Below are 44,999 nucleotides of genomic sequence, written 5' to 3' on the forward strand. Positions count from 1 at the left end.
TCGGCACCAATTCCAACGTACGCAGCAATCCGAAATATACGGTTTATACGGAAAGCTACGACCCGCCTGGCGACCTTGATCTGGCAACGACTTATTACTGGGCGGTCGATTCCAATGACAGCGGCACGATATATGCCGGGGATGACTGGAGTTTTACGACATTTCTGAAGTTCAGTGATCGGGTTACCGGTAATATGATGCTGATAAACGATAACGGCGGATGGTGCTGGTATCAGGACGAGAAGATTGCTTACGACCCGGTCGGGCGCAATGTCCTTGCGAGCACAACTGCGTGCTATATCGGTTTCGGCGGAGTCAACTCAACAAGAAATGATGATACGGATGCCACTACATTTAATATCGACACAGGCAAACGGACGCGGACAGTTGCGAAAGAGCCTTACGGCGGCGATGACCATAATATGGGCGCATTCTGGATACGGCCTGACGGCAGGTATCTGCATTTGTATTGCGAGCATTATACACACTATACAACCTTTTATCGTCTGTCCACCTATCCGAATGACGGCAGCACCTGGAACGCGGAGCAATCGTATGACTGGATGACTATCCCCAACAGCCCAGGCGTTGATACCATTTATCCCGATAGCAGTTATACCAATATTATTTATCTGTCGGGCGAGGGAACCCCCGGAGTGGGACGATTGTATAATATTCACAGAATTTTCGGGAGAACTCCATGCCTTGCTTATTCTGACGACTGGGGCGAGAACTGGATCTATATGGGGCGGCTTAATGGTATCACAGGAACCACGAGTTATTCCAACTTTTATCATAAGTTCATAGGCAATGGCGTTGACCGGATTGACTTTATCGGCACTGAACAGCATCCGCGCAACTACAACAACGGTGTCTATCACGGCTATATAAAGAACGGCAAGAGCTACAATTCTTACGGAGTTGAAATCGACACTATTAACGACCAGGATGCCCCTTCCATACAGGCATTTACACCGGTATTTATCCCTGACCCGACGCAGGCAGCCGGGACGTATCATACGGGTTGGACTAATGAGATGCAGCTCGACAAAGACGGCTACCCTGTTTGTCTATACCAGACCCGCTACGGCACAGAGCCATGGGGCAATGGTAGCGGCCAAGCCACCATCGGTGCAGCAGACCATCGCTTCTTCTATGCACGTTTCGACGGGACAACGTGGACTTCCATAGAGTTATGCAAAATGGGAGGAGGGCTTCATCTGCCAGAACAGGATTACCTCGGCATGGGCTGTATACATCCTGACGACGCCAACATTGTTTATGTGGCAACACAGTTCGACCCGCGCGACGACACGGAGTATGAGTATCGTGAGATATTTAAAGGCGTGACTGCTGATAACGGAGAGCACTGGGACTGGACACAAATCACCTTCGATTCGACACAAAATAATACTCGTCCTGCTATTCCCAAATGGGACGCCGACAATACAGCGGTATTCTGGACAAGAGGTAATTGGCAACAGGATAATTACGAAAGGTATGACCTTGTAGTTGTGGGAATGGTTGAGGAAGTAAATAAGACAACGGGTTTAACGACTTATATCGACGCCAGCACGAGCAATACAACAGAGTCAGACGGTTCGGCATTTACGCCGACCGGCCCGAGCGGCAGCGCAGGGGCAGCTGACAGCCAGTGGCACGAATACACAGGATACGGTAACGGAGGCAGCTGTTTCACGGCAGGCGACGGCGGGACAGAGAACGTTCCGACGATAAAGACCACGATAACCGGTCTGGAAGACGGGACGTATGACGTGTTCGCATATTTCTGGTGCGACCCGGCCCAGGACTGGGGAATAAGAGGCGGATTTGAATCAGATGTGGATAGTATGCTGTGCTTCAGCAGGCAATCGGCTCAATTTGCCGAGACATCTCAATTCGCAGGCTCAATTACTAATCTCGGCAACGGAGTGGAGCTTTACCGTGTTTATATCGGCCGCAAGACAGTGAGCGGAGGCACGCCGGTTGTTGTTTATCTTGATAACTATGACAGTGTTTACAATTCCAATGCACCTACCCGCACGACATATGACGGTGTTGGAGTAGCCGGCGTGACAATAGGAAGCGGCTGTACTCCCGGCGACCTCAACTGCAACGGCAAGGTGGACTTTATAGATTTTGCGATACTTGGCCAGGAGTGGCTGACAACATACGATATGTATACATTGGACGATATTGCTGATAACTGGCTGTATGGTACGTAATGCCCGGGTGAATAAGGGCACATTGGCTGAGACCCGTAGTGATTTTTCCCCACAGTTGAAGTGGGGAAAAATCAATTACGGAGGATTTATCATCTAAAATCTGCCTGTATTGATTTATCCTTTCTGCGGAGAGTTATTTTCTTTTCCTGTCCATTCGAGGTGATTGTGTAATCGCCGTAGAACGCACGCGTTTTGAATGTTCCCTTATTGTCGGCTTTGCCGGAAGTTTTGGTCCACCATTTGTTGAAGACGAGGTCGCGATAAGCCCTGCCGAGGGGAGTGATTGACCAGTCTTTTTTCCACAGGGCGGCATTTGGTCTCCACATAGCTCCTGCCCAGAAGCCCCAAAATACGATGGATTCGATGCTTTGGTGCGCGAAGCAAAGGGTGAAGAATTTTCGAAGCTGGCTGACCTTTGTTTTGTCATCTTTGTAATCGAAATCACATTCGGTGATTTTAATTGGAAGGCCGAAGACGGCGAACTGGTCGAGCGTCTTCTGCATTTCGTCGGCGGGGGTAATCCACTTATTAAAATAGCCGAAGTGCCCCTGCATACCTATCCCCTCGATGGGGACGCCGTTTTCGAGAAGGTATTTAATTTGCTTGAAATAGACGAGGGCATTATAGCAGCCATCGACGAGGATGCCGTAATCATTTGCATAGAGGATGATATTAGGATTTCCGCATTTGGCCATATTTGCCATTTCGTTGACGATACCGTAGCCGAGGCGTCGCCGGAAGAATTCGCCATGCACCATTTCGTTGTTGAGGTCGAACTCGTCGATTCGGCCTTTGAAGTGTTTAGTAACGCCTACGGCGCGGCGGTGGATTGCTGCACGCAGCCGGTCATTATCGAGGTTTCTGAGCCAGGGCATAATGTGCTCGTCCATCTCCCAGAAGATACAGTGTCCCCGCATAGGGATATTAAGGTCACGGCAGATTTCCCAGATTCTGTCGGCGACGGTATAATCAACGGCATTTGGTTTCTTTTCGCACTCATACCACTTGAGGGCGTTTTCGTGGACGGCATAGTTGAAGTTTTCGGAGAGGGTTTTGAGAAACATCTTTCTATCACGGCTTTTTAGGGCGTCTTCATCGGCTTCCGCAAGGCGGTTTGTAATCGCGGTGCCGAATTGGAATTCGTGGCGGGTCTGCTGAATTTTAACATTAGAGCCAGGTTTGGTTTTAACTACGATATCGCCCATCCTGATTTCTGCGATACGGGCCTGGATTGCGGAGGGCGTGAGCTTTGCTGAAACATCGCCCAAAGCAAAGGCGGCGGGGTCCGGGTCAGAACTGGTTTTTACAAATTTTGCCTTCATAACTTGTGCTCTTTAATTAAAGTTGAATAACGTTTATGTTTATCATAACGGCCAGTTATCTTTACTTAGAGGGCGAAAAAAGTCAAGCCAAATCGGGACGCGGATGCCGGCTGCAGGTTGCGGGTTGCGGATTTTGCTTTTGCGGGTTAAAATGGATAGAGTTTTTTGACCGCTTGTGTTGCGGGGACATTCTTTACAGAAGGGTCGATAGTGTTAGGAGGATAACTCGTGTTTCTGAAACGTTTGAAGGATTGCCGGAAATTTACAGCCGGTGACGGTTCGATTTTGCGTGAGCTTTTGCATCCTGAAAAAGCGGATTTGCAGATTCGTTACAGTCTGGCTCATGCGAAGGTTGCGAAGGCGCAGAAAACTATCCCGCATAAACTTAAAACTTCTGAGGTGTACTACATAACAGCCGGACTCGGTTTGATGCATATAGATGAGGAGGTTTTCGAAGTTGGTTCTGAGACAGTTATTTATATTCCGCCGGGTTCGAGGCAATATATTGAGAATACAGGAGATTGTGATTTGGAGTTTTTGTGCATAGTGGACCCTGCATGGCGCCAAGAAGATGAGGAGATATTCGAGAGGGTTTAATTTGCGGAAATTTGTTGCAATATTACGGTCCGGCGGTTAAGATTCGAACAAATCGAGAGAGACAGAAATGGCTGAGCCGAGCAGAAATAAAGACAAAGGCGGCAAAACCGCTGTAAGCAAAGTTGTGAACGATTTCGTTAACGGCCTGAGCGAAGAGCACCGTATGCTGATTGTTCTGAAGGCGCAGCTGTATGACGGGACGTGGGAGCCGATGCTCGATGACCTGAAAAACCGGTTGGCCGGCAAGCCGTATATATTTAAGCTGGCAAACCGAATACAAGACGACATCGAACGCATCGAGCAGATGCAGAAATTCGAAGCTGAGCATAAGATTGATTTGGCAGACTATATTGATTTGCCGTGAAGAGGGAAGAAAGAATTTAGGATTTGGAATTAAGAAGAGATTTTGTTTGAGATTCTGCGAGGAGATAAAAAGATGATGAGATGCAGATTGACGTTAGCGGCGGTTTTTTTTGTTTTTTGTGTTGTTACGGCGGGTATGGCTGCGGAGGGTATGCAGCGGCTTGTTTCGCCTGAGCTGCTCAAGCAGGCCGAGCTGGAGATATTGTGGGAGACCAAGCTGCCGATAAAGATGGGGGAGAGTCTGGAAAAATTATTGATACCCTTCGACTGTTCTCAGGGCAGGCTTGGTAATCGCGTCTATGGGCTTTCAGACCGGAATTTTATGATTGGTATGAACAGAGAAACGGGTAATGTGATATTCAAAAGGTCTGTTGCCGCGGCCGGTTTGCCGGTAACGGGGCTGGAGCTTTATAAGGACGAGCTTTTTTCTATAACTGGCGACAAGTTAGTTGAAATCAGCCTGGAATCCGGCGAAGAGCGAAGCGCCAAGCGTCTGGGATTTGGCGTAACTTGTCCTGCCGTCCGCAACAACTCACACTTTTATATCGCGGGTACCGACAAGCGCATGCATGTATTGCGTTCAGAAGACAAGGTCCAGGCGTTTGAAGTGGCTGCCGAGAGTGATTCGGTGATTACTTCGATAGTTGCCGATGAGAGTTCTGTTATCTTTGCCACCGCTGCCGGTAATGTTATAAGTATCACGCCGGACAAGTCCAAGCGACTGTGGCAATTTGATGCTGCCGGCGGTATTGTCGGACCGATTGTAAAAGATGGAGATGCGTTATTTGCCGCCAGCGGAGATACGAACATTTACAGGCTTAACGCACGGACGGGAAAGTTTGTTTGGAAGTATCAGACCGGAGCGAAGCTTGAGAAGGGCCCACAGGTTACCCATGGGGTTATTTATCAATATGTTCGCAATGAAGGTTTGATAGCGCTGGATAAAGAAAACAAGAAGGTTTTGTGGCAATTGGCCGAGGGGATTGATTTACTGGCTGAGGCGAACGGCAAGGCCTATGTGATTACGAAGGCGGGGACGTTAGCAGTGATGGACAACAAGAAAGCCAAGCAGGTATATACGGTAGATATGCCGGGCGTTTCGGCATACGCAACCAATGTGACGGATTCGAAGATATATATTGCAGATAAAAGCGGGCGAATTGCCTGTTTGCAACCCATCAAATATTGAGTGGTGGTTCGTTGTGTTCCAGCAGGCCCGGAGGCGCGGTAAGCTGCACAAGCTGCAAACCCTCGGCTTCGTCCGGGAGTCGAGCTGTAATAAGCCACAGGTTTACGAATCGGGAAGTTTTTGAAAGGAAGAAGAGCAAATGGATGTAAAAATTAAGACGGCGATGATAAGTGTTTCTGAGAAGAAAGGTGTTATTGAGTTTGCAAAAAAGCTAAGTGAAATGGGCGTTAAGATAATCAGCACCGGCGGGACAGCCAAGAAGTTAGGCGAAGCTGGCATAAAAGTTGTCGGCATTGAGGAGGTTACGGGCTTTCCGGAGATGATGAACGGGAGAGTAAAAACGCTTCACCCGAAAATACATGGGGCATTGCTGGGTCTTCGCGATAATCCGGAGCATAAAGCGGCGATGACTAAGCATGATATTTTTCCGATTGAGTTGGTGTGTGTGAATCTTTATCCGTTTGAGGCGACAATCGCCAAGGCGGACTGCACTCTTGAAGAGGCGATTGAAAATATAGATATAGGCGGGCCGAGCATGATTCGCTCGGCTGCGAAGAACCATAAATTTGTAACTGTCGTTACTGATTCGGGGCAGTATGACAGGGTCATTGGGGAAATGCAGGCGAAGAAAGGCGCGGTAAGCGAGGGGCTTCGCAAAGATTTTGCAAGGGTAGCATTCGGGCTGACGGCTTCGTATGACGCTGCGATTGCGAAATATCTTAACGGTAAGGCGGATGTGAAATACCCGGAAAAAGTAACAATTGCCGTCAGGAAAGAACGGGAGCTTCGTTACGGCGAAAATTCGCATCAGAGTGCGGCGTTTTATAAACTGCCGGCCAGCGGCGAGACGTCAATAAGCAGCGCCGATATAATGGAAGCTGAAACGGCAATCAGCTTTAATAATCTTTTGGATACAAACGCTGCATTTGAACTGGTCAAGGAATTTGCTGAGCCGGCGGCAGTTGTTGTCAAGCACCTTAACCCGTGCGGATGCGCTGTTGATGAGGACATCTGCGGGGCGTATCGAAAGGCGTACGAAGGCGATGTTGTAAGCGCGTTCGGAAGTATTGTTGCGCTGAACAGGAAAGTGGATGCTGAACTGGCACGGACGATTATGGAATCATACAGCAAATTCGGCAAGGCCAGAGGCGCCAGCGGATTTTTTGCCGAGGTAATTATTGCACCGGAATTCGAGCAGGAAGCAATTGATATAATCAGGACACTAAAGAGCTGGGGCAACAGGGTACGGCTGATGAAGACCGGGCCGATTGACAGGGCCAAAATTGACGGAGCCGAATTCGATGTTCGATGTGTTATAGGGGGATTACTTTTGCAGCAGCGAGATTTGGCGGGTTGGGAGCCGGAACTGCTGAAGTATCCGACAAAAGCCAGGCCGACAAAAGAGCAGCTTGAGAATTTGCGGATTGCGTGGCTTGTGGCCAAACATACCAAAAGCAATACGATTGTGCTGGTCAAAGACAGAAAGATTTTAGGTACAGGGGCCGGACAAATGAACCGAGTCGAGTCCGGGCTGATTGCTTACAGGCACGCAGGTGACCAGGCGAAGGGTTGTGTGCTGGCGTCTGATGCGTTTTTCCCGTTCCCGGATAATATTGAAAATGCTGCCCAGGCGGGCGTGGCTTGCATAGTTCAGCCGGGCGGCTCTAATAAGGATAACGAAGTAATTGCCGCCGCGGACAAGCACGGAATTGCGATGGTGTTCACGGGCAAGAGGCACTTTAAACATTAAAATAGAGATATTAAAAAAACCCGGCGTGATGCCGGGCTTTTTTTTGTAACCGTTGAGTGTGGGATTTTTACATCCCTGCGGCTTTGCGGAGTTTTTTTACCATGTCGGTTTTTTCCCAGGTGAAGCTTGGTCCACTTCTGCCGAAATGTCCGCCGTGCGAGGTCTCTGCATAAATCGGTCTAGCAAGTTTGAGATGCGCAATCATAGTCTTTGGCGTCAGGGGGAACAATTTGCGTACGATTCGGCTGATTTTCTCTTCGCTGATTTTGGCGGTGCCGTAGGTGTTGACATAAATCGAAAGCGGATTAGCATAGCCGATGACATAGGACAGTTGGATTTCACAGATATCGGCGAGCCTTGCTGCGACGATATTTTTGGCAATATATCGAGCCATATAACTTGCGGTCCTGTCGACCTTAGATGGGTCTTTTCCACTGAAGGCGCCTCCGCCGTGGTGGCCGCGTCCGCCGTAGGTGTCGACGATGATTTTTCTGCCGGTCAGTCCGCAGTCGCCCTTCGGGCCGCCTGTTACGAATCGGCCGGTTGCGTTGATGTGGAATATGGTTTTTTTGTCGACGAGGCGTTTTGGCAGGACGGGCAGAACAATTTTTTCGATGATTTGCTTACGCAATTGTTTGTAGGTAATAGAAGGCGCGTGTTGAGTGGCGATAACGACGGTGTGAATTCGTTTGGGTTTGCCATTTTCGTATTCGACCGTTATCTGGCTTTTGCCATCCGGCCGCAGCCAGGGCAGCTTGCCGTTTTGGCGCATTTTTTCGAGCCGAAGAGTCAAAAGATGCGCAAGCTGAATAGGCATCGGCATAAAAGCCGGGGTTTCGTTGCAGGCGTAGCCGAACATCAAGCCCTGGTCACCTGCGCCCTGCTCTTTGTGCAGACCGGCGCCTTCAGTGACGCCCTGTGAAATGTCTGGGCTTTGTTTGTCGATACCGATAATTACGGCACAATTTTCGGAGTCGAAGCCCATATCGGGGTCGGTGTAGCCGATTTTCTTTATTGTGTCGCGGACGATTGCCGCGATGTTGACGATAGCTTTGGTTGTAATTTCGCCTGCGACTAAGACCATATCGTTTTTGACCATTGTTTCACAGGCGACCCGGCTTTTGGGGTCGCCGGCGAGCATTGCGTCAAGGATGGCATCCGATATATGGTCAGACACTTTGTCGGGATGGCCCATTGTTACGGATTCACTGGTGAAGAGATATTTGCCGGTGTCGCAGTTGGGATTGCTGTAAATTGATTTTTTTGCCATTTGTAATTTGTCCTCTTAGTAATTCGTTGTTTGAAATTTGTTATTAACAGATTATGGACTATCGTTGAGAGTCCAATTGTATGTTATATATTTAACGGAATAATTTTCCCTTTCAAGGAAAGCACGGTCCTGCTCGGAGATATAATTTGCGGCGAGGTTTAAGACGGCCCGGACGGCCGGCCGCTGGTCTTTAAATTTTTTATCTGTGCCGTATTTACTGATAAAATCTTCTCCATACCAGGTCGGGAGAAAGATGGTGGAAAGATGGACTATTTTCTTTTCCCTGTCTATCCTGAATGTGAGCGGGCTTGACAGGAATTTTTTGGCTTGGTCGTCCAACTGCTCATATAGTCTGCTCCCGTAATACGGCTCGTTGCGCAAAGGCGGGCTGGAGAGAGTGGCGTAGGATATGGCAAAAAACACCCGCGGCTCATCAAACTCTTTATGGAAAAACCGTTGTTCAACTTCTTTGAGTGTAAATTCCTCATCCATCACGGTAAATTTGTATTTGTCCCATATACCGTCGATATGCCTGATGCTCTCTGGCCCCCATAAAACACGAAGTATTCGCTGAGACTGGATGGGGTAGTTGTCGACAATTATCTTGAGCATTTTTATGTTGTACGCATTGAGCCAGAAGGCGATTTTGTCCTCTTTGGACCAGGAATTGTAAACATCGGGGTCGAGTTTGGCGAATCCATCCAGGATGCGGTTAATCTCCAGCTTCTTTCGCTTGAGTGTTTTATAATTGACCATTCCCTTATCGTTGGCATAGTTTTTCAAGATGCCGGAGCATTTGTCAGAAAGAGAGACGGCCGAGGGTTTGACGGGAGTATGCGAAACCTCCGAGCAGCCGGCAATGAGAATCAGCACGGCAAGCGAGGTCATAAAAACCAAAGGCTGCACTTCAAAACCAGCGGTTTTTAGTTTTTCATTTTTGGCAGTTCGTTTTGTGAAAGCCATTTTTTTACCTTCCAAAATTCAACGGTATCGAACTGTTGAGACAGCGAATATTATGTAAAGCGGCATAGTAACAGTTTTTACTGTGCTTTTACAGAGAAAAATTAATTTTAGGAGGGATATTTCAGTCCTTTAGGGCGACTAAAAGGGCCATATTGCGTGTTATAAAATTGCCGTAGAATCACATATTTTGAGGCGGTTGCTGTAACGAGGCACGCAGTTTTGGTAAACTTTCCGGATAGTTTTTCTGTATAAATTCGACTATTTTTTCCCTAACGTGGCAGCGGAGACTCCAGGCTGTCGATGCGTCCGGAGCACTCATCAGAGCCCTTAGTTCGAGCGTGTGTTCAGAGGTGTTGGTTGCCTGCAGAACGCATACCTTGCCATCCCACAATTGCGAATCCTTCAGGATTTTTTGAAGTTCAGCCCTTACCGCTTCAACGGGGACTGTATAGTCAACATAAATATATACGGTTCCCAGCAAATCGGCTGTGACTCGGGTCCAATTTTGGAAGGGTTTTTCGATGAAGTAATTTATCGGCACGATTAAACGCCTCATATCCCAGATTTTCACAACAACATAGGTTAAGGTTATTTCTTCAATTCGCCCCCACTCATTTTCCACGATAACCACGTCGTCAATGCGTATCGGCTGAGTAAAAGCTATCTGAAGACCGGCTATGAAAGTTCCAATCGTTCGCTGAGCGGCAATACCGATGACTATGCCGATAATTCCGGCCGATGCCAGGATAGTTGTTCCAAGTTGCCGAACTTTCTCGAAGGTCATCAACATGGTGCCCAAAGCCAGAATACACACTATGATAATCACTATTCGCTTCAAGACAGTTAGCTGAGTGTTGATTTTCCTTGCCCGAAGATTGTCTTTTACGCTGATATTGAAACGACTTAAGACGTATTCATTCAGGATGTACACTGTCTTTATGGATAACAATGAAACCAGGCCTATGAAAAAGAAACTAAGAATTTGTTTTGCATTGGAAAGATATTTTTCAGGCAACCCGGCAGGCAGAGCCAAACGTATAATGAACAATATCACAAGCCACTGCAGGGGTCGGTAGCAATGCTTGATACACAGGTCATCAATAACACTTTTAGTGTGTTTTACAAGAGCCAGCAGGATTCTGTAAATAAGGAAATGACCTATTATGCCCGCCAGCACAAGTATCCCTAAGAACCAAAGTGCCCAATCGTTTATTTGCAGTTCATTCATCGCCAAGTATTCACCTTAATTGCTATTCACCGATTAAAGAATTCAACATATACAGGTAGTCGGAAAGCAAACGAGTTATTAGAAATTTTTCCCTGACAGTTTCTCTTCCCTGACGTCCTAAATTTTCCTTTTCTTTAGGATTTTTCAGCAGATGTACGATCCTGTCTGCAAATCCTTTTGTATCTTTTGGTTCGAGCAAAAAACCGTTTTTGCCATTCTCTATCTGCATAGGTATGCCGCCCACGTTGGATGCTACAACAGGTGTTTTTTTCCAGAGTGCTTCAGTCACAGCAAGGCAAAATCCTTCCCGAGTAGACTTTTGAATCATGACATTAGAGTAATTTTGGATTGCATTTACTAAAGTTTCATTATTCCCAACAACAAATAAAATATCATCTTTTTTGGGAGACTTATTGGCTTTACGCCGAACTTTGTTGTACATACCCAGGCCTTCCGGGTCATCGCTGGCTACATTGTAGCAGAAAAGCAATCTGCAATCGACTTTTTCCTTAACCAGGTTGAATACATCTATCACGCCCTCCGGGTCCTTCCATGGATCAAGTCTGGAGACCTGGGTAATTATCGGTTTGTCCGTAGGTATGCCGGCTGCGGTTATATGCTCGAGAATAGTTTTCTCCGTGATATCCCTGTTTTTCTGGCTGAGGGGATTAATAGCAGGAAACATAAGTCTCTGGTCTATGGGCAGGTCTTTTTTTAAATATTTTTCGCTTGAGAAAACAACCTGGTCGTATTTGAGCAAAAAACCCTTCAGGAAATCCCATAACTGCTCGTGTGGGCTAGTCAGGTCTATATGGCATCGCCATATCCAGGGTTGTCTTTTTCTATAGGACCTTATGAGCGAAAGGGGCTGAGGGTCGTGGATGATTACACAATCATGGTCAAGGTGTGTGAACTTTGAGAAATTCTCGTTTACCCGGAGATATATTTGTTTCTTTTTTTCGGAAAGATTCAGCGGCGCACCCTGAAGTGCGTTGTGAAAGCTTTTTGTAATCTCAAAAAACTCCTGGCTGCCGTGTAAAATTCGCCAGCCGGCGTTTATGCCTACGTCATTCATCAACAGGACGAGAGAGTAAAGAATCTCCGCAACACCGCCGCCCTGATAGGTGGCGTTGAGGTGAACAATGTTTTTGCCGTAGAGCCTCTTAGCTCTGGCATAAATTTCAGCTAACGTTTCATCGGGCACTAGATGACGGAAATCTTCGAGTCTTAACATATTGTTTCCTTAAAGGATTTCATTTTTTGATCAGTTCCTCAAGCAACAATCTAAGCTCATGCACTGAATCCAAATTGAACCGCGCATGTGAAATACCGTATCCTACTCTAATAGAATATGCACTCTCAGGCAATACGGCAAACAAATCTTCGTCGGTGTAATCATCTCCGGCAGCGAAGATAAAGCCCCATTTTTGCTTGTTTATCCATAATTTTGCCACCTGTCCCTTGTTTATAGCGAGGTTTTTAACTTCAAGTATTTTGTTGCCTTCAAACACGCCGATGTCCATGTTCTCCGTCAGGCCCAAAACAGCGTTTTTCAACTCCTGTACCCTAAGACGAGCCAATTCAGGGTTAGATTTACGGAAGTGCCAGACCAAAGAAAAATCTTTTTCTTCTACAAATGAACCCGGCGTGCGGTCAGTATACAGCTCAATAATAGGCCTTATTGTCTGCTTCCAGTCGTTTCGCAGCGGTTCTATCACCTGCCAGTCGGCGGCTTCTTTCTCTTTAATCCAAGCTCCGTGCTCGGCAATTAACGAGGCATTAAGGGTGCCCAGCCAGCGAGTTAAGGTCGCTTTATCCCTGCCGCTGATTATTACTATTTCGTTTTTAGAATCTGCGGCAAGAGTCTGCAGTAAGGTAAAAAGGTCTTTGTCTGGGGTGGCTTTTTCCGGTCTGTCGGCAAAACCCACAAGTGTTCCGTCATAGTCAAGCAGGAATAATCGTTTCGAACTCTTATCATACTCATTGCCCAATCTTTGCCTGAGAGATTTATCAAGCTTGCAGACAGAAAGTTCTTGCTGAATCTTTCTTACCCCGGCCAAGGCTTCCACAAAATCGTGAGCCCATCTTTTAACAGTATACCGTGAAAGCCTTTTCTGCATCGACCTGTTACGGTCGATTTGTTCTTCTACAGGCATTTCGAGGGCCTCTTTCATCGCATCAATGATAGCCTGCTTATTATTGGTGTTTACCACGATAGCTTCGCCCAATTCGCTTGCAGCTCCCGCCATCTCGCTGAGAATTAAAACTCCTCTGCCGTCTGTTTTTGCCGCAACGAATTCCTTGGCTATCAAATTCATACCATCCCGCAAGGGTGTCACTAATGCCACATCGGCGATGTTATACAAAGCAACGAGTCTCTCAAATGGAATGAAACAATACAGATACCATACAGGTACCCAGCCAATAGCACCATGCTCCCCATTAATCCTGCCCACAAGGCCTTCAACCTGCTTTCTCAATTCCACATAGTCACCAACATCTGTTCGAGAGGGAACGGCCACGAGAATCAGAGTAACCTTCTTCTTGTATTTAGCATTCTGTGACAAAAACAAATCGAACGCTTCGAGTCTCTGAACAATACCCTTGGTGTAGTCTAATCTATCGATGGATAAGATTATTTTTCTCTCACTTACCTTTTTGCGAATTGTGGTTAATGCTTTTCCTACCTTCGAGTCCTTCGCCGCGTTCGAGTATTTTTCGTAATCAATCCCCATCGGGAATGCGTCTACTTTTATAACCCTATCGCCTATTGTCAACGCACCCATAGAGTGCTCAGTTCCTTTTATTCGGGCAGTACTGCTGAGAAAATGCCGCACATAATCATACGTGTGGAACCCTATCAAATCTGCGCCAAGCAGGCCGTTTAGTATTTCTCCACGCCAGGGCAAAAGACGAAACAACTCAAAAGAGGGGAAAGGTATGTGAAGAAAAAATCCAATTTGCGCATTCGGCAGCTGCTTTCGTATAAGCTCGGGGAGCAGCATCAGATGATAGTCATGGATCCAGATGTGGTCATCGGGTCCGGCTATTTTTACAACGGCATCGCAGAAGGCTTTATTGACCTGCGTATAGGCCTGCCAATATCGCTCTTCATACACAGTATATAAAGGAAAGTAGTGAAAGAGAGGCCAAATGGTTTTGTTACAAAAGCCGTTATAATAATTTCGAATATCCTTTGCAGAAAGAAAAACAGGATACCAATTTTGCTTCCTTAGTTGGTCCGAAATTTGATGTTTTTCCTGTTCGGAGGTTTTATCGGCAGCGATGGCAGGCCAACCTACCCAGCGGTTTTGATAGGATTCGCAGAGCGAATGTAACCCAGTAACCAAACCGCCTGCGCTTGGCTGAAGGTGTAAAGCATTCGAACGTTTCGTAACATTTACAGGCAATCTGTTTGAGACTGTTATCAGCATAATCGTAACCTTCTCACATCGCCGCACGATGTAAGAAAAACCATACTAATGGTTCATGCAATATTTTTACAGAGAAAAATAATTTTTCGGCGTGTTATCTTAACCCTTCAGGACGGCCAGCGGGACCATTCGAGCGACGGCCTTGGCCCAGCCGCATTCGATGACAATCCGCACGACCTCGTCGATGTCTTTGTAGGCAGCCGGAGCTTCTTCCTTGATTTTGTGCCTGTCGGCGGTGATGAGCTTTATGCCTTTCATACTGCGTTTGAATTGGTCATCGCTAATGAGTGGCGATGCAATGATTTTGCCTCTGCGCGATTTTCCCAGTGCTGCGGTGCGACTCATAACCCTGCCGGCCCCGTGATTGACCGAGCAGAGAGATTCTTCGGAATTGCCGGTGCCGACCAGCAGGTAACTTGCTGTACCCATTGAGCCAGGGATTATTACGGGCTGGCCGGTTCTTTCGAAAATGGTGTCAGCCATTCGTTGTTGTCCGAATGCGCGGGTGGCGCCTTTGCGGTGGACCCAGAGTTTTGTGCCGAGGTGGGGCTCAAGTTTTGCCATGTTGTGGGGGACATCATAGACAAGCTGCATCGGCGTCGGGCCGAACATCCTGTTGAAGCAACGTCTTACAAGCAAGGCCATGATGTGGCGATTGGTAAATGCAAAGTTGGCGGCAGCAGCCATTGCGGCGATATAATTTTTACCGGCGCTGGAGTCGGTCGGCAGATAGGAGAGCATTTTTTTTCGTTCAGTCATCTCCGGTCTTTGTGCGGCGATATTCATATACTCGTCAGCGATTTCATAGCCGAACCGGCGGGAGCCGGAGTGTATCATCACAACGATTTGGTCCTTAAAAAGGCCGAAAGTTTCTGCCAAAGACTTGTCGAAAATCTGCTGAACGTGTTGAATTTCGATGAAATGGTTTCCGCCGCCGAGGGTTCCGAGCTGGGCAGAGCCTTTTTGTATCGCTGCGTTCGGGACTGAAGCGAGGTCGCTGGGCAGGCAGCCGTTTTCTTCGATTCTTTTCAGGTCGTCGGTAAATTCATCTTGGTTGAATGCCTCCCAGGCCGGGTGACTGCTTCTTTGCGCGAGCGTTGGTATTGAAGCCACGCCCTTATTAACAACGGCTTCAAGTCCAGTTTTGTCTAATATCAGGTTGGATTTGCCTTCGCCGAGCGGGATATCTCTGGCGATAGAGAGGGCGATTTTTTCGGTGTCGATACCGCCTTTGGAAAAAGGAGTACGTAAGAGCCGCATACCGCAGTTTATATCGTATCCGACAGCGGCGGGCATTATGGCGGTGTCCAGTCCTAAAACGGCGCCTATTGGTATGCCGAAGCCGACATGGATATCGGCAGTGGCGAGAACTTTCTTTGCCGGCGGCAAAGAGGCGGCGTCACAAAGCTGGCGGACCGCATCAGGTTCGAGGCTGATGGACTCTGATACAAAAATCATCGCATCTGTTATCATTTGACCGCAACGCTCTATATGGACTCTCATGGGGTCTGTGCGAGTGAGTTGGACTGACTGTTCGGACATTAGAAAACCCTTAATAGGCTCTTAGATATTATTATAGTGAATTTTATGCTTGTGTGAACAGAAGCTATTGAGAATATTGTAAAGAAAAGCGGCCTTGACGAAGGATAAGTGCTCCGAATTAACTTGACAGATGATGGTTTTAACGATACCTTTAGTGTGATTGTAGACAGGACTATCAGAAAAGATGTTTGCTTTTGAGGATGCAGGGAATAATGAATAATAAGCGGATAATTTTTGCTGTTGTGGGGGTATTTTTAGCCTTTGTAGTTGTTTCGCGATGCCAGGCTGTTGATACAGGGCCGATTGATAAGGTACGTGATAAGGGTGTGCTCGAAGACTCAGATTTGCAGATTATCGAAGATTTTGTTGCGGATGGGGTAAGTGAACTGGCGAAAACCCAGGATTTTACCTCTGTAGCGAGGATTCGCGCGGTAATCCATGCCCGCAGCAGCTCTGATAAGGAAAGCGCCGAAGCCCAGTATAAGGGACAATTTTCTGAATCGGCATATAAGTACATATCCGAGGCACTTGAGGCAGCGAAGAAGTTAACGCCGGTGGAACGCCGGTTCCAGGTTATTCTTAATCTTTTGATTCTGACAGATTCTCTGCACGACCTGCGGCTGGCAGATTTGGCTATGAAATGGATCGAAGATGAAAATGAGGCTATTCGGTACTGGGCGGTTCATTGTATTACCAACGCTGGCATCGTAGAGCAGTTGAATTCCAAAGAAGCCGCTAATCAAGAGCTGGCTGGAAAAATCACAGAGCAGCTAAGCAAGGTCGTTGAGAGCAGCAGTCCTGAGACATTAGCCTTGATGGCCGAATTTGCAGCCGGTGTGGACATTACGCGGGGAGAGGAACTGCTGCTGCAGATAGCTGATATGCGAATAAAGAGATATGCAGATTGGACGGTTAAGTATGAACTTTTGGATAGCACCATCTTAAAATTGCTTGATGGTAAGATTCCTCTCGAAAGTGCAAGCAAACCTGATGTTGGCCGCCGTTTTGGGCAATTATATTCGTATGTGATACAGAGATATGTCAAGGGGCAGGATGTACTAAACGATACCCAAAATAATCAACTGGCTTCGGTATTGGTTGAGACGGAAGCGTCGTGTATTGTCAGGCGTTTGAAGGTTACCCAATCGGTTGTGAAGAATGCTGTTGAGCAGGGTGATTTTGCGGCCCTTATGCAGGAACACGGCAGAATGCTTGGGGACGAAGCAAAAGCCGGCCAATTGTCGTTGAAGCTTAACTTTGACTACGGCAAGAGACCGGATGGCGGCAGGCGTGTTGCACCGCTTGTTTTACCGGGTCCGCCCAAAGAGTTGGCGAGTGCAGATAATTGAATACGCACGGCGCGACACGCAAGAAGTAAATCCGCCTCCGGCGGATAAATAAGCTTTCGCAAAGGGATTTTGCGTTGAGGTTACCAAGCGTAGCAGTTACATTTACAACGGCGTTGATTACCGGATGCGATTGTTCGCCGTTTGAGGAGGGGAAAACGGGATTTGTCATAAGCTTAACAGAATTTCACGCGAAGAACAGCCTTATACGTTTTTATTTACCAATCGATTTTTCATTTGGTTGATAAGCGTTCCAAAAGTGTTAAAATCTATAAATTAGAAGTGGTATATCTTTGAAGAACAACAGAAAATTGAGAATTAAAATCACCGGCTTAGGAGTAATGTTATGAACGGACGGTCCGGCTTGTTCAAGTTTTTTCTGTTTTTGTTTTTATTCGTAATCATACTTTTGCAGTTTCTTTCAATGATTCAATCCGACCGGCTCTACAAGCGGCTCGACACCATTATTAGAAGATTGGAAAATGCGCCTACCACAAGAACGGCTCAGCCACAGCAAGAGCCAAAAATATCGGAGGCGAAGAATCTGCCTATGGCCGAGGTGCCAGGCGACGACGGCGACTGGCTCGTCTGGCGGCTGTCCGCCGAACCTCGCACGTTGAATACAATCAGCGATGAGAGAGACGTTTACACAACCTATATCACCGGCGGCAGTATCTTTGAGCGCCTGCTCGAATACGACTGGGACGAGGTCGAGCTGAAACCCTGGCTGGCCGAGAGCTATGAGCTTTCAAAGGACGGTTTGGAAATGACGGTCCGGCTCAGGGACGGCGTGTGCTTTTCGGATGGTGTGCCAATGACCGCCGACGACATTATCTTTACCTATAGGACGATAATGAATCCTGGTGTTGACGCGGCGGTACAGCGAACTATTTATAGCACTTTCAAGGACGTAATAAAAATCGACGAACGAACCGTGAAGTTTGTATTCACAGAGGTTTTATGGAAAACTTTTGAGGCCGTCGGTTTATTCGAGGTATTTCCGCAGCACATTTACGATTTCAATGACCCAGCGGAATTCAACAAACATCGCAGCAACCCCGTCGGAAGCGGTCCTTACGAATTCGAAAGATGGGACGTGGGGCAGCAGGTGGTTCTGAAACGCAACGAGAATTACTGGGGTTATAAGCCGAAACTGAAAAAAGTGGTATTCAGGTTTATCCTTAACGATGCTGCGGCCCTGCAAGCGTTACGGGCCGGAGAGATAGATTTTACGGAGCCCGAGCCGGAGCAGTATTCTGAAATGAAATCGAATAAGGAGTTCACTGCGAGATTTCGTGCTATGTCATATTGGCAGCCCGGCGTGCCGTTTTTCTACATAGCGTGGAACGAAACCACTCCGTTTTTTGCTGACAAGCGAGTTCGGCTCGCTATGACTCATATCATCGACCGTGAGGCGATTGTTAAGCACCTGCTTAGCGGCGAAGCTATGATAACAACGGGGCCTTTTTATATTTTTGGGTCTCAATATGACCCGAACATCAAGCCTTGGCCTTATGACTCTGAAAGAGCAAAGCAGTTGCTTGATGAGGCCGGCTGGATTGACCACGACGGCGACGGCATTCGAGACAAAGACGGCGTGAAGTTCAGCTTTCGGCTTGCTTTCGCTACCGGCCGGGTGTTCTATGAGCAGCTTGCCAAACTTTTCAAAGACACCGCCAGCACAGTAGGGGTCGAGGTAATTGCCGACCCCTATGAGTGGTCTGTCTTCACGCAGAAGTACCGTAAACACGACTTCGATGCCTTGGCTATCGGCTCCGGCGGCACGGTCGAATTTGACCCCTATCAATATTTTCACTCCTCACAGATAGCCGGCGGAGGTGATAACTGCACCAGCTATAATAATCTGCAGGCCGACGCCCTGATAGACGTGGCCAGGCGAACACTGGACCCTGAAAAGCGATACCCGCTCTATCACCGTTTTCACCGTCTTATCCACGAAGACCAGCCTTTTACTTTTCTTTACATAAGGCCGGAATGGCGTTTTCTCGATAAAAGATTTGAAAACGTCATAGAGCACAAGCTTGGGCTCAACCCTAATGAATGGTATGTCCCCAGGGACAAGCAGCGATACAAATGACAATATATATAATCAGACGTTTTCTTTTGATGATACCCACGCTGGCTGGAATCACCATAGTTGTTTTTGCCATCAGCCGGTTGGCGCCGGGTGACCCCGTCAGCTTGTCTCTGGGGCCTGGCGGTGCGTTGGACGCCCAGCGTGCCGCCGATGTCCGTGCGGCGAGGATGCACCTCTATGGTCTCGACAAGCCGGTTTATGTCCAATATGCCACTTGGCTCGGACGTGTTGTCCGATTCAACTTTGGCGATTCAATCAAGCACCATAGACCGGTTATTGATCTTATTAAGGAACGTTTGCCCATAACCCTGACGTTGAACCTGATATCCTTCATAATTATTTACGCCATTTCTATACCTATGGGTATTCTGTCGGCTGTGGGGCGCAAAAAGTTCATCGACCGTATAAGTTCCGTGATGCTGCTGATGTTGTGGTCGTTGCCCTCGATGTGGGTTGGCCAAATGCTCATTGGTTATTTGTGCGGTCCGCCGCTTAACTGGTTTCCGTCAGCAGGTCTGTCCAGCAATGATGCGGAGCAGTTTCCTTTTTTCCTTTGGCTTTCCGACCGGCTGTGGCACTTGGTTCTGCCTGTTTTCTGCTTGACGTACGCTGGTTTCGCATATCTGACGAAGCTCGTCAGAGCCGGCATGCTCGATAATCTTCGCGCCGACTACGTCCGTACCGCAAGAGCCAAGGGGCTTTCCAACTGGGCTGTTATATTCAGACACGCCTTCCGGAACAGTATCATCCCTGTCATTACTATTATGGCTACGCTATTGCCCGCGATGTTCGGTGGCTCTATCATAATCGAGAGAATCTTCAGTGTTTCAGGTATGGGTCTGCTTGCCTTTGAGGCAGTAACAACTCGTGATTACAATGTTGTTATGGGTGTCGCTACCATAGCCGGTTTTCTGAATTTAATCGGCTTGCTGCTGGCTGATATTGCTTACGCTATGGTTGACCCGCGAATCAGTTTTGAATCCGTAGAGTGATTTACTGTTATGACTAAACCGAATCAACAGCATAAAGAATGGGGCACATCATACGGCGAGATGGTCTGGCATGAGTTCACCAGGAGTAAATTCATCGTCGTCTGGCTGGGCTTTATAATCCTGCTTTTTTTGCTGGCGATATTTGCCCCATTCATCGCAAATGACAAACCCTTTGTCATCAGAATTGACGGCCAGCAGCATTACCCGCTTTTTCGAAATCTTGACGCTGCCGATTACAGCATTTTTCTGGCTGCAACAGTCGGCATGGTTCAAATTCTGCTTATCTGTCGGAATCGCAAACGTATTGACCCCTCAATCCGTTCAAGTGTTCTCTGGCGGCAAGTGTTTATCAACACGCTCATTAGCATCATCGGTGTAACGTTACTTTACGTCTTCATACCCAGCTGGCTCGACGCGACCGACTACAAATCGATGGTTGCTTCAGGCAAGGCGTCCGGTGCCGTCTTTGCCCCAGTGCCTTACGGCTACGGCAGGACCGATTTGAAGGTCCGAGAGCAGCCGCCGAATAGGCAGCACTGGCTTGGAACTGACGACGTCGGCTCGGACGTTCTATGCCGGCTTATTCACGGTAGCAGAATTTCGTTGTCCGTCGGTTTCGTCGCCGTAGGTATATCGAGCATCATAGGAATAATAATAGGCGCGATACTTGGTTATTCGGGCGGCAAGGCCGACTTCCTCGGTATGCGATTAGTTGAGATTATGATGGCCGTGCCCGTCTTTTTCCTAATCATAACCATTGTCGCGTTTTTTCCTCGCAGCCTGTTTAACATAATGCTCATTATTGGCCTGACTACGTGGACCGAAGACGCCCGCTTCGTTCGCGCCGAGTTTTTCAAGCTGCGCAGGCAGGATTTCGTTCAGGCGGCCGTGTCGTTGGGCCTGCCTCTGAGAAGCATTCTCTTCAGGCATATGCTGCCGAACGCGATTGCGCCGGTGCTGGTCAACGCGACATTTGGCATTGCCGGGGCCATATTTATTGAAGCGGCGCTTAGCTTCTTGGGTTTTGGTGTTGCGCCGCCGACACCGAGTTGGGGACAGATGCTGAGCCTGGGCGTAAGCACAACCGGAAGGTTCCTGTGGTGGCTCACACTTTTTCCGGGACTGGCAATATTCTTTACCGTTCTGGCCTACAACCTTGTTGGTGAGGCCCTGCGGGATGCGATTGACCCGCGTTTGAGGCAAGCTTAATGGCTGACAAAAGCAAACTGTTAGAAGTTAAAGGGCTTTGTGTCGATTTTTTCACCGAGCGGGGCGTTGCACACGCCGTGCAGAACGTCTCCTTTTCTATAAAAGAGGGACAAACATTCGCACTGGTCGGTGAAAGCGGCTGTGGAAAAAGCGTTACCGCGCTTTCGATTATGCGATTGGTGCCCTCTCCGCCGGGGACGATTGTTGCCGGGGAGATTGTGTTTGGTAATAGAAATCTGTTTGAACTCGGCGAGAAGCGAATGCGTGCCATTCGCGGGAATAAAATTGCTATGATTTTCCAGGAGCCTATGACCAGTCTCAATCCGGTTTATACGGTGGGCGATCAGATTGTTGAGGCTATTGAGCTCCATCAGAAAAAAAATGCGAACCAGGCCTGGGCAGATGCGGTTGAGATGCTGCAAAAGGTAGGCATCGCAGACCCTCAGCAGCGAGTACACGAGTATCCGCATCAGATGTCGGGTGGAATGCGGCAGCGGGTTATGATAGCTATGGCGATAAGCTGTAAGCCGGCGCTTTTGATAGCAGATGAGCCGACGACTGCCTTGGATGTAACAATTCAGGCACAGATACTGGATTTGCTCGACGAGCTGCAGGAACGAAGCGGTATGAGTATTTTGCTGATAACCCACAATTTGGGTGTGGTGGCTGAACGGGCCGACGATGTTGCTGTGATGTATGCATCGAGAATAGCAGAGGCAGCCGATTCGCAGAAGCTTTTTTCAGAACCTTTGCATCCATATACGCAGGGACTATTGAAATCGCTGCCGCGGTTGGGTTATTCAGCAAAACGTCTTCAGACGATTCCGGGGACAGTTCCTGATCCGCTGCATTTTCCGTCAGGCTGTAAATTTCATCCTCGCTGCCCGATAGGAAATACAGACAGGCGATGCCAAACCGTCGAGCCATTACTGCGTGAGGTTCAGGGATGCCGGTGTGTCGCATGCTGGTATGCACCGGGTTACGAAACTGGTGAAGAATATAAGGAATATGAGTCAAAATATGGCAAGCACAAACGGCTATCTGCTTAAGGTTGATAATTTAAAGACCTGGTTTCCTATAAAGAAAGGTCTGTTGCGTCGAACCGCGGGTTTTATCAAGGCGGTTGACGGCGTGAGCTTCGGTATCAAAAGGGGACAGACGATGGGGCTGGTCGGTGAAAGCGGCTGCGGCAAGACGACAGTCGCCAGGAGCATAGTTCGGCTGACCCAGGCTACGGCAGGAGAGGTAATTTTTGACCAGATAAATGTTTTGTCGGCGGACAAAAAGGAATCGAGAGAGCTTCACCGGCAAATCAGCCTTGTTTTTCAGGACCCGTTTAGTTCGTTAAATCCGAGAATGACAGTCGGTAATATTATTGGAGAGCCGTTGAAGGTGCAAAGGGGAGTGTCCGGCAGCGAGTTGACCGAAAGAGTTGCGGTATTGCTTTCCAAAGTGGGTCTGTCAGCCGAACATATAAACCGTTATCCGCACGAGTTCTCCGGCGGCCAGCGGCAGCGAATCGGGGTGGCCAGAGCTTTGGTGGTGGGGCCGAAGTTGGTTATTTGCGATGAGCCGGTCAGCGCTCTTGATGTTTCAATTCAATCGCAGATTTTGAATTTATTGAAGGATTTGCAGGATGAATTCGGATTGACATACCTGTTTATCGCGCACGACCTGGCTGTTGTAGAGTTCTTTTGTGATATTACGGCGGTTATGTATATGGGCAGGATAGTAGAGCGGGCTTCGGCGGAAGAGCTGTACCGTAATCCCGTACATCCTTATACTCGTGCCCTTATGTCGGCTATTCCGCAGGTCGAGCGGGGCTGGCGCGCTGCAAAAGGCGCATTTGGCGGCGAAGTGCCGAGCGTTTTGAATCCGCCGGCTGGCTGTCCTTTTCACCCGCGATGCCCGTTGGCAGAGGATGTTTGTCTGAAGCAGGCCCCTGCGTTGGAGGAAAAAGGCGAGGGGCATTTTGTTGCTTGCTGGAAATGTTAAAAGAAGCTCGACAAAAGCTGTTAAATTTGCGATAATGAGCCGTAAGTTTTGGATTAGAAAGTAGAATGGGCAAAACCAGCGTGGAAATAACCAGTGATAGAAATACCGCGGTAGTGGCTTTCAAAACCGCTTCGATAAGCAATGTGGAAGAAATAGCATCTGCTTCCAGGCAAATAAAGGAATTTATTGAGCAAAAGCATCCGAAGGAAGTGGTGGTTGATTTTGAAGGCGTAAAATTTTTCTCCTCTGCCGTCCTGGGGCTGCTTTTAGACATTCGCGCTAAACTGAAAACGTATGGTGGCGAAGTTGTGATAAGTGCGATAAACCCGCAGTTGTACAGGGTTTTCAAGATAACGCACCTTGACAGGATTTTCAAATTTTTCCCCGATAAAGCCGATGCTGTAGGGGCGGTAAGCACAGATTGAGTTGTGTTTAATTGGAAAGGCCGAGGCTATGAATGTTGTAGTGCAATTTTCGATTTTTATGGTTAATAAACCCGGAGTGCTGGCCCAGGTGCTCGGCGAGTTTGCGCAGGCTAAAATTAACATCGTAGCAATGACGATGATGGATTCTGTGGAACATGGTGTTATGAGGGTAATTTTCGATGCGCCTGAAAAAGCGAGAAAAGTGCTGTCAAAGCTGAATATGCCCTATAACGAGACGGAGGTTTTGTGCGTGGAGCTGGACAATAGGCCCGGTGCGCTGGCGTCGGTGGCGGAGAAACTGGCCAGGGACCACATAAATATCGCGTATGCCTATTGCACTGCTGGCGCAAAAGGCGGCAGAACGACAGGCGTCTTAAAAGTCGCCGACGTGAAAAAGGCAATGAGACTTTTGGAGCAAGGTCATCAGAAGAACAGCAAATCACAGCCGGTGGTCAGACGCTCACAGATGTCGAGAAGGTAATTGCATATATCCGCGGCACGCCGGGCTGGTGTAATGTGTTTCGGCGCAGCCGGAAAGCAATTGACATAATAGTTGATGTGCAGGTATATTATAGTTGGAAATCACGGGGCCGTAGCTCAACTGGTTAGAGCGTCGGACTGTCGATCCGAAGGTTGAGGGTTCGAGCCCCTTCGGCCTCGTTTGAAACAGAAAAGGTCACCTTTTAGGTGGCCTTTTTTGTTTAATGTACAAAAGGGCTCGAACCCAAAAGGGTGCGGGAAAAGGATTTATTCGGGCCCCTTCGGCCTCGTTTGAAACAAAAAGGCTTACCTCCAAGGTGGCCTTTTTTATTAATTTTAACTTTTTAGTTGCCGCTGGTTTTTGATAGAATCTCTCACGCAAGTTAGAATATTTCTGAGCAGAAAGGAAAAAATGAAAGACCATAAATCAAACTGCCCAAACAAAGCAAAATATCTGGCAGGAAAAAGAATCCTCCCCGAGCCCATTGACAAAGATACGGATGTGATAAAACTCATAGATAATCTCGATGCCTACAATGGCGGCAGATTACGGGCCGCCTGCCACCTGTTGCGGGATAAATACTCTAAAGATGATGTTACCATCGGCTTAAGCATCGCCGGCGCCCTGACCCCCGCAGGCCTGGGGCCTTCTACGATAATTCCACTTATGAACCACGGCTTCGTCGATTGGTTCGTCGCGACAGGCGCTAATATGTATCACGATATCCATTACGCCTTCAACCTGCCGATGTTCCGCGGCAGCCATAATGTCAACGATGCAGACTTGAAAGCAAAAGGCGTAACAAGAATATACGACATTCTCTTCGACTATGAGGACGTCTTAATGGAAACCGACAGGAGATTAAGAGAAATACTCATCAGGCCGGAATTTCAAAAGGAAATGGGAACGCGGGAATTCTATCATCACCTTGGCAAAATACTCAGCGAACTTGAGCAGAAAAATAACCTCGGCCAGGTAAGTATCCTCGCCGCTGCCTATCGCAACGGCATTCCGGTTTTTACGTCCTCCCCCGGCGATTCCACTATCGGTATGAACGTCGCCGGCATCGAGCTTCTCGCCGAAGCCTCCGGCTTGCTGGATAAATTCAAATTGAAAATCAATCCCAGTATCGACGTTAACGATTCGACAGCGATTATCTTAAACGCCAAGAGATACGAAAAAGGTAAAACTGGCGTGATTTTAATCGGCGGCGGCAGTCCCAAAAACTTTATGCTCCAGACCGAGCCCCAAATCCAGGAAGTCCTTATGATTCCTGAAGTCGGGCAGGACTACGATATTAATATAACCGACGCCCGCCCCGACACCGGCGGCCTCTCCGGAGCGCCGCCCTCCGAAGCGGCCAGTTGGGGCAAAATCGACCCCACTAAACTCGAAGAAACCGTCACCGCCTACCTCGATGTCACCTTGGCGTTCCCGATAATGGTCGCATATACAATCCAGTCCGCTAAACCAAAGAAACTAAAAAGACTATACGACCGTGGCGACGAGCTGCGCAGGAAACTAATCGAGTCCTACCTCGAAAACAACAAAGAAGTCGAAAAACTTAAAGGCCTTATCAAAAAACTGTGAACGTGGAAGGTCGCTAAGGCAAAAGTGGTGTAGATGATTAATTTATGCCGTGGAGAGGTGCCAATTGCAATTTCAAGGATTTCAGTACTTTAAGGAAATTCGAAGCAAAATAAAAGACACTCCCTTTCCCAAAGCGTATTTGGGTTTGGCTTCGCCTTTAGGATTTTCCTCAAACAGAAAACGGCTTCTTTATGACCAGCTTTTCTTCAATGACCAAGTAATTATTCCCAATAATATGGCTCGATATTACAAAATGGACTTGCAAGATGTTCAGGATATTCTGGTGCCAGTCGAAACCCATCACATTTTTGGAGAATTAAAATCGGTCAGACTTGTGAATCGATACCTTTGGGAGTCTGATTCAGAGTTACTAAGCCAATTACTCATTTTTTGGTTCGGAGGTCGTGTTGGGAATCTAATGTCAAAGACTTTGTTCGGACCAAGATATTCTCCTTTTGTATTTTATTTGAAGCCTGCTAATAGTAAGGACCTTTTTGATGAGTATATCAAGACGCACCTCTCTTGGGCAAGTTGGATTTCAGAAGACTACCTAATTGCGGCACTTTTAGGTATCAACCCTTGCCTTTTGGGTACTCTTCATGAACAGTTGCAATGCAATTTTTCAGTAGTTTGGTCTTCAGGCAAGACTACGAGCCACAATATTGTTAGCCTAACAAACGTGGCTGAATTTGAGAAAATCAAAAGTATAAGTAGACTTCACAAAGAAAAAGATTATGAAAAATTACCCCTCGATGTTTTGTTATGCGAGAGTAAAGAAAAATCAGTAAACTACGAAGATATACCCCTCGCGGAATATATCAAATTAATCGAAACCAAGGCTGTAAGAAAACTTAGGGAGGAGATGTGGACTCTTTCTAAAAATAAAACGAGAAAGAATTTTAGTGCAGACCTTGAGGGAATAAAGGAGGCCAAAATTGGTTATTTCCGCAATTTTATGAAGACCTATCCGATCTCACTCAATGACCTCGCTGTGCCTGCGGCTATTGATATTCTCGTTTGGTACTTTAAAATATTCGAAATACCAGTAGCTAGCATAGGTACCGCAACGCTCACGATGAGGGACTATCTTACTGAGACTATCAAAAACGGAAAGAAGGTTAGATTGAAAAGTTCCATAGCGAAACTCAAGACAGAATTAGAACGCAGCCTGAATATTTCGAAGGGCTCATAAGCTGGCCGAATATTAGCATAATGGCAGGATAAAATCGACGTATCCAAACTATCTGTCGCCAGTATTCGCAGGTTAAGAGCAATATAAAATTGTCATTGCGAACCCCATGTCTTGCTGTCCCATCAGGGTCAAATTTTAAATCTTAAATTCTCTCCTGCTCCACAATTTTTATTCGCCTACGGCGGGTAAATTTGCCCTGCTTGCCCGCCCCGGCAAGTCGTAGGCAGGGGTCGTTACCGGGGGAGCGTTAAGGCCTTAATGGGGGGGACGTCTTTTTACATCAGGCTTAAAATGCCCGAATATGATGAATTGTTACCATATAGATAAAAATACTTGACAAATCATATACAGAAATGTACTATTATATATGCATTCTGAAGCGAAGGATGGGACACAGAGAGCAGGAAGTCGGAGTGAGGCAGCAATCGGCATACATAGGCATTTCTTTTCGTCTCACTTAATTTGCTGATACATTAAAGTTTTTTAAGGAGAACAGTGATGAAAGCCGTAAATTTGACAAGAGTGAGAGTTTTTATATTTGTCATTTGCCTCGTTGCCGCCGGATTTACATCGAGTGCGGTCGCGATGCCTGTGCCGGTCGATGGATTTACAAGTCCGGATTTGCCGCCTGTTCATCCTAACCCGAATGTCGCTTACCGCAGTGAAGAAGGGGTTATTTATTATCCCTTCGTAGGCATATCTTTATCTGATATCACGCACGGCAGTTTCACGAATATCAGCCGGTCGTATATCGGCGGCGATGAAATAGAATACTTCGATTCAGTTGTAACGGCTGCCGTTGATATTTCCGGGATAGGTAATTTTCCTGCTGTGTTGGCCGGACCGGTAACTGCGCAGGTATATAGCAAGACAAGTGGTCAGACTGGGACGTTCCAAACGGAAATTATCAGTATGACAATGTCAGGCAATGTAGGCGGTGTAAATGTTATGGTTCGTGAAAGTCCAACTTTAAGTTCTTCCGGCCAAACATCCATCGAGATGTCGAGCAGCGGCTGGTATATTGGAAGCTTCTTCGATGTTTATACTGAGCTGTCAATCGATGGCGGACAAACCTGGGTCCCGTCAGAAGAAAGCTGCCGAATGGTTCTTGTGCCGGAACCGGCCACAATTTGCCTTTTGGTTTTTGGCGGCCTGGGAATTCTTGCAAGGAAACGAAGATAGGCTTAAGCAGTTTATAATAGTTGATAAAAAGCCCTGCAAAAAACAGGGCTTTTTTTATTATCTTATTTCTAATCCGGACGGGCATTCGTTTAAATCACAACTTCCTTCCCTCTTGGGGTAGCTTGCGCCACGTGATTAATTCTCCTTCGCGCCTTTATTTCCCAACAATGAAATGTTCATCTAAACTCGTAATAAAGCCCTGCGATGAGAATAAAAATCGTAACTGCGATAAAAACAGGTTTATTTATTAAGAATGTAACGAAAGTATATTCTTGGCTGAGAACAGCCTCTGCTGGATTGTCAGGGTTTACGAAACACCCAGTTTCTTCCCCCTGCAAGTATGGTCCTCTCGGCGTATACGACTGTCCGCGCTTTAGTCTTTCTGTTGTTATTCTTTTCCCCTCCTCACGCGTTATAATTATGTGTCTTCTAAGAATATTGTACCGGTTAGAAGCATACTCTTGTCCATTATATTTGTAGGTATAGTGTATGTTCCAAAAGAGTATATCATCTTGAGTCGAAGGGTCGATGTCTACATATACTGAATCGACAACGCATCTTGTGGGTACCCAATTATTTACTTTTTTTACCTTAACTGCTGTTGATAGTATAGCGTAACAAATCCCGATAATAGAGCCGACTAATAATATCATTGCTATAGCCCGCTTATAGTTAAAATCTTTTCTATTATTGTGTTCCAAGGACGTCTCTCAATTAATAAAATACTCTTTACTAAAATCTGGCTCCTTTTAGTCGTTATCGGTTTCTGTCGATTATCAGGAAGCGGTTATTTTCCCCCAAACTCCCACGACTTTCAACCTCAAAAAATTCGCTTGTGCTGCCTGCGGTTCGGATACTTTTTTTTCTTACTTAGTCCTGCGGCCTCCGGCAACTTGTGCCCTATGTGCACTTCGCAATCCATCTTTATCAAACCCATTTATTCTCAAATCCCACAAAAAAAGCCCCCTGATTGCTTAATCACAACATTAGCATATATGCATATACTAACATACTTTTGGCGAACGACGAGTCACAAGCCACATGACAAATCAATCAAATGCGCAGGGGGATAAAAGTGAAAACTCATTTTATTGAAAATTTTTTTACTCCTTTCCCCACATCGAGTTACGAGAGACCAGCGACAAGCGACGAGCTCATTTTTCGCATCATTCGCGCAAGTCCCTCCAATTACGAGGGGATGTATTCCCCTCGCCCCCGTCGTCTTGCTTCGCTCTTGCGAAGCAGCGGGGGGATAGTTTTGAAAGGAATTACCAATGAGTGGTTACCAGTAACTAATCAATACTTACAATGTGTTTTTTTTTCTCTGTGGCTGAAATTTCGGCACCGGAGATTCTCTATTTATAGGGAAAAAATCAATCAAAAATGATTAATTATGCAAAACGAACCCAATTTTCAAAACGCCAAAAATGGATATAACTATAGTAACAGCAATGACTACGAACAAAAAACTACGAACTATGAACTCTCAAAAACGAACCCAAACAAAGCCAATTTTGCCGCTCCGAATCTCTCGAATAAAATCTTGATTACAAGATAGTTTTTTGTTATTACTCCAACAATTATGAAAAAAGAACTCGTTAAATTGGCTCAAAGACACGGCACGCCGCTGTTTATTATTGACCACGCCAAAATAAGGGCCAACTTCCGTACCTTTAAGAAAAGTCTCCCAAGCGTCCAGGCGTATTACGCCGTAAAGGCAAACTCCAATCAGGAAATAATCGAGACCCTTTTCAAAGAAGGCGCCAGTTTTGATGTCGCCTCCTACAACGAGTTTATGCAGGTCTATAAATATCTAAAGCATTTCCAAAAAAGTGATAAATATTTCTTTATCTGGGACAAAATCATCTTCTCCAACACAATCAAAGACCGGCAGACCCTAAAAAATATCAAAAAATATAAGCCGCTTGTTACCTATGACAACGCCGACGAGGTCAAAAAAATAAAAGAGTACTGTCCTACCGCCGGCCTGGTTTTGCGCCTGAAAGTCCCCGACATCGGCTCGCAGGTGGAACTAAGCTCGAAATTCGGCGCCGAGCTTGGCGAAGCGTTCGATTTGATAAAACTGGTTTTCGATTTGGGCCTTACCGTCGAAGGCTTGAGCTTCCACGTCGGAAGCCAATGCACAAATTTCGATAATTACGCCTCCGCGCTGCGGATAACCTCCGAAATCTTCAACGACTGCCGCAAAAAAGGCTACAACACCAGAATCGTCGATATCGGCGGCGGCTTCCCCGTCCCCTACGATTCGCAGTCTCCGCGCTTCGGGCAGCTCGCCAAAATAATACGTTCAGAATGTAAACGGCTGTTCCCGAAAGATGTAGAGCTTATAGCTGAGCCCGGCCGTTTTATGGTCGCGACAGCCGCATCCCTTATTTCGGAAATCATCGGAAAGGCGCGCAGGGACGGCAAAATCGTCTATCACATCAACGATGGCGTCTATAGCACTTTTTCAGGAGTGGTTTTTGACCACTGGATTCCGAATTTCCGTGCGTTCAAACACGGCAAAAAAGAGGTCTGCACAGTCGTTGGCCCAACCTGCGACAGTTTCGACAAAATCTCAGCCTCGGAACAGTTGCCGGCTAATCTTCAAATCGGCGACTTCTTTTACACCGAAAACATCGGCGCATACAGCATCGCCTCTGCGACCAAATTCAACGGCTTCGACGGCGCAAAAATCATACATATTAATAAATAGATATGTCCCCTCGCTGCTTAGCGTTTAACGAAAGCGATGTCCCAGTCCTTCCAGACCGGCTCGAACCCGTGCGCCCTTATCATCTCGGCCACCTCGGCTGGGCTGCGAGCGTCGTCGATTTCGAATTGCTCGGCCGCATTCCTTGGTTGTGAATACCCGCCCGGGCTGGTCTTGCTGCCCGCACTTACCTTGGTTATTCCTACTTCGATTAAGTGGTCTCTCAACTCAGCTCTTTCGCGCGTTGACAGTACCATCCCGGCATCGGCAAAGCACAGTCGCAGCGCAATTATCATTTGCACGAGATTCTTATCGCTGAGGAAACGAAACTGCGCTCTGTCGACGTTCTTTGCCGGCCGTAGTCTCGGAAACGAAAACGACACCCGCGATTTCCAGTATCGCTTCATAAGATAATGTGCGTGCTCGCCGAGCGCCAGTGTTTCAAGCCGCCAGTCGGATAAACCCAGCAAGGCCCCGATGCCGATTTCTCTCATTCCCGCCTGCGCAATACTGTCCGGTGCTGATAACCGGTAATCATAGTCGGCCTTCGGGCCTGCGGGATGATATTGGCGATATACATCGCGGTCGTATGTCTCCTGATATAACGTTACGCCCTCGATACCCGCAGCGAAAAGCTTCGCGTATTCTTCGGTCGTCATTTGATAGACTTCTATCGAGATGGAGCTGAATTTGCCTCTCAATCTGCCTGCAAGCTCGCAAAGATAATCGACGCTGATGAATTCTCTGTCCTCGCTGCTGACGAGTAATATGTCCCTGAATCCTTCCGAAGCGATAATGTCCGCTTCTTTGACTGCTTGCTCAATCGTTAATCTTCTCCGCTCGTATTTGTTTTCTTTGTTGAAGCCGCAGTATACACAGTTATTTACGCAGTAATTCGATAAATACAGCGGTGCATATAGCCGGACAGTTTTGCCGAATCTTTGCATCGTAAGCTGCCGGGCCATCTGCGCCATCTCTTCAAGATAGCCCTCAGCCGTTGGTGAAATTAGCGCCGCCAGTTTCTCTGGGCTGTAACTGCCGGCAGGGGAGTTCATCGCCCGCTCGATGTCACTATTATTTATTTCGCTTGGATATTTCATCTCTCAAAAAACCCGTCAGCGGGCTCGATGCGCTTGCCTGTTTGCTTGTTGCTGCCGCGCCTGCTTTGTAAGCCGTTCGCCCGGCTTCGACCGCGAGCTTAAAAGCCGCGGCCATTTGTCTCGGCTCAGCTGCTGTTGCGATGGCAGTATTCACCAGCACTGCATCTGCGCCCATCTCCATTGCCTCCGCCGCGTGCGATGGCAGTCCCAGCCCTGCATCAACCACGACGGGGACATTCGCCTGCTCAATTATTATTTCCAAAGCTGAACGGGTCTTAAGGCCCTGGTTTGAGCCGATGGGGCTTGCAAGCGGCATCACCGTTGCGGCCCCAGCGTCCTCGAGTTTCTTCGCCAAAATCGGGTCTGCGTTTATATAAGGCAGAACAATGAATCCATCTTTAACTAAAATCTCCGCCGCCTTCAGTGTCTCCACCGGGTCCGGTAGCAGGTAATACGGGTCAGGCGTGATCTCTAATTTCACCCAGTTAATCCCCGTTGCCGCCCTTGCCAGTTTCGACAGCCGAACAGCTTCTTCGGCGTCCCGCGCGCCGGAGGTGTTCGGAAGCAGCAGATATTTTTTAGTGTCGATTGCACGGAGCATATCGTCGTTTTTGTTTTCTATGTCCACCCTGCGAAGTGCGACGGTAACGATTTCCGCCCCGGACTCCTCCAGTGCTTCAGCCATAATCTCGCACGATGCGAACTTGCCTGTCCCCACAAGCAGCCGCGAGCTGAACTCTTTCCCTGCGATTACTAACTTGTCCATTCAATCATCCTCCCCCGACAAATCGCACTAATTCGATGCTTTGGCCGTTGCGGAGCTTTGTTTCTGAAAACTTCTCGCGTTCGATAATCTTGCCGTCAACTTCAGCCGCTGCTGTTGCTCCCCGGATATTAAGCTGCTTTAACAATTCAGCCACAGTCGAAGGCATCTGCCCCGCTGGGAACTGTTTCTTGACGCCATTTATTTTCAGCGATTCCATTTTTACACACTCGAAACTAAAAAAGCACTCCTGCAAAGGGAGTGCTCTAAATTTTTTGCCTTCCTTCGCAGGTCTTAACCCGAGCAGGTTCTTAGGGTCATCGCCATATCGGCGATTTCTCAGCTTGCCGCGGGTTTTGCCATTGGCACGCTCCCCTGGCTTATTCAAATTTATCTCGCCATCTGTTTGGCGGATTTTACTCGGATATATTATAATACATTGAAATGACTCAGGAAATTAAAAAATTCGTTATTCAGCAGCACTCGACAGCCCAGGGCATTCACTGGGATTTTATGCTCGAATTGGGTGATATCCTGCAAACTTACCGTCTTGATAAAGCTCCTCAGCAACTTATCCAAAGCCCAGCCGTCGCCGTAAAAATCTTCGACCATCCGCTGAAATTCCTTACTTACGAGGGGCCGGTAAACAAAGGTCAGGGCAGCGTCAGCATCGTCGAAACAGGCACTTATGAAACAATGCATCAGTCACACGATCGCCTTGAGCTGGACTTGAAAGGCAAAATCCTCAAAAGCAAATTTACTCTGTCTCACGTCGAAGGCGACGATTGGCAGTTTGGCAAAAGTGATATATAATTGAAACAAAGATTCCAAAAACCAGAGGCCGAAAGTGGCATTAACGGAAGAACAAAGAGAAAGATACAGCCGTCATACAATGTTGGGACAAATCGGTGAAGCTGGGCAGCAGAGATTGCTTTCATCGAAGGTTCTGCTCATCGGCGCCGGTGGTCTCGGCTCACCTGCCGCTGTTTATTTGGCCGCCGCCGGAATCGGCACTATCGGCATCGTCGATTCCGACAAAGTCGAGCTGACAAATCTCCAGAGACAAATAATTCATCACACCTCCGATTTAGGCGTCGAAAAGGTCAAATCCGCCCAGACTAAAATGCGGGCAATCAATCCTGATGTCACCGTTAAGGCTTACCATGAACTAGTAAAGGCCGACAACATTCGGAAAATTGTCCACGAATACGATTTTGTAATCGACGCCACCGATAATTTCCCCGCCAAGTTTCTCATCAACGATGCTTGTTTCTTCGAGAAAAAACCATTTTCGCACGCCGGCGTCCTGAGGTTCGATGGCCAGTTAATGACCGTCCTGCCAGGCGAATCCGCCTGTTACCGCTGCATCTTCCATTCTTTGCCATCTGCGGATATTGCTCGTTCCTGCTCGCGCGCCGGAATTCTTGGTGTTCTGCCAGGCGTTATCGGCACACTACAGGCAACCGAGGCAATCAAATATCTGCTGGGTATCGGCGAGCTTTTGACCGACACGCTGCTGACTTATAATGCCCTGACAGTGGAATTTCGAAAGGTGCGTTTGAAACGTAACCCAGATTGCCCGCTTTGCGGCTCAAATCCCAAAATCACCGAGCTTAAAGATGACAGCCAATAAGTGGAACATCAAATTGCAGAGGTCAAGCCATCTCTCTTGGCAGCCCGAAAAGCAGGCCGACAAACGAATCGCCGTCCTTATGAGCGGCGGCGTCGACAGCAGCACCGCAGCATATCTGCTCAAGCAGCAGGGCTGGGATGTCCTCGGCATCACTATGAAAGTCCCTCTTTCAACTAACGTTGGCAAACGCACTTGTTGTGGTACCGATGCTGCATTTGTCTGTGAACAATTGGCTATCCCCCATTATTTCGTCGATGTTACCGAGGTCTTCGAGGAAATTATAATAAAACCATTTCGTCAGTCTTATACCGGCGGCCAAACCCCTAACCCTTGTGTTGACTGTAACACGTTTCTGAAATTTTCTCTTCTTTGGGATTTTTTGCAGGAAAAGTTCGGCACAATTTTCCTTGCTACTGGGCATTATGCTAAAGTTTATCAAATCGATGACAGATTTTATCTCGGCAAAGCAAAAGACATTGCCAAAGACCAGAGCTATTTTCTCTATGGCATATCTTCACAGCGTCTTCCAAATCTTGTTTTGCCTCTGGGGGAATTTACGAAAGAGCAAGTCCGCGCAATCGCAGCCGACGCCGGCCTGCCCGTCGCCGAAAAATCCGAAAGTATGGAATTGTGTTTCGCCGGAGAAGGTGATTACCGCACAGTCTTAACCGACGCTGCCTTCAACAGGCCCGGGGACATAACTGATATGAAGGGCAACAAAATCGCCGAACATAAAGGAATCGCCAACTTCACGCTCGGCCAGAGAAAAGGCATAGGCTTTGCAGGCGGCATTCCCCTTTACGTCGGAAAAATTGACGCACAGAAAAACACCATCGCTCTTGGCACAAAAGAGCAAGTTAGTTTCCGCTCTGTCATCACGAATCAGTTAAACGTCCTTATTCCCGAAGAGCTCGTTGTCGGTGGACAATTCTTCGGTAAAGTCCGCTCCTATGTCGATTCCCATCCCTGCAGACTCGTTGCAGTAAATAAACAAACGATGACCGTTAAGTTTGACCAGCCCCAGTTTGCTCCCTGTCCTGGCCAGCGACTTGTCCTTTATAACAACCGTGGTTACATTACTGCTGGCGGAACTATAATATAAAATCTGCAATTCTACATTCTAAATCCTACCCATTTTACCTGTCTTAACACCACTCAGAGCGTAGCGTAGATCCACGAGAGCTGCTACTTAGCTGTGAACAGGGGGCCTAAAACACTCATTTTTACCCCCAAAAACCGGAAAAAATCGTCCTAAAATAATTAATTTACTCTTGCAAAACAGCCGAATTTATTGTATGTTTTTTAGGAAAATGTGCCAAAAATGGCAGTTTTTACGGAACACTAACCGCCTTTTGCGCATCTTAATAACGGCAATTAAGCCCAATAGAAAGAAAGGAATAATTTATGGATAAGAAAAAAGGTTTTACATTAATTGAGCTTTTGGTGGTGATAGCCATTATAGCGTTGTTGATGTCGATATTGATGCCGGCACTGTCAAAGGTCAGAAAGCAGGCAATGTCGGTTTCCTGTCTGGCCAGGCTAAAACAATGGGGCGTTATATTTTCAATGTATGCAGGCGGGAACGACGGCTATTTAAACCAAAGAGAGGTCGGTAGCCATTATGAAAAGTTGTGGCACCTGGTTTACAAGCCAATGTACAAAGACCCTATGATGCGCTACTGCCCGACTGCTATAAACAATAAGTTGAAGACAGGTCCCTTTGCAACATGGTGGGCTGATGAACTGGGTTCTTGGGATCCGGAGGAATTTCCAGTTCCAGGGGAAGGTGATAATCAGGTCGATGATCCAGCTACCGGCGTCTATCAAGCTCCTACCGGTAGTTACGGTATGAATCGCTACATTGAGGATATGAGAGGCGGCGACGTGTCTTTCGATGCGGCTTACTGGAGAAAAATTGATGTAAGAGGCGGAGATAAGGCCCCTGTTATGTTGGATTGTTTATATATATATTATTGGTCAAATTCTGACGCTTCACCACCTGCGTATAATGGCGACTATACTACCCCTGAAATGCACTGGATAACCATCGACAGGCATATGGGGTATAACAACGTTGTTTTTCTGGACTCCTCCGCACGCAAGGTTGGGCTTAAGGAGTTGTATACACTGAATCACACTAAGCCGATTAATGGAGGATTCGACATATGCGGCCCGTGGACTATATGTGGATTTTCCAACAAATCGGCGTGTAAAAACGCCTGGGATGATGCAGCAGAGTGGATGGTCAAAATGCCGGTGTATTGATACAAAAACCGTTGCACAAAAAAAGGCCGGGAAATTAAACCCGGCCTTTTTTATTGGTTTATGGCTAAGGGCAAATCAACTTCTAAGGAAATTACTGATTTGCCTTTATGGTTTTTTAAACTGTACCTTTCAAAAGTTTCGCAGGATTAAGATTTTTCGCTTCGATATCTTTGAAGTAGTTGACTGTGCCGACTTTGAGTTCGACAGTTGCCCCATCGTCACAGACAATAATGCCCTTGGGGTGTAATTGGAGAGCGCTGACCGTCCACATATGGTTGACGCCTTCTTCCACTACCTTTTGCAGTGCCCTGGCCTTGTTATGGCCGCTGATAATAATCAGCACCTCACGGGCGTCCATAACCGTTTTGACCCCTACCGTTAACGCGGTTTTGGGAACTTTGTTGATGTCGTTGTCGAAAAACCTCGAATTGGCTATGATGGTGTCTTTTGTAAGTGTTTTTTCTCTGGTTGGGGACGATAACGAAGAGCCGGGTTCGTTAAATGCAACGTGGCCGTCAGGGCCTATGCCCCCGATAAACAGATCGATGCCGCCAAAAGCTGCTATCTTCTTTTCATAATTCTTACACTCGGCCTGCAGGTCTTTGGCATTACCATTGAGGATATTAACGTTTTGTTTCTGAATATCCACGTGGCTGAAGAAATTGTTCCACATAAACGAGTGGTAGCTTTCGGGATGCTCCTCCGGCAATTTGACATATTCATCCATATTGAAAGTAACGACGTTTTTGAACGAAACTTTTCCTTTTTTGTTGAGTTTTACCAGTTCTCTGTACATTCCCAGAGGCGATGAGCCGGTAGGAAGGCCTAATACAAAAGGCTTTTTAGTGCTTGGCTTAAATTCGTTAATCCTTTTGGCAACATAATTGGCAGTCCATTTAGATGCTCCATCGTAATCAGGCTGAATGATAATTCTCATACACGGCTCCTTATTCGAATGTGATTAAAATTAACTCAGTTTTTCCATTCGGCTGATAAGCTCATCACCGAGCTTTGTTTTTTCTGCTATATGTTTTTCAATTTCAGAGACGAAACTGTCTTTTTCAAACACGCCCCTGACACGTGCGAAATCGCCGCGTTTTGTTTGTTCGTCGCCATCGAGGCCGTATCCGGTTTGAGCGGTGTCGGTAAATTCTTTTTTTGCATCAGCGTAAAGTTTGTGGTCAAGTCCCACCACGGCTTCTTTCCATTTCGTTGTCAGTTCAATAATATCGGCTGCTGTTATTTTATCGATGTTTTTACCAAGTCGCTGCTGCAGCACACCTGTCGCCCAGGCCCATTCATACTTGGGATAATCTTCGTGTATCGACCGGAAAACCTCTGTTACCTGCTCCAGTGTGCTGATACTGTCGTTTTCAATGTCGTTGAGCATTTTTTCAATGCATTCTTCAGGCGCAAACAGCCCGGCTAAATCCAGCCATTTGCCAGTTCCTGTGCCGGTTTCCGGCGACAGAGCAGCTTGAAGGTCTCCGATGTTATTAAGCTGCTTGCCTTCCAGTCGTTTAATCAGGCAGTTGCCCAGGAACTTGTCGATACCAATCTGGTACAATTTAATACCGCTATCCAGCGACGAGCTTTTAATCTTGCAGCTGTGATAGGTGAAGTAATCGCTGGTCGTGCCGGAGGTCGATTTAAGATTTGTGAGCAGTTTGCAACCGTTGAGCATTTTTTGAATTGTATATGGGCTTAAAAGCTTGAAATTTATGTAATCGAGCTTCTTGGGGTCTTTTCGTTTGTCTCGTTTTGGCCATTTTCGAGCGTCTCGGACGGTCCCTACGCTTCGTAAATTCACACCGGGGACAAGAATACTTTCATCTTCGTGCTCAATAAGGTATGAGAAAGGCAGGTCCGAGGTATCAGAATTTCTGTAGTGTCTGCCCATTACAACGGTAAAAGCCCCGACCTTTGCCGGCCAGAGCATATATGAGTCGCTGGCTGTCTTGGAGCCGCGTTCGACAATACCCTGGTGGACCGGCCCGAGTTTGTACATATGATTGCTTTGATTTGTTCCGCTGCCGGCGTTCAGGAAAGAAAACAACCCCGCAATCAGCAGTGTCGATTTATGATGTGTAACAGTATATGGCCCGGCAAATATGGAGCAGGCCTCGCCGTGAAAACCGCCGCAATTGGCGAAGAACACCGAGTTTTCCGCTGAATATTGTTTGGCCAGTTCCGTGCTCTGCCCTACGAAGCATTTAGAAATGATAGCGCCGTCACTGATCTTCGAACCGGAGCAGACGATGAAATCCTCTGCGAAAACACCGGGGCCAATATAGACAGGGGCTTCCGGGCAGCTATTGATTGAGCCGTTTTCCAGCCTGCTTGCGCCCTCGATTACAGTCACAGTACCCACTTTGACATTTTTGATAATTCTGCAGTTGATAATATTAGCGCCTTTTGCCAACAGGCCCATAGATGAAGTTACAGATTTGGTATAGCCGGCAATCATTTTCCGCAGATTTTCAATTACTTTCGGCCTGTGCCTGTAAAAAGCTATCACATAAGCGGTATGAGCAGACAAATGGTCGTAAATCGGTATCTCCCTGCCGCCGGCCTCATTGACAACGGCAACTTCGGTTCCGTTACCGAATGAGCTCTCCTGCTCAACTTCCAGCAAATCAACATTGTCAATGACTACATTGTCCTCGATTATGTAATTGGCTATGTAAGTGTTAATGTTGTTAATATAAACATTGTTTCCGATTTTGCAGTTGTGGATTGCTGCCTGATTAATACCTGCCGGCTTCTTCATTCCGCCGTGAAAGGTTATTGTTTCCTTAAGCTCGCCTATTTCAACCTTGCCGGAAAAATGTGTGAATCTTACTCTTGCAGGGTCGAAGCTTTGTGCAACTTTAATACTTGCCCAATCCGAGCAAGTGCATCCTTGCTCTTGCAGCTGAGTAATTTCGGTTTTAGATAGTGCGCGGTATTCCGATGCCATATTGCACTCCTTTTAACTCAAGCAACTGTTGTTCGAAGTTTACCCTTTTTTGATGAACAAGTCAATGAATTAACTTCGTTGCGGGAGATTGGTTCTGTGGAGTTTCCTGCTATGGGCTGGATATAATTTTCAAAAGCTCTTTATGAATCGTGTTGACATACTCGTCTAACCTGTCAGAGACTGTTTTACTGAGTTCGCAGCCGGGTTTGACGGATTGAGGTTCGATACCGAAGATTATTATCTCGGCAGGACATTGGCCGAGCTTATCTGCCATATTAATTATTTTAATAAGGTCAACTTCGTGGAGCGACTGGTGTGATAGTGCCTTAATGCTTTTAATCTCCTGGGGGGTAAATTTTTTTATGTCCCCCGGCTCTTTCCCCATTTTTGCACAATCGATAAAAAATGCTTTATCTCTTTCGTCGATGAGATGCAGGATAGACATTCCCCCTGTCCCTGCGTCTACGAAATTAATCTGAGGAAAGCTATCGGCGAAATCCAAAAGCTTTTGCACAACCCGCACACCTACGCCCTCGTCCGACATGAGCGTATTACCCAGTCCGATTACAATCACAGCTTTTTTCATTTGCGGCTTATTTGACAAATTCCACATTCAGCATGTGAGTTGAGCAGGAAATACACGGGTCATAAGAGCGAACAAGCATTTCGAGCTTCAGTCTGACGGAGTCCTCGCTCTCGTTAATTATTTCAGGCACAAGCTTTTCGAAGTCCTTTTGTATATTAGCGTGGTTCTGGTTGGTCGGGATGCAAATATCGGCAGCGATACAATTGCCCTTTTTGTCGAATTCGTATTCATGGAACAAGATGCCGCGCGGCGCCTCGACACAGCCGGCGCCTTTTCCGGCTTTCGGCGAACTGGTAACCTTTTCAGCTTTGAGTCCTTTTGTAAGCAGCTCGTCTATCATCGTGATACTTGTCTCAACAATATGAAAGCACTCAACAAGCTGTGCGACCGTGTTCATAAATGGGTTGCAGCAGCCCTTTTTCAGGTCGAACATCTTTGCCGCCTCTTTGCCCATCGGCGAAAGAAGCTCGCTGTTGTTATTAAAGCGGGCCAGCGCTCCCACGGCGTAAGAATCCCGGTGCCACTTCGCCCACTTGGCGGTTGATTGTTCAACAATATACTCATTTGCAACATTGTGCCATTTCTCTATCGGAACGACCTTGCCGCCGTTGTCGTCGGACGTGATGCCGCCGTGATAGAACGTGTATGTCGGCGGATTGGTTTGCTTAAGCGATACGTATTCTGTCTGGCGCTCGAATTTTGGTATATTCCCTGCAACGCTCAAAACCACATCTGCTATCACTTTCAGGTCGGGTATTGTGTCTTTCAGCGTCTTCTGTAACTGCCGCAGTTGTTTCTCGGCCGGTGTTCGTGTAAGCCCTCCTGGTATGAGTGTAACAGGGTGCGTCGTTCTGCCTGCGAGCAGGTCGGACCATTCATTAGCGACTCTGTGGGCTCTTACTATAGTCTTGACTACATCTATCGCTCTGGAAACCAGCGGCACCACGGAAGGCGCACCGAAGAAATCAGGTGCTGCGAGATATCCGATATGGAGTGTATGACTCTGCAGTTGCTCTGAATAATGCATTAATATGCGAAGCTTGTCGGCTTGCTCCGAGACCTTCAAGCCGAGCGCGCTTTCGACCGCTTTTGTCGCGGCCAGCGAGTGTGTAATCGAGCAAATACCGCATATCCGGGAAACTATTGTTTGAATATCCTCATAGCTTTGGCCTCTGACCATTGCTTCAAAGAACCGCGGGGCTTCGGGCACCTGCCACTGCAGCTTTTCAATCCTGCCGTTGGTTACATTTACGACAATGTTCCCGTGCCCCTCGACGCGTGTTATATGATGAACGTTTATGTTCATATCGTTATGCATTTGTAGGCCCCTGAGTACTTCCAAAAAGAACCATTTTGCTCTTCAAAACATCCAAAGTTAAGCCGTATTTTTCGATGACGTCTTTTGCCGCATTCACATTCGGATTGTCAACATACCCGCGGCAGCCGAAACACCTGAAACCGGACGATGGGCATCTCGCCCCGCAGCCGGCCCTTATAATCGGCCCAAGACAGACTTGCTCGTATTCCCACAGGCAGGGATTGCCCTTGGCCTTACATTCGACGCAAACGGGGTAATCCGGTATCTCCGGTCGCTTGCCCATAAGCAGGCAGCGGATTATATAAGTGAATTCTTTTCTGTCTATTGGACAGCCGTGGATTTTGTAATCAACCTTTACGACTTCGTCCACGGCCTTTGTTGGTGTGGTGTCAAGATGAGGCATATCTGCTGCTTTGCCGTATACGCAGCGTTTGACATCCTGCATCTCGAAGTTATTCTTGAGCTTGTTTACCCCGCCGATTGTAGCACAGGCGCCGAGAGCAATTAGTATCTTCGCTCTCGTCCTTATAATCTCAAGACGTTTTTCATCTTCTGGCCTTGTAATTGAACCTTCAATAATGGCTATGTCGTACTCCGTGCTTTGTTCACTGAGGGCCTCGCGCCACTCGACCACGTCAACTGCGCCTATAAGGTCGAGCAGCTCTTCTTCGAGATTGACAATCTGCAATTGGCAGCCCTCGCAGCAGGCGAAATCGAAGATGGCAACTCTTGGTTTACCCATAATTATATTGCCTCCGGCATAGCAGCCAAATCTGAATACCTAAACACGGGTCCATCCATACAAGCGTAAACGTGGTTAATTTGACAGTGACCGCACTTTCCGACACCGCATTTCATTTTACGCTCAAGGTTCAGATATATATCTTCATGCTGCAAATTGTATTCCTGAAGCGCCATCAGTACGAACTTGTACATAATCGGCGGCCCGCAAATCGTAACTACGGCTGATTTAAGCTTGGACTCTATTTTGGGAATCAGCGTCGTGACAACGCCCACATTGCCTTTCCAGCAGTCATCACCCTGGTCAACCGTCTCCAGAAACTGAACATCGCTTCTTTTACTCCACGACTGCAGCTCATCGGTAAGAAATCGCTGTGACTGACATTTGGTCCCCAAAAGTATCGTTACATCTCCGTAATCGTCACGGTTGTCCAGTACATAGTTTATAAATGAGCGTTGAGGCACGAGGCCTATTCCGCCGCAAATAAAGACGATACCCCTGCCTTTTGATTCTTCTACTGGATAAACGCCTTTGCCGAAAGGCCCGCGAATGCCGATTTTATTGCCGGTCTTGAGCTTGTGAATGGCGTTGGTAACGTTGCCGACTTTGCGGACAACAAGTTCGAAATAGCCCTTTTGGGTCGGCGATGAAGAAATTGTAATCGGTGCTTCACCCACCCCGGCCAGTGATACCTCGACAAACTGTCCCGGAACATAATCCAACTGCTCGCCATCCATCGCAAGCTGCAGGTAAAGCTCGGTCTCATTCAATAAATCGGCTTGCTTAACAGCAGCCAATCTAGGCAGATAAATGTCTTTCTCAATTGTGCTTTGCTTAACCATCAGAAAGCTCCTATCTCAACCCCAAGTCGTCAAAGAGTCTATTATAGACATTGACGGGATTTGCAATATCGGGCAGACACGCGTGCACGCATCGTCCGCAGCCAACGCACGCTGGGATTTTACTGCTTATCTTCTCCGGCACGTATTTGCCTTTTCGGTAAAGCCGGTGTCTGAAGCGGTCTGCACGTTTTTTTCTAAACTCATGTTCGCCTGCTACCTTGGTAAAACCATCGAGCAGACAGCCGTCCCACGCTCGCTGCCTCTTCCCTTTTACGAAGTCCCAGTTCACGTCATCCTGAACGTTAAAACAGTAACAGGTTGGACATACCTGGTTGCACGAGCCGCAGCTGAAACACGTCTTTGCCTTTTCTTCCCATACCGGATGGCTGTATGCTCTTTCAAGCAGCTTGTGAAGATATGAATAGTCACAGTTCAGTTTGTGCTTGTTGAGCCGGTTCTGGTTTTCATTCCAGACTTTTTGTCTTTTTTCGAGGTCTTCTGCTGTGGCATCAGCTGTGCCTTTTGCCTTTGCCAGTAGTTTGTCGCCTTTAGGCGAGCCGCTTTCCATCAAATATGAATCGCCGATGTCCGTAAGCAGTACGTCGAATCCGCTCTTGACCGTGGCTGTACCCATCGACGCGGCAAAAACATCTCGCGAAGGCGTTACGACGTCACAGGCGATTATCGTGGCGTTGTTACGTCTTTTCATATAGTGGCTGTCGCAGTTGTCCTGTTCGAAAATCAGGTCCATCTGGTTTAACGCCTCTAAATCATAAGGATGGATGCCCAAGAGGATAAATTCAGTGCTGTCTGATACCGACTGATAGCTGCCGCCGACCTCGTATGTAAGAAGCGTTTCAACCGGCGGCAGGAAATACTTTCTGTTGGGAGGCCGAAGGGTCACATCATAATCCAGCCGAAGCTGGTTAGCTGATTCAAGCTGCTCGAATTCAAAACGGTCGCCTTTGGCCTGGGCGCCTATCACTTTTTGCTTGCTGATAAGCTCATCAACGAAGCTTGTAAAAGCGCTCTTGGAGATTTTCTTAACATTCATTTTCGACCTCAGTTAAAATGTCTGAGAGCAATTTTAGCAGGATTTTTTCTGTTCAGACATCGGTTGTTTACCGCCCGTGTTCGCTGCATTCGATACTTAGGTTTACGTCAACAGGTTAAAACGAAACAGTTTATAAATTTTTGCTGTATCTGTCAAGAAGATTCAGCCTTGTTTAAATGAATTTGACAATCTTGTTGCAGGTGCTTTATAATGCCTGCATTGCTGTTTCGCGGGCGTAATTCAGTGGTAGAATGTCAGCTTCCCAAGCTGGACGTCGGCGGTTCGAATCCGCTCGCCCGCTTTTCCTTTTGTCACAGGCAGTTGCGGCAAATATCACCTTGATTCTTTTCCTCTCTTTCGCTGCTGTACCGCAATATATAGTGGTGTGCCTTCTTTTCTATGTTGTAACTTACGGCAATTTCATATAAGATGTTGCAGCAATACAGCAGTTATAAAATATGGATATGTTTGTAAAAAAGGAGAAATCCAATGACACCTAAAGAGTTTTTTGAATTCGCAAAGAAGAACAATGCGAAGATGGCGGACCTGAAATTCGTCGACCTTCTTGGCACTTGGCAGCACTGCACGTTCCCCGTTGAATTTCTGGACGAAAAGGTCTTGAAGGAGGGTC

General features: G+C 47.3%; 39 protein-coding genes, 2 tRNA genes and 1 riboswitch. Of the genes, 23 read left to right on the forward strand and 18 right to left on the reverse strand.

All coding sequences use genetic code 11. The annotated features are described in order from the left end of the window. Positions 1 to 2,225 (forward strand): hypothetical protein (locus tag PHG53_09750; protein MDD5381902.1); only part of this gene is annotated, 2,225 nt, incomplete at its 5' end. Between the two features lie 89 nt (positions 2,226 to 2,314). Here the strand turns inward: PHG53_09750 and PHG53_09755 are convergent. Next, positions 2,315 to 3,547 (reverse strand): endo-1,4-beta-xylanase, encoded by a 1,233-nt coding sequence (locus tag PHG53_09755; GenBank protein MDD5381903.1) that lies wholly within the window; start codon positions 3,545 to 3,547, stop codon positions 2,315 to 2,317. 228 nt (positions 3,548 to 3,775) lie between these two features. On the opposite strand from PHG53_09755, the gene PHG53_09760 reads away from it, so the two are divergent. The 4 genes from PHG53_09760 to purH all read left to right on the forward strand — a co-directional run bounded on the left by PHG53_09760 (position 3,776) and on the right by purH (position 7,446). After that, entirely contained in the window at positions 3,776 to 4,144 is a 369-nt protein-coding gene (locus tag PHG53_09760; protein ID MDD5381904.1) for a cupin domain-containing protein, read from the forward strand. A gap of 67 nt (positions 4,145 to 4,211) precedes the next feature. Continuing rightward, positions 4,212 to 4,508, forward strand: a complete 297-nt coding sequence (locus PHG53_09765; protein MDD5381905.1) for a hypothetical protein — start codon at positions 4,212 to 4,214, stop codon at positions 4,506 to 4,508. A 72-nt stretch (positions 4,509 to 4,580) separates the two neighbouring features. Next, positions 4,581 to 5,696: a PQQ-binding-like beta-propeller repeat protein gene (locus PHG53_09770; GenBank protein MDD5381906.1), complete on the forward strand. Its 1,116-nt coding sequence runs from the start codon at positions 4,581 to 4,583 to the stop codon at positions 5,694 to 5,696. Positions 5,697 to 5,835: 139 nt separating this feature from the next. Further along, complete coding sequence (gene purH / locus PHG53_09775) at positions 5,836 to 7,446, forward strand: bifunctional phosphoribosylaminoimidazolecarboxamide formyltransferase/IMP cyclohydrolase (GenBank protein MDD5381907.1); 1,611 nt, start codon at positions 5,836 to 5,838, stop codon at positions 7,444 to 7,446. Between the two features lie 67 nt (positions 7,447 to 7,513). On the opposite strand, the gene metK is transcribed toward purH, so the two are convergent. The 6 genes from metK to PHG53_09805 all read right to left on the reverse strand — a co-directional run bounded on the left by metK (position 7,514) and on the right by PHG53_09805 (position 15,883). Further along, entirely contained in the window at positions 7,514 to 8,716 is a 1,203-nt protein-coding gene (metK, locus tag PHG53_09780) for a methionine adenosyltransferase (protein ID MDD5381908.1), read from the reverse strand. Positions 8,717 to 8,767: 51 nt separating this feature from the next. Further along, a complete protein-coding gene (locus PHG53_09785) occupies positions 8,768 to 9,679 on the reverse strand; it encodes a DUF547 domain-containing protein (protein MDD5381909.1) in 912 nt (303 codons plus the stop codon). A gap of 178 nt (positions 9,680 to 9,857) precedes the next feature. Continuing rightward, positions 9,858 to 10,907: a mechanosensitive ion channel gene (locus PHG53_09790; GenBank protein ID MDD5381910.1), complete on the reverse strand. Its 1,050-nt coding sequence runs from the start codon at positions 10,905 to 10,907 to the stop codon at positions 9,858 to 9,860. A 22-nt stretch (positions 10,908 to 10,929) separates the two neighbouring features. Beyond that, positions 10,930 to 12,141: a glycosyltransferase gene (locus PHG53_09795; GenBank protein ID MDD5381911.1), complete on the reverse strand. Its 1,212-nt coding sequence runs from the start codon at positions 12,139 to 12,141 to the stop codon at positions 10,930 to 10,932. 19 nt (positions 12,142 to 12,160) lie between these two features. Continuing rightward, a complete protein-coding gene (locus PHG53_09800; protein ID MDD5381912.1) occupies positions 12,161 to 14,341 on the reverse strand; it encodes a bifunctional alpha,alpha-trehalose-phosphate synthase (UDP-forming)/trehalose-phosphatase in 2,181 nt (726 codons plus the stop codon). A gap of 99 nt (positions 14,342 to 14,440) precedes the next feature. Continuing rightward, a complete protein-coding gene (locus PHG53_09805; GenBank protein MDD5381913.1) occupies positions 14,441 to 15,883 on the reverse strand; it encodes an RtcB family protein in 1,443 nt (480 codons plus the stop codon). A 212-nt stretch (positions 15,884 to 16,095) separates the two neighbouring features. Between PHG53_09805 and PHG53_09810 the strand changes: the two genes are divergently transcribed. The 12 genes from PHG53_09810 (at position 16,096) to PHG53_09865 (ending at position 28,393) form a co-directional block, all read left to right on the forward strand. Beyond that, positions 16,096 to 17,232 carry a hypothetical protein gene (locus PHG53_09810; GenBank protein MDD5381914.1) on the forward strand — a complete coding sequence of 379 codons (1,137 nt, stop codon included), beginning with the start codon at positions 16,096 to 16,098 and terminating at the stop codon, positions 17,230 to 17,232. Positions 17,233 to 17,575: 343 nt separating this feature from the next. After that, positions 17,576 to 19,327 carry a peptide-binding protein gene (locus PHG53_09815; GenBank protein MDD5381915.1) on the forward strand — a complete coding sequence of 584 codons (1,752 nt, stop codon included), beginning with the start codon at positions 17,576 to 17,578 and terminating at the stop codon, positions 19,325 to 19,327. Next, a complete protein-coding gene (locus tag PHG53_09820; GenBank protein ID MDD5381916.1) occupies positions 19,324 to 20,319 on the forward strand; it encodes an ABC transporter permease in 996 nt (331 codons plus the stop codon). The genes PHG53_09815 and PHG53_09820 overlap by 4 nt, the downstream gene beginning before the upstream one ends. A 9-nt stretch (positions 20,320 to 20,328) precedes the next feature. Next, complete coding sequence (locus PHG53_09825) at positions 20,329 to 21,528, forward strand: ABC transporter permease (protein MDD5381917.1); 1,200 nt, start codon at positions 20,329 to 20,331, stop codon at positions 21,526 to 21,528. Then, positions 21,528 to 22,577, forward strand: coding sequence for an ABC transporter ATP-binding protein (locus PHG53_09830; protein ID MDD5381918.1), 1,050 nt, complete (start codon positions 21,528 to 21,530; stop codon positions 22,575 to 22,577). The genes PHG53_09825 and PHG53_09830 overlap by 1 nt, the downstream gene beginning before the upstream one ends. Then, positions 22,549 to 23,523, forward strand: a complete 975-nt coding sequence (locus PHG53_09835) for an ATP-binding cassette domain-containing protein (GenBank protein ID MDD5381919.1) — start codon at positions 22,549 to 22,551, stop codon at positions 23,521 to 23,523. The genes PHG53_09830 and PHG53_09835 overlap by 29 nt, the downstream gene beginning before the upstream one ends. Before the next feature lie 65 nt (positions 23,524 to 23,588). Next, the gene (locus PHG53_09840) at positions 23,589 to 23,948 is read left to right on the forward strand and encodes an STAS domain-containing protein (protein ID MDD5381920.1); all 360 of its coding nucleotides are present in this window, start codon (positions 23,589 to 23,591) and stop codon (positions 23,946 to 23,948) included. 28 nt (positions 23,949 to 23,976) lie between these two features. Beyond that, positions 23,977 to 24,429, forward strand: a complete 453-nt coding sequence (locus tag PHG53_09845) for an ACT domain-containing protein (GenBank protein ID MDD5381921.1) — start codon at positions 23,977 to 23,979, stop codon at positions 24,427 to 24,429. A gap of 105 nt (positions 24,430 to 24,534) precedes the next feature. Next, positions 24,535 to 24,608 (forward strand) — tRNA-Asp (locus tag PHG53_09850). Between the two features lie 232 nt (positions 24,609 to 24,840). Beyond that, entirely contained in the window at positions 24,841 to 26,019 is a 1,179-nt protein-coding gene (gene speY, locus PHG53_09855; GenBank protein MDD5381922.1) for a deoxyhypusine synthase, read from the forward strand. 64 nt (positions 26,020 to 26,083) lie between these two features. Next, a complete protein-coding gene (locus tag PHG53_09860) occupies positions 26,084 to 27,211 on the forward strand; it encodes a hypothetical protein (GenBank protein ID MDD5381923.1) in 1,128 nt (375 codons plus the stop codon). 498 nt (positions 27,212 to 27,709) lie between these two features. Then, positions 27,710 to 28,393 carry a PEP-CTERM sorting domain-containing protein gene (locus tag PHG53_09865; GenBank protein ID MDD5381924.1) on the forward strand — a complete coding sequence of 228 codons (684 nt, stop codon included), beginning with the start codon at positions 27,710 to 27,712 and terminating at the stop codon, positions 28,391 to 28,393. 176 nt (positions 28,394 to 28,569) lie between these two features. Here the strand turns inward: PHG53_09865 and PHG53_09870 are convergent, their stop codons facing one another. Continuing rightward, positions 28,570 to 29,046, reverse strand: coding sequence for a DUF3592 domain-containing protein (locus PHG53_09870; protein ID MDD5381925.1), 477 nt, complete (start codon positions 29,044 to 29,046; stop codon positions 28,570 to 28,572). Positions 29,047 to 29,975: 929 nt separating this feature from the next. Here PHG53_09870 and PHG53_09875 point away from each other — a divergent pair. Beyond that, on the forward strand, positions 29,976 to 31,109 hold the full coding sequence (locus PHG53_09875; protein MDD5381926.1) for a type III PLP-dependent enzyme: 1,134 nt from the start codon (positions 29,976 to 29,978) through the stop codon (positions 31,107 to 31,109). A gap of 17 nt (positions 31,110 to 31,126) precedes the next feature. Here the strand turns inward: PHG53_09875 and thiH are convergent, their stop codons facing one another. The 3 genes from thiH to thiS are packed head-to-tail and all read right to left on the reverse strand — an operon-like array spanning position 31,127 to position 33,189. After that, the gene (thiH, locus tag PHG53_09880) at positions 31,127 to 32,206 is read right to left on the reverse strand and encodes a 2-iminoacetate synthase ThiH (protein ID MDD5381927.1); all 1,080 of its coding nucleotides are present in this window, start codon (positions 32,204 to 32,206) and stop codon (positions 31,127 to 31,129) included. Further along, complete coding sequence (locus PHG53_09885; protein MDD5381928.1) at positions 32,181 to 32,972, reverse strand: thiazole synthase; 792 nt, start codon at positions 32,970 to 32,972, stop codon at positions 32,181 to 32,183. The genes thiH and PHG53_09885 overlap by 26 nt, the downstream gene beginning before the upstream one ends. A gap of 4 nt (positions 32,973 to 32,976) precedes the next feature. Beyond that, positions 32,977 to 33,189, reverse strand: a complete 213-nt coding sequence (thiS, locus tag PHG53_09890; GenBank protein MDD5381929.1) for a sulfur carrier protein ThiS — start codon at positions 33,187 to 33,189, stop codon at positions 32,977 to 32,979. Between the two features lie 43 nt (positions 33,190 to 33,232). Then, positions 33,233 to 33,356, reverse strand: a riboswitch (TPP riboswitch). Between the two features lie 57 nt (positions 33,357 to 33,413). Here thiS and PHG53_09895 point away from each other — a divergent pair. The 4 genes from PHG53_09895 (at position 33,414) to PHG53_09910 (ending at position 36,867) form a co-directional block, all read left to right on the forward strand. Further along, a complete protein-coding gene (locus PHG53_09895; protein ID MDD5381930.1) occupies positions 33,414 to 33,782 on the forward strand; it encodes a DNA polymerase ligase N-terminal domain-containing protein in 369 nt (122 codons plus the stop codon). 34 nt (positions 33,783 to 33,816) lie between these two features. Further along, positions 33,817 to 34,602, forward strand: coding sequence for a molybdopterin-synthase adenylyltransferase MoeB (gene moeB / locus PHG53_09900; protein ID MDD5381931.1), 786 nt, complete (start codon positions 33,817 to 33,819; stop codon positions 34,600 to 34,602). Further along, positions 34,589 to 35,704: a tRNA 2-thiouridine(34) synthase MnmA gene (gene mnmA, locus PHG53_09905; GenBank protein MDD5381932.1), complete on the forward strand. Its 1,116-nt coding sequence runs from the start codon at positions 34,589 to 34,591 to the stop codon at positions 35,702 to 35,704. The genes moeB and mnmA overlap by 14 nt, the downstream gene beginning before the upstream one ends. Before the next feature lie 302 nt (positions 35,705 to 36,006). Then, positions 36,007 to 36,867, forward strand: coding sequence for a type II secretion system protein (locus PHG53_09910; protein MDD5381933.1), 861 nt, complete (start codon positions 36,007 to 36,009; stop codon positions 36,865 to 36,867). Positions 36,868 to 36,982: 115 nt separating this feature from the next. Here PHG53_09910 and nagB read toward each other — a convergent pair whose 3' ends face one another. The 7 genes from nagB to PHG53_09945 form a co-directional block, all read right to left on the reverse strand. Further along, a complete protein-coding gene (gene nagB, locus PHG53_09915; GenBank protein ID MDD5381934.1) occupies positions 36,983 to 37,804 on the reverse strand; it encodes a glucosamine-6-phosphate deaminase in 822 nt (273 codons plus the stop codon). Positions 37,805 to 37,834: 30 nt separating this feature from the next. After that, on the reverse strand, positions 37,835 to 39,826 hold the full coding sequence (locus PHG53_09920; protein MDD5381935.1) for a DUF4954 family protein: 1,992 nt from the start codon (positions 39,824 to 39,826) through the stop codon (positions 37,835 to 37,837). A gap of 109 nt (positions 39,827 to 39,935) precedes the next feature. Next, the gene (locus PHG53_09925) at positions 39,936 to 40,412 is read right to left on the reverse strand and encodes a HyaD/HybD family hydrogenase maturation endopeptidase (GenBank protein ID MDD5381936.1); all 477 of its coding nucleotides are present in this window, start codon (positions 40,410 to 40,412) and stop codon (positions 39,936 to 39,938) included. 7 nt (positions 40,413 to 40,419) lie between these two features. Then, positions 40,420 to 41,730, reverse strand: a complete 1,311-nt coding sequence (locus PHG53_09930; protein ID MDD5381937.1) for a Ni/Fe hydrogenase subunit alpha — start codon at positions 41,728 to 41,730, stop codon at positions 40,420 to 40,422. Further along, the gene (locus tag PHG53_09935) at positions 41,723 to 42,472 is read right to left on the reverse strand and encodes a hypothetical protein (protein ID MDD5381938.1); all 750 of its coding nucleotides are present in this window, start codon (positions 42,470 to 42,472) and stop codon (positions 41,723 to 41,725) included. The genes PHG53_09930 and PHG53_09935 overlap by 8 nt, the downstream gene beginning before the upstream one ends. A gap of 2 nt (positions 42,473 to 42,474) precedes the next feature. Further along, positions 42,475 to 43,314 (reverse strand): FAD/NAD(P)-binding protein, encoded by an 840-nt coding sequence (locus PHG53_09940; protein MDD5381939.1) that lies wholly within the window; start codon positions 43,312 to 43,314, stop codon positions 42,475 to 42,477. Positions 43,315 to 43,324: 10 nt separating this feature from the next. Next, positions 43,325 to 44,368, reverse strand: a complete 1,044-nt coding sequence (locus PHG53_09945; GenBank protein ID MDD5381940.1) for a 4Fe-4S dicluster domain-containing protein — start codon at positions 44,366 to 44,368, stop codon at positions 43,325 to 43,327. Positions 44,369 to 44,597: 229 nt separating this feature from the next. Here PHG53_09945 and PHG53_09950 point away from each other — a divergent pair. Further along, a tRNA-Gly gene (locus tag PHG53_09950) sits at positions 44,598 to 44,669 on the forward strand. The last annotated feature ends 330 nt before the right edge of the window (positions 44,670 to 44,999 follow it).

Source organism: Phycisphaerae bacterium (genome assembly GCA_028714855.1).
In the GTDB taxonomy this organism is placed as follows: domain Bacteria; phylum Planctomycetota; class Phycisphaerae; order Sedimentisphaerales; family Anaerobacaceae; genus CAIYOL01.

Bases quoted from the DNA above. Each gene is read 5' to 3' on its own strand.
- PHG53_09875 (MDD5381926.1), top strand. From the start codon at position 29,976: ATGAAAAAAGAACTCGTTAAATTGGCTCAAAGACACGGCACGCCGCTG.
- PHG53_09910 (MDD5381933.1), top strand. From the start codon at position 36,007: ATGGATAAGAAAAAAGGTTTTACATTAATTGAGCTTTTGGTGGTGATA.
- nagB (MDD5381934.1), bottom strand. From the start codon at position 37,804: ATGAGAATTATCATTCAGCCTGATTACGATGGAGCATCTAAATGGACT.
- thiS (MDD5381929.1), bottom strand. From the start codon at position 33,189: ATGGAATCGCTGAAAATAAATGGCGTCAAGAAACAGTTCCCAGCGGGG.
- PHG53_09825 (MDD5381917.1), top strand. From the start codon at position 20,329: ATGACTAAACCGAATCAACAGCATAAAGAATGGGGCACATCATACGGC.
- PHG53_09840 (MDD5381920.1), top strand. From the start codon at position 23,589: ATGGGCAAAACCAGCGTGGAAATAACCAGTGATAGAAATACCGCGGTA.
- PHG53_09815 (MDD5381915.1), top strand. From the start codon at position 17,576: ATGAACGGACGGTCCGGCTTGTTCAAGTTTTTTCTGTTTTTGTTTTTA.
- PHG53_09790 (MDD5381910.1), bottom strand. From the start codon at position 10,907: ATGAATGAACTGCAAATAAACGATTGGGCACTTTGGTTCTTAGGGATA.
- PHG53_09835 (MDD5381919.1), top strand. From the start codon at position 22,549: ATGGCAAGCACAAACGGCTATCTGCTTAAGGTTGATAATTTAAAGACC.
- PHG53_09885 (MDD5381928.1), bottom strand. From the start codon at position 32,972: ATGGACAAGTTAGTAATCGCAGGGAAAGAGTTCAGCTCGCGGCTGCTT.
- metK (MDD5381908.1), bottom strand. From the start codon at position 8,716: ATGGCAAAAAAATCAATTTACAGCAATCCCAACTGCGACACCGGCAAA.
- PHG53_09940 (MDD5381939.1), bottom strand. From the start codon at position 43,314: ATGGTTAAGCAAAGCACAATTGAGAAAGACATTTATCTGCCTAGATTG.
- PHG53_09865 (MDD5381924.1), top strand. From the start codon at position 27,710: ATGAAAGCCGTAAATTTGACAAGAGTGAGAGTTTTTATATTTGTCATT.
- PHG53_09755 (MDD5381903.1), bottom strand. From the start codon at position 3,547: ATGAAGGCAAAATTTGTAAAAACCAGTTCTGACCCGGACCCCGCCGCC.
- PHG53_09935 (MDD5381938.1), bottom strand. From the start codon at position 42,472: ATGGGTAAACCAAGAGTTGCCATCTTCGATTTCGCCTGCTGCGAGGGC.
- PHG53_09820 (MDD5381916.1), top strand. From the start codon at position 19,324: ATGACAATATATATAATCAGACGTTTTCTTTTGATGATACCCACGCTG.
- PHG53_09930 (MDD5381937.1), bottom strand. From the start codon at position 41,730: ATGCATAACGATATGAACATAAACGTTCATCATATAACACGCGTCGAG.
- PHG53_09895 (MDD5381930.1), top strand. From the start codon at position 33,414: ATGACTCAGGAAATTAAAAAATTCGTTATTCAGCAGCACTCGACAGCC.
- PHG53_09845 (MDD5381921.1), top strand. From the start codon at position 23,977: ATGAATGTTGTAGTGCAATTTTCGATTTTTATGGTTAATAAACCCGGA.
- PHG53_09925 (MDD5381936.1), bottom strand. From the start codon at position 40,412: ATGAAAAAAGCTGTGATTGTAATCGGACTGGGTAATACGCTCATGTCG.
- PHG53_09810 (MDD5381914.1), top strand. From the start codon at position 16,096: ATGAATAATAAGCGGATAATTTTTGCTGTTGTGGGGGTATTTTTAGCC.
- PHG53_09830 (MDD5381918.1), top strand. From the start codon at position 21,528: ATGGCTGACAAAAGCAAACTGTTAGAAGTTAAAGGGCTTTGTGTCGAT.
- PHG53_09785 (MDD5381909.1), bottom strand. From the start codon at position 9,679: ATGGCTTTCACAAAACGAACTGCCAAAAATGAAAAACTAAAAACCGCT.
- mnmA (MDD5381932.1), top strand. From the start codon at position 34,589: ATGACAGCCAATAAGTGGAACATCAAATTGCAGAGGTCAAGCCATCTC.
- speY (MDD5381922.1), top strand. From the start codon at position 24,841: ATGAAAGACCATAAATCAAACTGCCCAAACAAAGCAAAATATCTGGCA.
- PHG53_09770 (MDD5381906.1), top strand. From the start codon at position 4,581: ATGATGAGATGCAGATTGACGTTAGCGGCGGTTTTTTTTGTTTTTTGT.
- PHG53_09765 (MDD5381905.1), top strand. From the start codon at position 4,212: ATGGCTGAGCCGAGCAGAAATAAAGACAAAGGCGGCAAAACCGCTGTA.
- purH (MDD5381907.1), top strand. From the start codon at position 5,836: ATGGATGTAAAAATTAAGACGGCGATGATAAGTGTTTCTGAGAAGAAA.
- PHG53_09805 (MDD5381913.1), bottom strand. From the start codon at position 15,883: ATGTCCGAACAGTCAGTCCAACTCACTCGCACAGACCCCATGAGAGTC.
- PHG53_09800 (MDD5381912.1), bottom strand. From the start codon at position 14,341: ATGCTGATAACAGTCTCAAACAGATTGCCTGTAAATGTTACGAAACGT.
- PHG53_09870 (MDD5381925.1), bottom strand. From the start codon at position 29,046: ATGATATTATTAGTCGGCTCTATTATCGGGATTTGTTACGCTATACTA.
- PHG53_09795 (MDD5381911.1), bottom strand. From the start codon at position 12,141: ATGTTAAGACTCGAAGATTTCCGTCATCTAGTGCCCGATGAAACGTTA.
- thiH (MDD5381927.1), bottom strand. From the start codon at position 32,206: ATGAAATATCCAAGCGAAATAAATAATAGTGACATCGAGCGGGCGATG.
- PHG53_09945 (MDD5381940.1), bottom strand. From the start codon at position 44,368: ATGAATGTTAAGAAAATCTCCAAGAGCGCTTTTACAAGCTTCGTTGAT.
- PHG53_09920 (MDD5381935.1), bottom strand. From the start codon at position 39,826: ATGGCATCGGAATACCGCGCACTATCTAAAACCGAAATTACTCAGCTG.